Raw genomic sequence first — 49,377 nt, 5'->3', positions numbered from 1 at the left:
CGCCTGATCATCGACGCGCTGCGGACCCCCGTCGTCGTCACGCGCACCAACGCCAGACGATCTTCGGCACTCAACGCAACCGGATACTTCTTCTGCGAGGACACGGCACCCCTGCCCGGCCGAACGGAAACGACAAAGGGAGCTTGCCCGACCCCAACTCCACCAACCAGGACAACACTTAGCCGCGACAATCTACTAGTGCCGCAGCAGGCAACGTTCGCCCCGTCGCGACGCCCGGCCCTCAACGGGCGAACGTTGCCTGCCGCGGCACTAGTGATCCGGGCTCAGCCTGACGGAAGACGGCCGGACAGACTCCCGGCGCATGACCTCTCGCGGCAACTCGGCGAAGGTCGCGCCCCATCCCGTCCTGTGTGCGAGGCGGGGCGGGACCGTCCCTCCTGAGTGAGGTCGGCAACTCTCCTTGCCCCCAGGCGAGTTCGGCTCTGGCGCGTGGCTCACATCACAGGCGGCGGGAGCGGAATGTGGAGCCGGGCTCCACATCTTCATGGCAAGCTCACAGATTGTTACTCGTCGGTAGTGCACTGCGTGCCGACGGGTTCTTCCGCGACCCCCCACCACCTCAGGACAGGTCTTGCGCAACCGCAAGTGGCACCTGCGTGCCGCCGTGCCCGCTCTCACCGTCTCCGCCCTTCTGCTCGCCACCGGCTGCTCGTCCGCGCCCGGGGCCTCGAACGCCTCCGGTGCCGCGCCCGCCGGGACGCCCGGGGCCGCCGTCGAGGCGGCCGACAGCACCGGCGGCTCCCTCGCCGTCGCCCCCGCACCGGAGGGCACCGCGACCGCTCTCGCCCGGCCCGGCGAGAGCGGGGGCCGCGCCCATAGCAGCAACCTCAAAGTCAGCTCGTACGACCGTCACACCCGACGTGCCGTCATATCCGCTACGGCCGGCGGTGCGGGCAAGGCGACGCCCACGCCTTCGAGCGCCACGCCTTCCACCACCGCTCCCTCGAACACCCCGTCGTCCACGCCGCCCTCGGCAACTGCGTCGAGCGGCACGGGAAGACCCGACCCGCACCGCCCGGTCGCCGTCGGGGACGTCATCGCCAGTGCGCCCGCTCCCGGCGCCCCGCAGGGCCTCCTCGCCAAGGTCACCCAGGTGATCGGTGCCACCCGGAGCGGCACCGAGGTGCAGACGGCACCGACCACCCTCGATTCCCTCCTCGGCGCGGACAAGGCGAAGGGCACTGTGCCCGTGGACCCCGCGTCCTTCGACGTGCAGCGGCTGCTGCCCGATGTGAAGGTCTCCTGGGCCAGGACGGGCAACGTGCACTTCGGCCCCGAGGGCGCGAAGGTTCCGCTGGGCAGCCTGCGCGTCGACGTACGGGCCGCGGTGCCCACGCCCAAGGGCGCACCCGTCTCGGCGGACGCGACCGTCGACGGGTACGTCCAGGTCGCACCCGAGGTCGACTTCTCGTACGGAGGCGGCGGCTCGGGTGCCGCGGCTCGGCAGGCCGGACCTGCCTCCGCCTTCCTCGGGGTATCGGGCGACTGGACCTCCCGGTGGTCCCTGAAAGGCCGCGCCGCGGCCTCGAAAACGCCCGTGCGGCTGCCGTTCGCCAAACTGCACGCCGACCCCGTACTCCAGGTGGGCCCCATCCCCGTCGTGGTCAACCTCGATCTGACCTGTTACTTCGAGGTCAGCGGAGACGGCAAGGTGACCGTCTCGGCCGAGCAGGACCTCAAGGGAGACTTCAAGGCCGGCGGAACCTTCGGTCTCGCCAAGGGCTGGACCCCCGTGAACGAGTCCACGATGACGGGCACACCGGTGCGCGCCTCCGTCACGGCCGCGGGCCATGTGAAGGCGGCGCTCGGCGCCGAGGCGTCCGTCGGCTTGTACGGCGCGGTGGGGGTCACCGCCGATCTCGCGCCGTACCTGCGTGGCGAGGCGTCGGCCGCCGCCACCGCGACCGTGGGCGGGAACTCACGGCCCACGGCGACCGCGACCGGATCATGGGCCGTCTACGGCGGCGTCGATCTGAGCGGAGCACTCCAGGTGCAGCTGTCCGTCTTCGGAACGCCCGTCTTCCGTCACACCGTTCCGCTGGGCACGCTGCACCGCGAGTGGAAGCTCGCCGCGAGGGCCGCGTAACCGCGCACGAGTTCGCGCAAGTCAGCGCCGACCGTGCGTCCCATGGGGTGTCCTCCGCATCCCTGGGACGCTACGGCTTCGACGCCACCGTCCCACGACGGGGCAGCCGCTGAGGACGTCCCGGCCTCATTGGGTGAAGTACAGGGCCGGATGCCGCGGGTCGGCGGAGCAGACGTGGATTCCGGCGTCCGCGACGTCGTCCACGCGGAAGCCGGTTGCCTCCGCGGCGAGCGTGTACTCCTCCGTCCCGAACACCAGGTGCCGCCCCGTCACGGTGCACAGGTACGTATGCGGGTTCTCCGATATGAGCGGCAGGTGCTCGTAGGAGTCCACCTGGAGCAGGAGGACGAGAGGCGCACCGCACTCGGGGCAGTCCAGACTCCTGGGCATGTCCCCGGAGGCCCAGGACTTGCTGCCGCCGACCTTCCAGCCGCCCGTGAGGCTCTCCCCCCAGTAGAGGCTGTGAAGCTCCTCCGAGTCCTCCAGTCGCTTCCGGAGCCCGGCGGGCAGTTCTTCCCACCACGGGTACTCGACAACCCGCTCAGGATGCACGGTGCACGGACGAGGGACCTCGTCCCACTCCTCGTCCCAGTGCTCCCAGGGATCGGGCTGCGCCCCCGGCTCGTGCACGACCTCGCCGGAGCGCCGCCAGAAGACCCTGCAGCGCTTGCCCTGGAACTGTGGTTCCGGCATGCCGTGCACCTCAGGGCACCAGACGATCTGCACCAGGTCGGCACCCTCTGGGAAGGCGATCTCGGGGACGTCGGTGGCGTACAACTGGGCCACGGACACCATCGGCGCCGGTTCGCGACCGTGGTCCCCGTCCGCGCAGTGCGGCCAGGGCTCGTCCGCAGGCCAGAGCATCGGCCCACCGACATGGCTGTCCCGGATGCCGGGCTCGCCACGGCGCGGGCGGAGCCCGACGACCGTGCGGGCGAGCGAGGCCAGTCCAGGCAGGGCGGCCAGGAGACGGGCCAGGTCGTCCTCGCCCTCTTCGGGAATCTGCGCGGTACCGGTCACATGTGCACTCTTGCACGCACCTCTGACATCGATACGGACCCGCCCGCAGCATCAGGGCCCGGCCTGGCGCCTCACTCGCCCTCGTCCTCCTCTGCGCCTTCCTCTTCCTTCTCCCCTTCGTCTTCCTCGTCGTACCGGTCTTCATCTTCCGGATGCTCGTCCTCCTCTTCGTCTCCCTCCTCGGGCTCCTCCTCGGGCTCCTCCTCGTACTCCTCTTCCTCTTCCTCCATCGCCTCCTCGTGTGTACGGACCACCTCGCCGTCCCTGATCTCACCGCGCCAGCCGTCGGCAGTCTCGTCGGACAGCGAGACGTAGCGCTGGAAGTGCTTGGCGTCGAGCCTGAGCCTGCGTCCCTGGGCACGCCACAGGTTGCCGGTCTTCTCGAAGAAACCTGAGGGGTAGTACTCGACGACCAGCACGACGCGTGTGAGCGTCGGTGTCAGTTCATGGAAGCTGACACATCCCCGGGTAGTGGCCTTGGCGCCTTCCGAGGTCCACATGATGCGCTCGTCGGCGATCTGCTCCTGGATGGTGGCCTTCCAGGAGCGTGTGGAGGGCCCCACCTTCACCTTCCAGTCGGTGCTGGTCTCGTCTCCCTGGGACACGCTGCGCACGCCCTTGGTGAAGGAGCTGAACTTCTCGAAGCGGGTCCAGTGGTCGTAGGCGACGCGGACGGGAACACCGACATCGATGTGCTCGATGATGGTCGTGACCTTGGGCTGGCCGGACTTGCGTCCCTTGCCGCCGCCGAACAGGCTCGAAGCCTTCTCGGTCACGCTGTCCTTGATGCTCTTCGCCTTCTCGCCGAGCAGGGCCTTGATCGGTGAGTCCCCCTGGAGGACGCGGACCCCGACCTTGGGGAGGACTCCACCGTTCTCGACCACGTCCTGCAACTGGTCGGTGAGGCCTTCCATTTTGTCGCCTGCCACGTCCGCGAGATGCTCCGCCTGAGCACCGAGGTAGTCGACGAGTTCTTCGCGCAGCCGTTCCAGGCCGGAGAGTTGGTCCTGCTCAGACTTCTGTGCCGTGCTGGCCATGGCCTACCTCCGCCGTGTGGACGACTTCTTGGCCGTCGTCTTCTTCGAGGCGGTCTTCCTTGGGGCTGTCTTCTCCGCAGCGGGCTTTCTCGCCGTGGTCTTCTTCGCCGGAGTCGTCCTCTTCCCGGCCGTCCTCTTCGCCGGTTGTGCCTTCTTGGCCGGGGACTTGCGGGCAGACGCCCTGGACGCTTGCCGCTTGGCGGCCCGGCGACTCCTCGGAGACTCCTCTTCCTCCTCCTCTTCGCCCTCGGCCTCTTCTTCGGGTTCCTCTTCCTCCGGTTCGTACTCTTCCTCTTCCTCTTCGTCCTCTTCCTCGTCCTTCTCGCTCCCGATGCGAGCGGTCCGTTCATGCAAGGCATCCGCCAGGTCTCCGAACTTGCGGTCGGCGGCGGCAGCGAGCGCCTGGCGCCCGGCGTCCTTGAATTCGCCGCGCATCTGTTCGTTCAGGTCGGCGAACTGCGGCAGCTCCTGAAGCCTTTTCAGGCCTTCGGTGAGCAACTGCTGCGGTGCGAGGCCGAATCGACGGCCCGCCAGGTAGGAGCCCACCGCAAAGGCGAGGCGCCCCTTCTTCGCGCGGCCGAGGACGTAGCCACCGGCGACTGCGGCAGCGAGGGCGATCTTGGTCGAATCGTTCATGGGTGATTCCCTCCCGGTGAACCGCTCGCGCGCACTGGGGGCGGCGCGAAGGCAAGAGAGCCCCATCGCGGCTCACTTTTTAGGTGTATATGCTGAAATAGTACGTTCAAGTGACATGGGAGCGCCGCTCCAGCCACGGAGTCAGGAACATGACCGCGTCAGACAAAGACGGCACAGGGAGTGGCAGGCGACCTTCTCGCCGTGACAGTGCCCCCCGCCGTTCGACGAGCGGCGGCGCACACCGGTCCGGCAAACGGTCGGCTGCGTGGGCCATGCGGTCCGCAGCAGGCCAACTCGAGGAACTCCTCGGACGCGCTCCCGAATCGGTTTCCGCGATAAAGCCGACGGAAGACGGGTGGGAAGCGGAGGTCGAGGTACTCGAGCTGGAGCGAGTCCCCGAGACCACCAGCGTCATGGGCACGTACCACGTGACGCTGGACGAGGAGGGCGACTTGCTGGCGTACGAGCTGACCCGCCGCTATACCCGCGGTCAGACCGACCGGCGCCGCTGAACGCACAAGCCGCTGAACGCACAAGGAGGCGCGGAAGGGAGGCGCCATGACCGTGGTACCGCAGAGCGGAGGCAGCATGTCACGTGGGGGCACGAGCAGCCTCTACGACGTCCTGGACCTGATCCTCGATCGCGGCCTCGTCATCGATGTCTTCGTCCGCGTGTCCCTCGTCGGCATCGAGATCCTCAAGATCGATGCCCGCATCGTCGTGGCCAGCGTGGACACCTACCTGCGCTTCGCCGAGGCGTGCAACCGCCTCGACCTCGAAGCCGGCAGTCGACAGCCCGCGCAGCTCCCCGACCTCGTCGGCGAGATCACCGAAGGCGGTGCCGCCGGTAAGACCAAGGGGGCGCTCACGGGTGCCGTCGAGGCCGTCAGGGAATCCTTGACCGGTGGCGGCGACGAGGAGGAAGAGGAAGAGGCGGAGGAGGCCGAGATCGTCGAAGAGCCCAGGCAGCGCCGCCGACCGGCCCACAGGACGTCCCGACGGGCTCGGGACAGGGAGTGACCATGGCCGTCTACGTCTACTCCATCACCTCGAAGAGCCACCCGACGCGTCTGGACGAGCTCCATGGCGTCGGCGAACCCCCTGGTGCGCTGCGTACCGTCACCGCCGGAGTGCTGAGCGCGGTCGTCAGCGACGCACCCGACGACCTGCGCCCCAAGCGCCGCGATGTCATGGCGCACCAGGATGTCCAGCTGCGGCTCATGGCCGACGGGGCGGTGCTGCCGTTGCGGTTCGGGATGACGGCCGAGAGCGACGAGGCCGTGCGCGCGGTGCTGGAAGACCGTGCGAGCGAATACGAGGAACAGCTGCGGAGCCTCGAGGGCACGGTGGAGTACAACCTGAAGGCTTCCTGGGACGAGGAGGCACTGCTGCGCCGGATCCTCCTGGACTCGGAGGAGGCGCGCAGGCTCAACGACGTGGGCCGCGAAGGCACCGCGACCCCCGAGATGTCACTCGCACTCGGAGAGCTTGTCGCTCACCAGGCCGAGGCACGACAGGAGGCGCTCGCCGCGGGCATCATCGAGGCATTGCGCCTCCACGCGCGCGACGACAGTGTCTCCCCGCCCGGCGGCCAGGACTTCCTCAGCATCTCCTTCCTGGTGGACAAGGACAAGGAGGAGATGTTCCTGGCCACGGAGATGAGCCTGGCCGACCAGTTGGGTGAGGAATGCGGGCTCCGGCTGCGCGGACCGCTTCCTCCGTACAGTTTCGTCTGAGAGGCGCTGCTCATGGGCTTGATCACCGAGATCCTGGCCTTGCCGCTCGCGCCGGTGCGGGGCGTGGGCTGGGTCGTCGACCGAGTGGTCGAGGAGGCCGAGCGGGTGTACTACGACCCCGAGCCAGTGGAGCGTGAACTCGCCGCGCTCGAGAAGGCGCTGCTCGAGGGCCGCATCGATCAGCAGACCTTCGACGAGCAGGAGGACCGCCTCCTGGACCGCCTGGAGGAGATAACGGCCTTCTGGCGGGGCGACGCCGCTCTTTGAGCGGGAATCGAGGCAACCGCGTGACGGATTCCCCCGCAAGCCGATTCGGCTCGTCCCCATCCCGGGCAGCCGGCCCCTACGGCTACGGCCCGGGCTCCAGCGCGAACCTGGCCGACATCCTCGAACGCGTCCTGGACAAAGGGATCGTCATCGCCGGGGACATCCGGATCAATCTCCTCGACATCGAACTGCTCACCATCAAGCTGCGGCTCATCGTCGCCTCCGTCGACAAGGCCAAGGAAATGGGCATCGACTGGTGGGAGCACGATCCTTCGCTGTCCTCTCGTGCCGACGACAGAGCGCTGACCGAGGAGAACAAGCGTCTGCGCGCCGAGATCGACGCGCTGAGGCAGGAGCGGGAGCTGTCGCCCGGCGAGGAGCGGACGGCATCCGGCCGGGGCCGTGCCGCGCGGCACTCCCCCAGGCGCCGGAGCGGAGCGGACGATGAGTGAAGCGGTCACCTACGCCTACGCCGTGCTGCGTGACGAGGAGGGGCTCGCCACCATGGCGCTGCGGGGCGTGGAGGGTGTGACAGGGGCACCCGTCCACCTGGTGTCGACGAGTCCGGCGAGCGAACTCGCGGCAGCCGTCAGCGCGGTGCCCGCCGCCGACTTCCAGGAGAGTGCCCTGCGGCGCCATCTGGAAGATCTGGACTGGCTGGAGGACGTCGCCCGCGCGCACCACAGCGTGATCGAGGCCCTGGCCGCGCACACCACCGTGCTGCCGCTGCGGCTCGCCACGGTGTACCTCGACGACGAGCGGGTGCGAACGATGCTGCGCGAGGACGCGGAGGGCTTCGCGCACGCGCTGCGGCGGCTGGCGGGTCATCTCGAATGGGGCGTGAAGATCTACGTCGAGCCGCGGCCGGACGAAAGGCAGCCGGACGACACGCGGGTCACAGGCACCGCGGGCCCGGCGGGCGCCGCGGGGTCGCCCGACGCCCTTGGCCCGGGCCGGGCCTACCTGCGCGCGCGCCGGGTCCAGCGGCACTCACGCGACGAGTCCTACGAGGCCGCTCGGCAGGCCGCCGAGCGTGTCGAGGCGATCGGCCGCGCGATGGCGGCCGGCCACGCCACGCACCGGGTGCAGCAGGGCGCACTCGCCGGCGGCCCGGGCGAGAACGTGGTCAACGACGCCTACCTCCTGGCTCAGGAGACCGCCGAGGAATTCCGCACACGAGTCCTCGATGCCGCCCAGGGTCTGTCCGGCGTACGGATCGACGTCACCGGGCCCTGGGCCCCGTACTCCTTCGCCGCACCACCCGACACGGCGGACCCCGCGACGGCACCGGACCCGGCGCGATGAACGCCGTGGAGCGCCCGCCCGAGCCCGAGCCGCTGGCGCAACGCCAGGTGGCCCTCATCGACCTGCTGGACCGACTGCTGAGCGGCGGCGTCGTCCTCACCGGTGACGTGGTGCTGTCGATCGCCGACATCGACCTCGTACGCATCTCCCTGCGAGCCCTCATCGTCTCCGTGAGCGCCCAGAACCCGTCACCCTGGGAGACACGCGAGACCCCTCGGGGGACAACCGCCGCACGCTCCGAGAGCGCGACGTGACGGCCTCGCCCGGCCCGGCGGACCGCCTCGGCGAGGTCGCCGAAGCGGCGGCACGGGCTTTCCGGCTCCTGCCCGCCGTACCGGACGACATCACACCGGCGGGACGGCGCACACCACCGCGCCCGGCTCGCAGGATCAGCGCAGACCCCGACACGGTGGAGCGCGACCTGGTCAGGCTCGTCCTCACCCTGGTCGAACTCCTGCGCCAACTCATGGAACGGCAGGCGCTGCACCGCGTCGACCAGGGGGACCTCAGCGAGGAGCAGGAAGAGCGGCTCGGCGCCACCCTCATGATCCTCCACGAGCGCATGAGCGATCTGTGCGCCGAATACGGCCTGACCATGGAGGATCTCAATCTGGACCTCGGCCCGCTCGGCACGCTGCTGCCGCCGTCCGACCCTCCTGGCTGACCGTCAGGGCGCCTCACAGCTCGCGCAGAGCGGGCAGCAGCGCCTTTTCCGCCCAGTCCAGGAAGGAGAGTTGCGACGCGCCGCCGATCTGGATGAGCGCGATCTCGGTGAAGCCCGCCTCCACATACGGGCGCACGGCCTCCGCGAACACCTCCGGATCGTTCCCGCACGGGATCGCGTCCGCCATGTCCTCCTCGCGTACGAAGGCACCGGCGGCGGCGAAGGAAGCGGGACCCGGGAGTTCGGCGTTCACCTTCCAGCCGCCGCCGAACCAGCGGAACTGCTCGTGCGCCCTTCGCACGGCGGCAGCCCGGTCCGGGTCGTGGCACACGGGCAGCTGCCCCACGCGCGCTTTCCCCGTACCACCGTTGCGGTCGAAGGCAGCCACGAGGTCCGCGTCCGGCTCGACGGCGATCATCAGCTCGGCGAGCCGGCCGGCCAGTTCGCACGACTGACGGCCGGAGACCGCCACGCCGATGGGCGGCGGGTTCTCGGGGAGGTCCCAGAGTCTGGCGGACTCGACGTCGAAGTGCGTGCCGTGGTGGTTGACGTAGCCGCCGCCGAACAGCCCGCGGATGATCTCGATCGCCTCGGTGAGCATCGCCTGGCGCACATCGGCCGCGGGCCAACCACCGCCCACGACGTGCTCGTTGAGATTCTCGCCGGAGCCCAGTCCGAGCCGGAAGCGGCCGCCGGACAGCAGTTGCATCGTGGCCGCCTTCTGCGCGACGACCGCCGGGTGGTACCTCATCGTCGGACACGTCACATAGGTCATCAGGGGAATCCGCGAGGTGGCCTGCGCGGCCGCACCCAGCACGGACCACGCGTACGGGGCGTGCCCCTGTTCTTCCAGCCACGGAAAGTAGTGGTCGGACGTCACCGAGAAGTCGAAGCCGGCGTCTTCGGCCCGGACGACATGGCTCACCAGGTCTTGAGGGCCGGCCTGCTCGATCATCATCGTGTATCCGAATCGCACCATATGTCGGCGACTACCCGACCGGCCCCCGAAGAAACGGCGTCGGACACTCCCAGGACACGACGGACGTCAGCCAAGCGCGCCGACCGCCTCTTCCCGACGCACGGCCTCCACCGTGCTGATCTGCCGCCGGGCCCTGTCCTGCAGGTCCCGCAGGCGTGCCTGGTCGAGACCCTTTTCCGGCGTGAGCGAGAGCAGGGTCTGCCACAGCAGGCTCTTGCCCTCGATGCCCAGGCGCAGTGTCTCCAGCTCGAGGACGTCGCTCAGCCCTGAGCGCCGCGTCAGGCGCCCATTCAATTTGATCAGGCGCGCCTTCTCTCCGAGCCGCCCGGCGAGCACCTTGTAACGGCGCGCGGGTACGCCGAGGGCGCCCATCACTTCGAGGAGGGTCTGCCGGTCCTCCGCGATCTCGTCCGCCACTCTGCGCAGTTCACCGCTGTGCGTCGACGAGCCGTGGCGTTCGGCCAGGTGGCGTGACATGTGCTGCCCGGCCGTCGCACCGGCCAGATGGTCGTTGAGGTAGACCTTCAGGGCTTCCGGACGCATGGCATCTCCTCGTGGGTTCTCACGCCGACTCGGCTGCGTCGCGCACCTCGTCGGCCATGTGCTTGTCGAGGGCGGCATGGACGAGACCGTCCGCCAGCCTCGGCAGCTCGCGGCCGTCGACCAGGCCGCCCAGCTTTTCGGGCGCCGTGGGCAGTCCAAGGCGCCGGGCGCCGTCCTGGGCCTTGCCGTCGATGCGGGGCGCGAGTTCCGGCCAGACTCCCTGGATGTCGCGCAGGAAGATGTCGGCCCCCGTGGGTCCGATCCCGGGTATGTCCATCAGGGCGGCTCTCGGGTCGGGCTCCTCGCGCAGCCGTCGCAGATCACCACCGTAGCGCTCGAGCAGCAGTTCGGCTCCCTTGCCCAGCAGGGTCGAGGTGCGCTCGTCGTAGCGTCGGTAGCCGCCCTCGCCGAGTGCGTCGACGCGCTGCTGCCAGGTCGCGTCCGCCATCGACCGTGGATCGCGCAGTCCGGCGTCGAACAGCGCACGGGCCGCCGAAACCCCGGTGTCGGCCCGGATGCGGGCGCTGAGGAGTATCGCGAGAACAAGCGTCTGGTAGAGCGGCGCCGGGGTGTCGCGCAGCCGGATGCCGGCCTCGGCGGCGTAGGTGTGCCGCTGCCGGTCGAGCAGGGCACGCACCACCGCTTCGTTTGTCGCCCGGCCCTTCTTCGCCGTCTTCGTCGTATTCGTCGTCATGACCGGTCACCGACTCAACGTTTCATCGGTACAACCCTTCGCGAGTTCGCGGTGCGCCGACTCCGCGCGCCGTGAGCCCGTGCGCTCCGTGTACCCGCCCCGGTCGTACCGAAGCGGCGGTTTGCCCCTTGCGTCCCTGGAAACCCGGGCACCATGGCCGGCAGGAGCGAGAAGACCCGGAAGTCCACATCCGAGCACCGACTGGACCAGTACAGGGGCATGCGCCGGGCGGAACGGACGCCGGAGCCGATGAGCGGCGCGTCGCCGAGGGGCGGAAAGCGGCACTTCGTGATCCAGAAGCACTCCGCCACAGCGCTGCACTACGACTTCCGTCTGGAGGCGGGCGGCGTCCTGAAGTCGTGGGCCGTTCCGAAAGGCCCGTCCACCGATCCCAGGGACAAGCGCCTGGCGATTCGCACCGAGGATCACCCGGTGGACTACCTGGGCTTCGAGGGGGCCATCCCGTCCGGCGAGTACGGCGCGGGCAAGGTCATCGTCTGGGACACCGGAACCTATCTGAACCTCGCCGAGGAAGAGGGCAGGAGGGTGCCGGTCGCCAAGGGAGTGGGCCAGGGCCACGTCAAGGTGTGGCTGGAGGGCGAGAAGCTGCGCGGCGGATACGCCCTGACCCGGACCGGACGCGAGGGCGCGCGCGAACGCTGGATCCTGATCAAGCTGTCCGACGAGGGTGCGGATGCCCGCCGGAACCCCGTGAGTACCGAGCCCGCGTCCGTGCGCAGCGGTCGCACCCTGGACGACATTCCCGAGGACGGCTCGTGAACGCGAAGGCGAGGCCGGAGGGCGAGATCCGTGTCGGGGGCCGGAGCGTCCCGCTGTCCCGCCCCGACAAGGAAATGTTCCCCGAGGACGGAATCACCAAGGCCGAACTGGTCGACTACTACCGCGCCGTGGCACGTCCGATGCTCACCCATCTCAAGGGCCGCGCCCTGGTGATGGAGCGCTATCCCGACGGTTACGAGGGAAAGTCCTTCTTCCACAAGGACGTTCCCGACTACTTCCCCGACTGGATCCGTACGGTGCGGGTGCCGAAGAAGGACGGCCACCTCACCATGGCGGTCTCCGACGACACGGCCACCCTCGTGTACCTCGCCAACCAGGCCTGCATCACGCCCCATCCGTGGCTGAGCTCCGCCAACCGCCTGGACTGCCCCGACCGTTTGGTCTTCGACCTCGATCCGCCCGACGCCGAACCCGATGCCGACGCCTTCGGGGCCGTACGGTGGAGCGCCCGTGTCCTGGGCGACCTGCTCACCGAACTCGGCCTGCGACCGGCCCTGATGACGACAGGATCGCGCGGCCTGCATCTCCTGGTCCTGCTCGACCGCAGTACCGACTTCGACACCGCGCGCTCCTTCGCCCGCCGCGTCGCCGAGGTGCTCGCGGCACGGTACGACGACCGGCTGACCACCGAGTCCCGCAAGGAAAAGCGCCGGGGCCGTCTCTATCTCGACATCCAGCGCAACGCCTACGCACAGACCTCGGTCGCCCCCTACGCCGTACGCGACCGCCCGCACGCCCCCGTCGCGACCCCACTGGACCGGGACGAACTCGACGACCCGGATCTGGGGCCGCGGCGATGGACGCTGCGCACCCTGCCCGGACGTCTCGACGAGCACGGAGACGCCTGGAAGGGGCTGAGCCGCTGCCGGCGTTCCCTCGCCCGGGCGCGACACCGCCTCGACGACCTCGACGACCTCGGTGCCGACACATGAAACGACGGACCAGGAAGGCGGTTCCCCCGATGACTCCCGCACACCCCTTCGGCGTATCCGCCGTGGACGTGGCAGGGCTCGAGTCGGCGCTGTCCGAGTCGGTGGACGCCGAGGTGCGGTTCGACGCGGGAAGCCGGGGCGCCTACGCGACGGACGGATCCAACTACCGCCAGGTGCCGATCGGCGTGGTGGTACCGCGCAGTGTGGAGGCCGGGGCGCAGGCGGTCGGGGTGTGCGCCCGCTTCGGCGCGCCGGTCCTGTCGCGCGGCGGCGGCACGAGCCTGGCGGGGCAGTCGACGAACACCGCGGTGGTGATCGACTGGAGCAAGTACTGCCATGCGTTGATCTCCGTGGACCCGGACGCGCGGAGCTGTGTGGTCGAGCCGGGGATCGTTCTGGACGAGCTCAACCGGCGGCTGTCCGATCACGGACTGCAGTTCGGGCCGAAGCCCTCCACCCACAGCCACTGCGCCCTGGGAGGAATGATCGGCAACAACTCGTGCGGGGCGTCCGCGCAGGCGTACGGCAAGACCGTGGACAATGTGCGCCGGCTGGAGGTCCTCACCTATGACGGACTGCGCATGTGGGTGGGACCCACGTCGAAGGCCGAGCTCGCGCGGATCGCCGCGGAGGGCGGACGGCGGGCCGAGATCTACGACGGCCTCGACCGCATCGTCACCGCCCATCTGTCGGACATCCGGCGGGGCTTCCCGAGGATTCCGCGCCGGGTCTCCGGTTACAACCTGGACTCGCTGCTGCCGGAGAGCGGCTTCGACGTCGCCAAGGCCCTGGTGGGCAGCGAGGGCACCTTGGTGACGGTGCTGCGCGCCGAACTGGATCTCGTGCCCGTCCCGCCGTACCAGTCGCTGCTCGTGCTGGGTTACGAGGACATCTGCGCCGCCGGCGACGATGTGCCGCGGCTGCTGGAGCACTGCCGGCCCAGCCAGCTGGAGGCGCTGGACGGGCGGATGGCGCAGTTGATGCGCGAGGAGCACGCCTATCTGGAGTCGCTCAACTCCCTTCCCCAAGGGGACAGCTGGCTGCTGGTGCAGTTCGGCGGGGACAGTCAGGAAGACGTCGACCAGCAGGCGCACATGCTGCTGGGGGCCGTCGGACGCGACGAGAAGGACTCCACCGTGGTGTTGTCCGAGGACCCCGAGCGGGAGCAGAGGATGCTCAAGGCCCGCGAGGCCGGGCTCGGTGTGACGGCACGGCCGCCGGACGACCGGGAGACATGGGAGGGCTGGGAGGACTCGGCGGTCCCGCCTGAGCGGCTCGGCGACTATCTGCGCGAACTGAAGGAGCTGTTCGAGGAGTTCGGCTACGACCATCCCTCCCTGTACGGGCACTTCGGACAGGGCTGTGTGCACACCCGTATCCCCTTCGGGCTGAAGACCGCCGAGGGAGTAGCCGGATTCCGCCGGTTCCTGGAACGTGCCGCCGACCTCGTCGTCTCCTACGGCGGCTCCCTGTCCGGCGAGCACGGGGACGGCCAGGCCCGGGGCGAGCTGCTGACGCGGATGTTCGGGGAACGGCTCGTGGCGGCCTTCGGTGAGCTCAAGGCCCTGTTCGACCCGGACGGCCTGATGAATCCGGGCAAGGTGGTCGACCCGAATCCGGTCGACGGACAGCTCCGGCTCGGCCCCGCCTGGCGGCCCGCCACGCCCGACACGCACTTCGGCTACCCGGAGGACGAACACTCCTTCACCCGAGCCGTGATGCGCTGCGTCGGCATCGGCAACTGCCGGGGCGACGAAGGCGGGGTGATGTGTCCCTCCTACCGGGCCACGAGGGAGGAGGAGCACTCCACGCGGGGGCGTGCCCGGCTGCTCTTCGAGATGCTCGGCGGGCACGCCGACTCGGCGATCACCGACGGCTGGCGTTCCGAGGAGGTACGGGACGCGCTCGATCTGTGCCTGGCCTGCAAGGGCTGCAAGTCGGACTGCCCGGTGGGCGTCGACATGGCCACTTACAAGGCCGAGTTCCTTTCCCACCACTACGAGGGGCGGCTGCGCCCCGCCGCCCACTACTCCCTGGGCTGGCTGCCGTTGTGGGCCCGGCTCTCCCGGGTCGCCCCCGCCCTGGTCAACAGCGCGCTCCACGCCCCCGGCCTTGCCCGCGCCGGCAAACGGCTGGCCGGCGTGGCCGAAGACCGGCAGGCCCCCGTGTTCGCCCGGCAGTCCTTCGTGCAGTGGTGGCGGGCGCGGGGCGCCGAGGAGCCGGATCCGGCCGACCCACGGACCGTGGTGCTGTGGCCCGACACCTTCAGCACCTACTTCCACCCCTCGGTCGCGATCTCGGCCGTACGGGTCCTGGAGGACTCCGGATTCCGCGTCGCCGTGCCCACCGAGCCCGTGTGCTGCGGCCTGACCTGGATCTCCACCGGCCAGTTGGCGATCGCCGAGAAGGTGCTGCGCCGAACTCTCAAGGTGCTGCGGCCGTATCTGGAGGCGAGCACCCCGATCATCGGCCTCGAGCCGTCCTGTACCGCGGTGTTCCGTAGCGACGCACCGGAGTTGATGCACTCGGACAAGGATGTCGAACGGCTGGCCGGACAGGTACGCACCTTCGCCGAGCACCTGGTGCATCACGCTCCCGACGACTGGCGGCCTCCACGGTTCGGCCGCCGGGCGACGGTGCAGGTCCACTGCCACCAGCACGCGATCACGAAGTTCGACGCCGACCGCGAACTCATGCGCCGCGCACACCTGGACGCCGACATCCTGGACGAGGGCTGCTGCGGTCTGGCCGGAAACTTCGGCTTCGAACGCGGCCACCACGAGATCTCCCTGGCCGTCGCGGGGCAGGGCGTCCTGCCGGCCGTCCGCGGCGCGGCCCCCGACAGCCTGCTGCTCGCCGACGGCTTCAGCTGCCGGACGCAGATCGAACAGAGCGATACCGGCCGCACTCCCCTGCACCTGGCCGAAGTACTCGCGCTCGGTCTCGGCGGGAACCTGCCCGCTCAGCAGCCCGAGCGCCTTGCCGAACGGCCCTCCCGGCCCTGCCGCGGGGCACGGTGGGCGACCACCGCGGGCACGGCAGCCCTCACCGCCGCCGTCGCGACCGCGGCCGGCCGGGGAGCCGTCCGGTATCTGCGGCGTCCGTGAACACGACCCTCGAACTCACCTCCCGGAAAGGTCTTTCACCATGTCGATGAAGGTCTCCGACCACGTCCTCGAGCGCCTGCGCGACTGGGGGGTGGAGTACGTCTTCGCCTACCCCGGCGACGGCATCAACGGCCTGCTCGCGGCCTGGGGCCGTGCCGACGACAACCCCCGGTTCATCCAGGCCCGCCACGAGGAGATGGCCGCCTTCGAGGCCGTCGGCTACGCCAAGTTCTCCGGCAGGGTCGGCGTGTGCGCCGCCACCTCGGGGCCCGGCGCCATCCACCTCCTCAACGGTCTGTACGACGCCAAGCTCGACCATGTCCCGGTCGTCGCCGTCGTCGGGCAGACCAACCGAAGCGCCATGGGCGGCTCCTACCAGCAGGAGGTCGACCTGCTGACCCTCTACAAGGACGTCGCCTCCGACTTCTGCGAGATGGTCACCGTGCCCGAGCAGCTGCCCAACGTGCTGGACCGGGCGATGCGCACGGCCATGGCACGACGCACGGTGACGGCCGTCATCATCCCCGCCGATGTGCAGGAACTCGCTTACTCACCGCCCCAGCACGCCTTCAAGATGGTGCCCTCCAGCCTGGGCATGCCGCACTACGCACCGGTTCCGTCCGACGAGGACGTGGCACGCGCCGCCGACGTGCTCAACGCGGGCGAGAAGGTGGCGATCCTGGTCGGCCAGGGCGCCCGCGGGGCGCGGCAGGAGGTCATGGCGGTCGCCGAACGGCTCGGCGCGGGCGTCGCCAAGGCGCTGCTGGGCAAGGACGCCCTGGACGACGACCTGCCGTACGTCACCGGCTCCATCGGCCTGCTGGGTACCAGGCCGTCCTACGAGATGATGCGGGACTGCGACACGCTCCTGGTCGTCGGCTCTTCGTTCCCCTACACCCAGTTCATGCCGGAGTTCGGGCAGGCGCGGGCCGTGCAGATCGACATCGATCCGCACATGGTGGGCATGCGCTACCCGTTCGAGGTGAATCTGGTCGGCGACGCCCGCGAGACGCTGGCCCGGCTGCTCCCGCTCCTGGAGACCGCCAGGAGCCAGAACTGGCGCAAGCAGATCGAGAAGAACACGGCCCGCTGGTGGGAGGTCATGGAGCGGCGTGCCGTCGTCGACGCCGACCCGGTCAACCCGGAGTACGTCGCCCATGCCCTCAACGACCTGCTGCCCGAGAACGTCATCCTCGCCTCCGACTCGGGCTCCGCCGCCAACTGGTACGCCCGGCATCTGAAGCTGCGCGGTGCCATGCGCGGATCGCTCTCGGGCACCCTGGCCACCATGGGGCCCGGTGTGCCGTACGTGATCGGCGCCAAGTTCGCGCACGGCGACCGCCCGGCGATCGCGCTGGTGGGCGACGGGGCGATGCAGATGAACGGCATGGCCGAGCTGATCACCGTCGCCAAGTACTACCGCGAGTGGGAGGATCCGCGGCTGATCGTGGCCATCCTGAACAACAGGGACCTCAACCAGGTCACCTGGGAGATGCGCGCCATGGAGGGCGCCCCGCAGTTCCTGCCCTCCCAGTCGATCCCCGATGTCGCCTACGCGGAGTTCGCCCGGGTGATCGGCCTGGAGGGTCTGCGGATCGAGAAGCCGGTCGATGTACGCGGCGCCTGGGAGACGGCGCTCGCCACGGACCGGCCCTGTGTGCTCGACTTCGTCACCGACCCGGCCGTGCCGCCCATCCCGCCGCACGCCACCCTCGACCAGATCGAGGCCGCGGCGGCCTCCGTCCTCAAGGGCGACAGCGATCGCGCCGCCATGGTCCGGCAGGGTTTCAAGGCCAAGGTCCAGGATTTCCTGCCCGGACACCGCCACCGTGCGGAGCGGGCGGGCTCAGGGGCCGGTCGGTGAGCGACACCCCTGTCGTGGAGCGGCTGGAATGTGCCGTCTTCACCATTCCCACCGAGGCCCCCGAGGCGGACGGCACTCTCAGCTGGGACAGCACCACCCTGGTCCTGGCCACCGCGCGCAGCGGCGGTGTGAGCGGCCTCGGCTACACCTACGCGCCCGCCGCCACCGCGCGTGTCGTCGACGAGCTGCTGACCGGAATCGTCACGGGAACACCGGCACTCGACGTGCCGCGCAACAACGAGGCCATGCACCGGGCGGTGCGCAACGCCGGGCTTCCCGGCGTCGCCGCTCAGGCGATCGCCGCCGTGGACATCGCCCTGTGGGACCTCAAGGCCCGTCTGCTGGAACTGCCGCTGGTGCGGCTTCTGGGCGCTGCCGGCGACGACGCACCGGTCTACGGGAGCGGCGGATTCACCACGTACGACGACGAGCGGCAGGAGCGGCAACTGCGCGGCTGGGTCGAGGAGGAGGGCATCCCGCGCGTCAAGATCAAAATCGGGGAGTCCTGGGGGCGGTGCGAGGAACGCGACCGGCGTCGGGTGGCCCGGGCCCGTACCGCCATCGGCGAGTCGGCCGGACTGTACGTCGACGCCAACGGCGGCTACGGCGCCAAACAGGCCGTACGCGTGGGACGGGCACTCGCCCACGAGGGCGTGACCTGGTTCGAGGAACCGGTCTCCTCCGACCACCTCACGACCCTGTCCGCGATCCGCGATCAGGTCCCCCAGGACGTGACCGCGGGCGAATACGGCTACACCCTGCCGTACTTCGAGCACATGCTCGCCGCCGGCGCGGTGGACTGTCTCCAGGCCGACGTCACCCGCTGCGGCGGCATCACGGTGTGGCTGCGCGCCGCCGCCCTCGCCCAGGCGCGCGGTATCGAGATCTCCGGGCACTGCGCTCCGCACGCCCACGCGCATGCCGCAGCCGCCGTCCCCAACCTGCGGCACCTGGAGTGGTTCCACGACCATGTCCGCATCGAGCGCACCCTCTTCGACGGCGCCCTCGACCCCGCCGGCGGCGCCGTCACCCCAGGCGCGGACGGCGCGCCCGGACTGGGGCTGACCCTCGCCGCCGGGCGCGCCGAGGCCTACCGGGTGGGATGAGAGGAACCGAGTGACGTCTTCGCAGAGGAAGGAACCGACCCCCATGCCCCAGACCGTCGTCATTACCGGTGCCAGCGCCGGAATCGGCCGCGCCACCGCGCGGCTCTACGGAAGGCGCGGCGCCAACGTCATACTGATCGCCCGGGGCCGGGCCGGTCTGGACGCGGCCGCGAAGGAGGTCGAAGCGCTCGGCGGCCGACCGCTCGTGCAGGTCGCCGACACCGCCGACGCCCAGCGGCTGGAAGCCGCCGCAGACGCCGCCGAGGAGGTCTTCGGCCCGATCGACGTATGGATCAACTGCGCGTTCACCAGCGTCTTCGCGACGTTCGACGACATCACACCGAAGGAGTACGACCGGGTGACCCGGGTGACCTATCTCGGCTTCGTCAACGGCACCCGCACGGCACTGCGGCGGATGCTGCCGCGCGACCACGGCACCATCGTGCAGGTGGGCTCCGCGCTCGGCGAGCGGGCCATCCCGCTCCAGTCGGCGTATTGCGGGGCCAAGCACGCGATCAACGGGTTCACCTCCTCGCTGCGCACCGAACTCCTGCACCGCGGCAGCAAGGTGCGGGTGACGGTCGTCCAGATGCCCGCCGTCAACACCCCGCAGTTCTCGTGGGTGCGCTCTCGTCTGCCCCGGCACCCGCAACCGGTCCCGCCGATCTACCAGCCGGAGGTCGCGGCCCGGGGCGTCGTGCACGCGGCCGACCACCCGCGCCGCAAGCAGTACTACATCGGGGCCAGCACCCCCGCGACCCTCTGGGCCAACCGTCTGGCACCGGCCCTGCTCGACCGGTATCTGGCCCGCACCGGATTCGACTCGCAGCAGAACGAACTGCGGTCCCCGAGCGGCCGGAGCAACCTCTTCGAGCCCGTCGACGCGGCCACGGGAAACGACTACGGTGCCCACGGCGTCTTCGACGAGCAGGCGCACGCGCGGTCCGTCGAAGCGGCCCTGGCCCGCCACCCGGCCACTGCCGCCTGTGCCGCCTCCGCGCTGGCCTTCGGCATCGGCGCCGCGGCGAGGACCGTACTGCGCCGGCGCGCTGTTCACGCCTGACATTCCGGGCACCACACCGTGCGGCGTCCGGCGACTCGGCCCGACCTGAGGGACCGGCCGCAGCGCGGGCAGGACGGCTCGCCGTCGTCCCTGCGCCCCGTCAGCCAGGAGCGCCGCGGCGGTACGCGGCCGTCGCGTACGGCGGTCTTCAAGGCCCGCCCCATCGCGGCGTGGAGGTGCCGAAGTGCCGTCTCGCTCAGGTTCCGTGCAGGAGTCCGGGGGTCGATCCGAGCGCGCCAGAGGATCTCGTCGCACAGCAGGTTGCCGAGTCCGGCGATCACGGACTGGTTCATCAAGGTGCTCTTGACGGCTCCTCGCCGCCCCGCCAGCAGCTCCTGGAACTCCGCCCGGTCCACCGCCAGGGCGTCGGGGCCGAGAGCGCCCAGAATCCGGTCGAGAGCGGTCTCGTCCAGCAACTGTATGCCCTGGAGCTTGCGTTGATCGCGGTAGCGCAGCGTCCGGGAGCCGTCGAGCGTGAACATCACACGGTCGTGCGCTTCCACCGGCTCGTCCGGGCGGCAGCAGCGCAGCGACCCGGTCATGCCGAAATGAAGGACGAGTGTGGGGCCCGCGTCCGTCGTCGGCACGAACAGCCATTTCCCGTGACGCCACGCCTTCTTGAGGCGTTTCCCCGTCAGCTCTCCGCACAGCCGCTTCTCGGTCACGCCTCGCAGCACCCCGGCGTCCCGTACCTCGATGTCCGTCACACACCGGCGGCGCCCGCACGTCATCACCACCCGGCGGAACCCTTCGACATCCGGCAGTTCGGGCATGTGGATCATCCGTCAGGTGGAGCGAGTTTACGTCGGCCTGAGGGCGCTTTCGCCCTCACGCCACGCGGCGAGCAGTGTCGTCGCCAGACGGCTGTCCAGTTCCCCGGTGGCGTCGATGCCGAAGGCGACGTCCGGCTCCAGGTCCGGCTCGTCGGCCAGCAGTCCGCCGATGACTTCACGGCGTACGATCTGCTCGTGTACGGCGTCGGCCTCCACGTGTTCGGCGTAGAAGCGCTCGGCGGCGGGGCCCGCGCCGCACCGCCGCATCGCCTGGGCCAGGCGCCTCGAACTGGGCGACGAGGTGATCTCGACCGAAGCGAAGTGGCCGACCAGTGCGCCACGCCAGACCCGGTGCAGTCCGAACAGGGACATGAGGTTGACGGGGGCCAGTGCCTCGGCGGGGGCCGCGTCCAGATAGTGGCCGTAGGTGGTGTCGAGGCCGAGGTCGGCCATCAGATCCGCGAAGAGCGCCGCGTGGATGTCCTCGGCGCGGCCGGCCCCGAACTCGTCGTACTCCACGGCCGCCATCCCGGCCTTGGCCCTGCCGCGCAGCCTCGGGACGACCCACGCGTGCGGGTCCGCCTCCTTGAGATGGTAGAGGGAGCGCAGAGCCGCGTACTCCCGCAACTGCCACAGTTCCCCGTGGCGTTGGAGGTAGTGGCTGACGCTGTTTTCGTCGTCCCGTACCGGCTCCACCAGGATGTTCTCCAGCGCCTCGCTCACGGAGCACACGGATCCGCCGTCGCCGATGTCACGGCGCATCGCCTGTGTGAAACGGTCTTCGAGGGACCAGCGCAGATCGAGCAGGCAGGGGTCCCACTCCCGACGGGGGTCGACGCCCTCGAACCCGCGGTAGTGCAGCTCGTAGAGCATGTACAGGGAGAGCTGGACCTCGTCGCCGTACGGATCGGCCCGAGCGATGTCCCCGGACGCCGGCAGCCGTTCCGTGTCATCCGTCAGGGCCGCCACGACGGTCGACGACAGGGGCCCACGAGGGAGCGGCGGCGGCGGTTCCGCCGTCGTGTGCGAGGGAGCCGGAGCGGTCATGGGGATCCCCTGCCCTCCTCCTGGCGCTCCCCGCAGGTCCGGGCGGCGGTCCCGCAGCGGTGGCTGGTGTCGCACCACGGGGGGATGGCGCTGCGGCGGCAGGTGCAGAGCGCGACGACGAAGCGCCGGGACACGGCCTCGCTGCCGTCGGCGAGAGTGACCTCCACCGGGCCCGGGACGAGCAGCGGGCCGTCCTCCGTCAGCACGACACGGCAGGATCGAACATGTTCACAGGGCACGATGATCACCAGTTCCCCCGGCTTCTTCCCCGCTCCATGCCGGAGCGTGAGGTCAGCGCGCGCCGTTCGGGTGCAGCACGACCTTCGTCCAGCCGCTGTCCCGGGCGTCGAAGTGCTCGTAGGCGCTCGGCGCCTCGTCGAGGCGGAGTTCGTGCGAGACGACGAAGCCCGGCGTGGCCTTCCCGCCCGCGATCAGGTCACGGAGCGCACGGTTGTACCGCTTGACCGGCGCCTGTCCGGTGCCCATCGTCTGGCCCTTGAACCACATCAGGCCGTAGTCGATCGGCACCTTGCCCTGCGCCTCCATCTCGTTCTGGGCCTCGGCTCCGCCCGGGTCCTCGGGGAGGAACACCCCGACGACTCCGAGGGTGCCGGTGAACCGCACGGCGTCCATCAGCCCGTTGAGGGTGAGGGACGCGTCCTCCTGCCCCTGCTCGTCGTGCGCCTGGTAGCCGACGCACTCGCAGCCGTTGTCGGCGCCCAGGCCGAGCGTGGCCTCCTTGACGACCTCGGCCGGATCCTGCTCCGTGAAGTCGATCGGGATGGCCCCGATCGCCTCGGCCAGGCGCAGCCGGTCCGGCTGACGGTCGGTCACCCACACCCGGCCCGCGCCCTTGAGGATCGCGGAATACGCCGCCATCAGCCCTACCGGTCCGGCCCCGTAGACGATGGTCTGGTCCCCCGGCTTGACGTCGGCGAGTTCGGTGGCGTGGTAGCCGGTAGGGAAGATGTCCGCGAGCATCACGTAGTCCTTCTGGCGCTCGGCCGCGTCCTCGCCGAGACGCAGGGCGTTGAAGTCTCCGTAGGGCACGCGCAGAAGCTCCGCCTGACCGCCCTGGTAGGGGCCCATCTCCGCGAAACCGTACGCGGCTCCGGCCATGGAAGGGTCGGGCTGCATGGTCAGGCAGTAGTTCGTCAGTCCCCGTTCGCAGTTCTTGCAGAAGCCGCAGGCGATGTTGAACGGCAGTACCACGTATTCACCGACCTGGACCTTGCGGACCGCGGAGCCGACCTCCACCACCTGCCCGAGGTTCTCGTGACCGAAGGTCCGTCCCGTCTCGAAAGAGGTACGGCCCTCGTACATGTGCAGATCCGAACCGCAGATATTGGTAGTGGTGATCTTCACCAGAATGTCGCAAGGGTGCTCGATCTTCGCATCCGGAACATCCTTCACGGTGACATTCCGGGGTCCTTCGTAAACCGCTGCCTTCATGGCCTCTCCCGGGGTGTGAGGGGGACAGGCGCGGACTGCGGCCGTGATCGGCCGGTCGCTGTCAGCGGTGACACCGCTGTGACACAGACCGCGCCGGACGTCCGAGTACCCAGAGGGCCCCGGAGCCACACGCCGGGTCGCCGGGGGCTTGAAGGGGGGTCTCCAGGGTCACCGCAGCGGACTACGCGAAAGCGATGCCAGCAGATCGGCCGGATCGTCGAATACGGCCACGGCTCCGGCCTCCTCCAGGTCCCCGCGGGGGATGCCCCCGCAGAGCAGGGCCACGCACCGTACCCCGGCACGGCTGCCCGCCCGCATGTCCCACACGGTGTCCCCGACGAACACCGCCTGCTCGGCCGGTATGCCGACGAGTTCCAGCGCGTGCTCGACCGGTTCGGGGGCCGGTTTGCCCTCCTCGACATCGTCGGCGCTCGCGGTGGCCGCGATGGCGTCGTCCGCGTCCATCGCGCGCCGTAGCGCGGAGAGTTCCTGGCCGCCGGCCGAGGTGGCGAGGACCACCGCCCACCCGTCACCGGCCAGGCGCCGCAGCAGGCGCCCCGCGTCCGGCAATGCCGACAGACGGTCGAAGTACTCGGCGTAGAGCACCTTGTGCGCGGTCTCGAGGTCCTCCACCTCCTCCCGGGCGCGGTCGTCGCCGAGCAGGTGGGCGACGAGGTCGCCGGATCCGAGCCCGATCGCCCGGTGGATCGCGTGGGTCGGCACCCGGTGGCCGGCCTGACGGAACGCCTCCCACCAGGTCACCACGTGCAGATGGTTGGTGTCGACGAGCGTGCCGTCCACATCGAACACGGCCGCTCGTCCGCTGCCGGAACCCGTCCGGCCCTCAGTCGCGGACATGAGGAAGCACCTCGGCGCGACAGATGTCGAAGAAGCCCTGCTGGTCGTTCCGGCGACGGACATGGTCCGAGATCCGCAGAGCCGTGAACCCCGCCTGCCCGGCCGTCCATTCTTGTTCGCTCAGCGCATCCGGGCTGTGCTCCTCGCACGACAGAAAGTACCCGAATTCGTTCATCATGCCCTCCTTGTGGATCGTCCACAACCGTCCGACGGTCCCGCCGAGTACCCGGCCCGCCCACAGAAGGAACCTGGTCGTGTCGGGTGGGCAGCGCCGGGTACCCGGCTCGCACCGAGGCAGGCCGCGGCCGGTCCGCGGCGGTCGGTGCCCCGGCGCCGGCACCGCGAAGGGAGTGCCATGACGCACGACGACCCGGCGCGCGCCCTCCACACCTCGGGCGGTCCCGAGCTGCGTCTGGCCCTGGGGCAGCCCTCTGGAGCGCGGGAGCCGGACCTTCCGCTCGACCGCGGTCAGGCGATCCTGGAGGCGGCCAAGCAGGTGGGCTCCCTCCTGAAGCGCAAGGGACATAGGTTCGCGCCGGCGGGAAGCGTCGCGGTCTACGCCCATGGAGGCAGCGGGCGGCTGCAGCACGACGTCGACTTCTGCATCCTTCCGGCCCACCGTCCCGTCAGAGCCGGAGGTGGCGAGCCATGGGCGTGACGGACGCCGTGGACGAACGGGGGTACGACGCCACGCCGTACCTGCCGAGCCGCCGCGCCGGCCTTCCGGGCCTGAGGAGAGCGGCGGCCCACTGCCGTGGATGCCCGCTGTACGAGGAAGCGACGCAGACGGTGTTCGGGGACGGAGACACCTCCGCACGGGTCCTGCTCCTCGGGGAGCAGCCCGGAGACCAGGAGGACCGCCAGGGCAGACCGTTCGTCGGTCCCGCCGGCCGGGTCCTGACGCGTGCCCTGGAGGACGCCGGCATCCCGCCGGAGGACACGTATGTCACCAACGCGGTGAAGCACTTCAAGTTCACGGTCCAGGACCGGGGCAAGCGCCGTATCCACAAACCGCCGACCCTGCGCGAGATCTCCGCCTGCCGGCCGTGGCTCGCCGCCGAACTGCGCGTCGTGTCTCCGCAGGTGGTCATCGCTCTCGGCGGCAGCGCGGGCAAGGCGCTCCTCGGTTCGTCCTTCCGGGTCTCCGAGCAGCGCGGCGCTCTCCTGCCGTGGCCGGATCCGGACGGAAGCGGCGACCACGGCGACGCCGCGGCGACCGTGCGGGGGCTGGTGGCCACGATTCACCCCTCCGCGGTCCTGCGTGCCGACGACCGCGACGCCATGTACGCCGGTCTCGTCTCCGATCTGCGGGTCGCCGCGGACGTACTGTCGGACATGGAGCACGTGAGGCGCGCGCATCCGGACCACCGGTGAGCGGAGCGGAGGCGGTCACATGGACGAATTCGACGTGGACGCGGAGCTCCAGCGCGCGCTGGACCGCCTCGCGCTGCTGGCGGAGGTCACCAAGGCGCTGGGCAGCACTCTGGACGCGGACGAGGGCTTGCGCCGGCTGTGCAGGATCGTGGTGCCGCAGCTCGCCGACTGGTGCGCCGTGGATCTGCTGGAGGGCGGCGACGGCGACGGCGAACAGCTGCGGCGCGTGTGTGTGACCCACCGCGACCCCGCCCTGTTGCCGTCCGGGTTGCTGGAAGGCTGCCTGCCCGTGGTCCCTGACGAGGCCACCGGCCCCTGGCCCGCGTGCTCCGAGGGGCTGGACCGCTGCTTCTGCGTCGGCCCGGGTCGCCGCGGAAGCACCCGGAACCCCTGTGGGAGTGGAACCTCCTGGAGCAGCTGGACGCGACCTCCGCGGTCCTCGCGCCCCTGCGGGCCCGCCGTCGCGTGATGGGAGCCATCACGCTCGCGCGGACCACGCACGAGCGGCCCTTCGGCAAGGAAGACCTCGGGCTGGCCGAGGAGCTCTCCCACCGAGTCGCCCTCCACGCGGACAACGCCCGTCTGCATCAGGCGGTGCAGGCCACATCCGAACACCTTCAGCGCGCCCTGCTTCCCCAACTGCCACGCGTCGACGGCCTGGAGCTGGCGGCCCGCTACAGTCCCGCTCGCGCGGAGGCGGCCGAGGTCGGCGGGGACTGGTACGACAGCTTCGTCCTGCCGGGCGGCGACACGACGCTGATCATCGGAGACGTCACCGGTCACGACGTCCGTGCCGCGGTCGCCATGGGACAGTTGCGCAACATGCTCCGGGGCATCGCCTGCGACCGCCAGGAGCCGCCCGACGCCATCCTGCGCCGCCTGGACATCGCCCAGCAGACGGTCGGCCGGACCACCGCAACCTGTGTGTACAGCATCGTCCACGGCACCGGCGGCGGTCCGTGGGAGCTGGCCTACTCCAGCGCCGGTCACCTGCCTCCCCTTCTGGTGACCCACGAGGGGGACACGGGCTATCTCGAGGGCGGCACCGGTCTGATGATCGGTGTCGACCCCGATGAGACCCGGAACATGGCCACCGAGCCCCTGCCGGCCCGCTCCACGCTCCTGCTCTACACGGACGGCTTGATCGAACGCCGGGACGAGAGCCTCCAGTGCGGTCTGACCCGGCTGCGCCAGCACGCGGCATCGCTGGCCCGCGAGTCGCTGCCCGTCATGTGCGACGAGCTTCTCGCCGGCCTGTTGGCCGATCCGTACCCGGACGATGTCGCTCTTCTGGCCCTGCGCCTGCCTCCCGCCGATTCCCACGGATCCGGCGGCGCCGCAAGGCCGTCTCAGGAGCCCACCGGGTCCGAGGCGGTCCCGCTGCCAAGGGATTAGTGCCCCGGCAGCGGGGCCAGGGCCGGGCCGTGTCCGCCCCGGCGCGTGTCCCCTCTCCCGGCCGGGGTACCCAAGGCCCATGATGACGATCGCTCTTGAAATGGCCTTCCCGGACGCCGCGTGGGCCCTGACCGGTGCCTTCGTCTCCGGCCTGGTCGTCGTCGCGGCGCTGGTCTGGTCCGTCCGGTTCGGCATCCGCGTACGAAGCCGGGAGCAGAGCCTGTCACCCGCATCCCCTCGGTCCCCGAGGCCGTCTTCCGGGCCCGTCATGGACTCCCGGGAGAGGAGGGAGCCCGACGAGGTGCCGCGCGCGGAGCATGAGGGCGAGCGCCTTACGCCGCACGAGCTTCACGCCGCCGGGAGCAAACGCGGTGCCGACCAGAGGCGCCCGCGCTGGAACTCCGGATCCGGCGTATCCGGCGCGAGTTGACCGCACCCCGCGCGGTCAGTCGAGACCGCCTTCGTCGCAGACCCGCCGTGCGACCTCGCGGAGTTTGACGTTGTTCTCCTGTGAGTAGCGACGCAGCACGGCGAAGGCCTGTTCCTCCGTGAGGTGGTGACTGCCCATGAGGATGCCCATGGCTTCTCCGATGGCGTGGCGGGTGGCGACCGCCTGCTGCATCTGCGCATCGGTGCGGGCGCTGGAAAAGGCGACCGCGGCGTGCGACGCCAGCAGCCAACCGGCCATCTCGCTGGCCTCGGTGAACGCGCCGGGACGGTGGGAGTAGAGGTTGAGCGCGCCGAGGTCCTCGTCCTCGGTGAACAGCAGGAAACCCATCATGCTCCCCACGCCCAGATCACGGGCCTGGGGAGCGAACGCTGGCCACCTCGGCTGGGATCGGGTGAGGTCGGCGATGCGGAAGACCCGTTCGCCCTCGCGTCTGAGAGCGGCGTCGAAGCAGGGGCCTTCGCCCAGACGCTCCTGGAGCCGGTCGCTGCCGACGACGAGTTCGTGCGTGGGGGCCAGGGACTTCACCTGCCTGCCGCGCAGGACGAGGATGCCGGACGCGTCACAGCCCTCCACCAGCTCGGTGGCCGAGTGGGTGACCCCCTCCAGGGTGTCGTCGACCGTCTCCTGGGCGAGCAGGTCCCTCGCCATGGAGGCCATCTGCTGCGCGAATGTCCGCCAGTCCATGCGCGTCCTCCCTCTCACCTGGCCTGGCAGGTCTTCTGCTCGCCCACGCCGAGTCCACGCGGTCATTATCTGCCTGTTTCCGGGCACTCGGGGTCATGCCTGCGTGCCGCCGCGTCTCGTGGTGGCGGCGGTGCTTGGATGCCGGTGACCGAGGCGAGGAGGCGGGAATGACAGGGCGTGCGGCGTTCACCGCCACTGTCGAACTGGTGGGCTGGTGGGCCGGACTCGCTCTGCTGTGGCTGGTGCTCATCAGCCCGGTCTATCCCCTGGAAGTGGTCGTCGGCCTGAGCGCCGCGGCGGTCGGAGCCGTCGCGGCCGCGGCGGCGCGCCGGGCGGTGAGGTGGCGTTGAACGGCTGGATGCCGGCGGCGACGGCGCTGCTGGCCCTGGGAGGGGCGGCGGTCGTCCTGGCTGTGGCGACCGGGCCGCTCCCCCGCAGAGTCGCGGCGCAGAACCTCGCCACCTCCGTCGTCAGCCCGAGTCTGCTTCTGCTCGCCCAGGGCTACGGCCGCTCCTCCTATGTGGATCTCGCGCTGCTCCTGGCCCTGCTGGGGCCGGTCGGAACCCTGGTTTTCGCACGGCTGCTCGCGGACGACCTCGCGGATGCCCGGCCCGTTTCCCAGGTTCCGACCTGGGCGGCGGCGGGCGTGGGCGCGGTCGTCGTGGCCGTGGTCTGCACGGCCGGGGGACCCGGCCGTGCCATGGCGAAGCTGCTGGTGACGGGCGTCCTGCTGATCGGCGGCAACCTCGTCGCGTCCCGCTCGCTCGCCGGTGGATTCCGGCAGGTGCGCGGTGGCTGACGCCCTGATCGCCGTTGTCCTGCTGCTGGTGGCAGCGACCGCCACCGCCGCGGTCGCCACCCGCGACCCGGCTCGCCAGGCCCTGGTGCTGTCCGTGCTGGGCGTGGTCCTGACCGTACTGTTCACCGTGCTCCAGGCGCCCGATGTCGGTCTGTCGCAGCTGGCGGTCGGCTCGGCCCTCACCCCGCTGCTGATCATGCTCTCCGTGCGCAAGGTGAAGCGGCGCGCCCGGACGAAGGACGAGGGGCGCGGGGGGTGAGCCGCCGTCAGCGTCTCGCCGTACTGGCCGTCGGCGGCGCCGGTCTGGCCGTGCTGCTGGTCCTCGCCTGTCTGGACCTTCCGTCGTTCGGCGGGCGTTGGCATCCCTATGGCGAGCGGGCCGTCCGCGCCGCTCTCGCCCGGCACACCGCCAACACCATCGCCTCCGTCAACTTCGACCTGCGCGCCTACGACACGCTCGGCGAGATGAGCATCCTCTTCGCCGCCGTCCTGGGCTGCGTGGTGCTCCTGCGGCAGACCCGCGACGAGCACCGGGATCCGCCCGAACCGGCCGAGGTGGCTGCACCCGTGCGCCGCTACGCCCTGCTCGTGCTGCCCGTCGCCCTGGTCGTGGGCATCTACGTCATCGCCCACGGACAGCTCAGCCCCGGCGGGGGGTTCCAGGGCGGGGTGGTCGCCGCCACCGCGCTGCACCTGCTCTACCTGGGCGCCGACTACCGCGCCCTGGAACGCGTGCGTCCGATCGGGGTGTTCGAGGTCATGGACGCGGCCGCCGCCTGCGCGTACGTGGTGGTGGGCCTCGCGAGCCTCCTGGCCGGAAGCGCGTTCCTGGCGAACACGCTGCTGCCCTACGGCACTTTCAACACGCTGTCGTCCGGAGGCACCGTGCCCGTGCTGAACGCGGCCATCGGCATGGAGGTGGCCAGCGCCGTCGTGGTGCTGCTCGCCCGGTTTCTGGAGCAGGCCGTCGAGATCGAGGAGGAGCAGGGGAGTTGAGCGCCCGGTGATGCACGTCTTCCCGTACCTGGTCGCCGTGTGGATCTTCCTGGCGGGCTGTTACGGCCTCGCGACCAGCCGGAACCTGATCCACGCCGTCGGCTGTCTGTCCGTGTGCCAGTCGGCGACGTACGTCCTGCTGCTCGCCGTCGGCTACCGCGACGGCGGCACCGCTCCGGTCTTCTCCGACCTGAAGCCCGGCACCCGGCCACTGGTGGATCCGGTCGTCCAGGCACTCACCCTCACCGACATCGTCGTCGGCGCCACCGTCACGGCGCTGCTGCTCGCGCTGGTCCTCCAGGCCGCCAAGCGCCATGGGACGGTCGACCCCGACGAGCTGATGGAGCTGCGCGGCTGATGCGTCATCTGCTCCCGCTCCTCGCTGCGGTGCCTCTGCTGGGCGCCGCGGTGCTCGTGGCCGCGGGGCGCGGACTGCCACGACGCGCTGCCGAGACCATCGCGTGCGCCGTCTCCGCAGGCGGGACCGCCCTGGCGCTGGTGCTGCTGCTCCACTCCTCGCCACCCCTGGTCGAGGTGGCGGGAGGGTGGCGGCCCGATATCGGCATCGTCCTCGTGGGAGACGGCCCGGCCCTCGGCATGGCAGCCCTCGCCTCTTCGCTGACGCTCGCGGCACTCGCCTACTCGTGGCGGTACTTCGATGAGCCGCCGCGCCGCCACGCCGGCTCCTTCCCGGCCCTGATGCTGGTGTTCCAGGCGGGCATGTGCGGCTTCGCGCTCGCCGGTGACCTGTTCAACGCCTTCGTGTTCTTCGAGCTGATGGGCGTCGTCGCCTACGCGCTGACCGGCTACCGGATCGACGAGGCGAAGGCCGTACAGGGCGCCCTGACCTTCGGCGTCATCAACTCCCTCGGCGGATACTCCTTGTTGATGGGGATCGGCCTGCTGTACGCGCGTACGGGTGAGCTGGGGATGGCGCGGATCGGGCGCGGTCTCGACGCTCATGGCGGGCCGGACGCCCTGGTACTCGCGGCGTTCGTGCTGGTGATGACAGGTCTGCTGGTGAAGGCCGCCGCCGTGCCGTTCCAGTTCTGGCTGCCGGACGCGCACGCGGTCGCCCCCACCCCGGTGTGCATGCTGCTGTCGGGCGTCATGGTGGAGCTGGGCGCCTACGGCGTGTGGCGGGTGTACACGACCGTCTTCGCGGGGCCGGGCGGAATCCCGGCTTCCGACCTGGAGCGCGCCCTGGTGGTGCTGGGTGCCGTGACGGCGGCGACAGGTGCGGTGCTGTGCTGGTACCAGCGGCACATCAAGCGGCTGCTGGCCTACTCCACCGTCGCCCACATGGGACTGTTCGTCATCGGTATCGGCGTGCTCAAGCCTGAGGCCGACGCCGGGGTGGCGCTGTACATTCTCGGGCACGCCGGGGTGAAGGCCGCCCTGTTCGCGTGTGCCGGTGTGCTCCTCGACCGGTACGGGAGCGTGGACGAACTGGCCCTGTACGGCAGGGCCGTGGGCCGGTTGCGCGGAGTGGGCGTGATGTTCGCGGTGGGCGCGCTCGGCCTCGCGGGCCTACCGCCGTTCGGCACGGCCCTCGGAAAGTCGCTCGTCGAGGAGGCCGTCGGCGGACCGCTCACCGCGCTGTACGTCCTCGCCTCGGCGGTCACCGCCGCCGCGGTACTGCGGATGACCGCGCGGGTGTTCTGGGGGCTCGGCCCACGCCCCTCCGACGCCGACGGCTACGAGACGAGCGGCTCGGACGAGGAGCCCGAGACCGAGGGCGTGCTCCGCCGGATCCCGGACACCATGACGGCCGTACCCGCCGTGCTGCTCGCCGCCGCGCTCGCCGTCGGTCTGGTCCCCGGGCTCGGTGAGGCGGTGGCCCGCGGTGTGGACGAGGCGCGGCCGGGCACCGCCGTGGTCCCGGTGCACTGGACGCTGCCCGGGATCCTGCTCGGCCTGCTGTCGACGCTGCTCGCACTGAGCCTGGCCGCCCTCGCGGTGGCCCGCCCGCACTGGGTGGCAGTCCCGGGCCGGGCGGGGCTTCTGCGCCGCCTGCAGTCAGGGCACCTCGGGGACTACGTGGCGTGGGTGCTGCTCGGCGCCACCGCGCTCGGGGTGCTCGCCCTGCCGGGCATCCTGGGCGGCTGAACCCGTGGAGCGACCGCGACTCAGTAGCCGCCCAGGAGGGCCCGCACCCTGCGCAGGGTCTCCGGTCCGACGCCGCTGTGCCAGCGGGAGGGGTCCGCGGGGCGCCGTCCCCACAACAGCAGGACTCGTACGGCCGCATCGCTCTCGATCGTGGCCGGACCCTCGGGCGCGGCGAACCGCACAGCGGTGCCGTCGGCGGCGGCTGTCACGACGATGTCGTCCGTTCCCGGCGTACGCAGCCGGCCCTCGACCCGTTCGCCCGGTCCCAGATCCAGGCCGGTATGTCCCCGGGCCAGCAACGGCCTGCCGACCGACACCACGCTGTGTTCCGTCATCCACGGCTCGTTCAGCGCCTGCACGGCCGTCCGGTCGTCGCCGGTCAGGTCCCAGCGGTGCAGGATCAGTTCTTCACGCATGTGCTCAGCGAAGAACGGAGCCTTCACAGTCCGTCCGGTCCACGTCACCTCCGTGTCCGGCGCCAGGTCCTGTGCGGCGGCCGACGCGGTCTCGGCGAGCTGCTCGCAGCGGTTCATGAACGCCGCCCAGAGCTCGGAGTCGGACATCCGCCGGTACGGGGCCTCTCTGTCGAAGCCTCTGGTCCGAACCGGTGTTCCGTCGAGGAACGCCTGGAGCACCCGGGCCAGCTCCTCGGCGTTGCCCGCCTGATGGACAAGGACGTCCCGCACCGTCCACGCCTCGCACCACGTGCCGTCGTCGGGCCGCCGCGCCTGCACGGCGTGAACGAAGGGCGCAAGCTCGGGGAGCGCTTCGTCGACGTGAGAGGGAATCACGTGCGGATGGGTTCCTCGGCTGAACGCCGGTCAAACCAGCAAGCGCCCGGCCCGGCTTCGGTGACGACCTCTACGACCCGCTGAAGGGATTTCCGGCCGCCCACAGTTCCTGATGACTGACAAACCGGCATTCCCCTGTCAGACGGTGTACCGAGACACAGGGAGGCCCGTAGACGAGATACTTTTCCTCTCTGGTGGTCTGGTATTTGACGGACTGATAGGTGAAATAGAAGAACTCTCCCTTCGCCGCCTTGTGGCTGTCCTCTTCGAAGAGAGCGACTTCATGGTCCCAGTCCGCGCTCGCCAGCCGAAGAAAATCCGCCGCCGGCCGTTCCGCCTGCTCCATCGTGTACACCACAGTTCACAGTCACTTGCCGGGCAGCGTGCCCGTGTCTTCCAGGTCTTCCGGAGTCGGCACCGGACCGCCTCCATTGGGCATCCAGCGGCCCGAATCGCGCCAGGCGACGGCCTGGTGGAAGCCGTGGGTGGCGGCGAACTCCTGGAACCAGCGTCCCTCGGGCGAGTGACGGGTGATGCCGTCGAACAGTGTCGCCAGGATCTGGGTACCGTGCAGACCCATGTTGTCGTACGCCTGGTTGATCATGAGCTTCTGCATGGCGAGCTGGTTGACCGGCACCCCGGCGATACGGTCCGCGAGCTTCTCGACCTCCGCGTCCAGCTCCTGCGCCTGCACGGACTGAAGGACCAGGCCCCACTCCGCGGCCGTACGGCCGTCGATGGTGTCGCCGGTCAGCAGCATGCGCTTGGCGCGTTCGGCGCCCAGCCGGTACACCCACATGGCGGTCGTGGGGCAACCCCAGACACGGGCCGGCATGTATCCGATCCGGGCGTCCTCCGCCATGATCACAAGGTCGCAGGACAGGGCGATGTCACTGCCGCCCGCGACGGCATGGCCATGGACCTTGGCGATGGTGGGCTTCAGCGAACGCCACAGCGAGAAGTAGTCGTCGGTGAACCCCTTCATCGCGGTGAAGTCCTTGATGGGATCCCACACCCCGTCACCATCCGCCGAGCCCTGGGCGCCCTGCCCGTTCTCGGCGAAGATCTTGAGGTCGTACCCGGTGCAGAAGGCACGTCCGGCGCCCTGCAGCACGATCACATGCACGTCGGAGTCCTCATTGGCCCGCTTGACGGCCGCCGCCAGCTCTCCGGGCATCCGGGAGTCGATGGCGTTCAGCCGGTCCGGCCGGTTCAGGGTGAGGTACGCCTTGCGGTCCTTGGTCTCGTACAGGACCGTCGGTTCGACGTCGTTCATGGTTTCTCCCAGGTAGGGCGGGACAGGCCTTGGTGACGCGAGAACGGCGTGCACATTACACATAGTTCAGTGTGGGTGCACTGACTTCACGTATTCCGTGCACGTCGGAGACTTGCCGCACCTGCCGGGGTGCCGAACGGGTCCCGTCGGTGTCCTGTCGGCGACTTGTCGGCTCCCCGTCCGGGCCTGTCGGTGCGTCGTCGGCGGCGTCGGCCAGTCTGGGATCCACGCAAGACCTGACGACCGATGAGGAGTCCACCATGACCGCCCATTTGGAACCGACGAGCCCCAAGGCCACGAGCGTCCTGATCTCCGGCGCCAGCATCGCCGGCCCCACCCTTGCCTATTGGCTGAGCCGGTACGGGTTCGACGTCACCGTGGTGGAGCGGGCCGACGGTCTGAGGCCCGGAGGGCAGGCGATCGACGTGCGGGGCCCGGCGCTGGAGGTGGCCGAGCGCATGGGCGTGCTGGATGCCGTACGCGCGCGGTGCACCGGCCTGCGCGGCATGTCGACCGTCGGCCATGACGGCAACGAACTGTCCAGGACCACCGAGTTCACCGCCAGCGGCGGACAGATCGACAGTCCCGACATCGAGATCCTGCGCGACGACCTCGCCCGGATCCTGTTCGACGCGGGCGGCAGCGACATCGAGTACCTCTTCGACGACTCCATCGCCGCCCTCGAGCAGGACGACAAGGAGGTGCGGGTCGTGTTCCGCAGCGGAACGACACGCGCCTTCGACCTGGTCATCGGCGCCGACGGGGTGCACTCGACCACGCGGCGGCTCGTGTTCGGGCCGGAGGAGGACCACCTCCACCACCTGGGTGGCTATATCGGCGTGTGGTCGGCGTCCAACCATCTCGGCCTGGACCGCTGGGAAGTGGCGTACCCGATGCCGGGCAGCGGCCTGCTGGGCGCGTTGGTGATGACCGCCCGGGACAACGCGGAGACGCGCGTCTTCATCGGTATCGAGTCGGCCGAGCCGCCGTCGCGCTTCCTTCCGCGCGATGTCACGGAGCAGAAGCGCCTGGTGGCCGACGCCTACGCGAACGCGGAGTGGGAGATGCCGAGGCTGCTCAAGGAGATGTGGGACGCCCCCGACTTCCATCTCGACTCCGTGGCGCACATCCGTATGGAGTCCTGGTCCCACGGCCGGGTCGCGCTCCTCGGCGACGCGGGTTACTGCGCCTCCCCCGCCTCCGGCATGGGCACCACCATGGCCATGGCCGCCGCGTATGTCCTGGCGGGCGAACTCCGGGCCGCCGCGGGAGACCACCGCGCCGCCTTCACGGCGTACGAGAGCGAGCTGCGCGAGTTCGTGGCCACATGCCAGCAGATCGCCCTGGTCGGCATTGCCCAGCGGCTGCAGGCGGAGGGGGCGGACGCGGACCTGGACGAGGAGTTCGCCAGGCACAAGAACGCGGACTACGCCGGGCTCCTCGAGAAGCTCTGCGCCTTCCGGCTCAAGGACTACTGATCCCGCGCCCCGGCCAGGGACCGGTCAGCGGGAGGTGTCCTGGTCCCAGACATGGGCGCAGTTCGGGCACTGCAGATGGACCACATGGCCCTTGCTGGACAGCAGATACCGCCAGTGCACATGGCAGGTGCGGCCCGCGGTGCAGGCCTCGCAGCCGTCCTGGTCGCGGCAGTGCGGACAGGGCAGCCAGGCGCGGCGAGCCCTGTCGGCGTGGGGATCAATCGGAAGCATGACCGCCTCCGAGATCGGGAGGCAGCACTCCGGCCGCCACAAGGCGGTCGTAGATCTCCTGCTGCTGGGCGTCGAGACCGGAGTAGAGCATCCGGTACGCCTCGTTCTCGTCCTTCAGCCGCGCCACCGGGTCCCAGTCGGGTCCCATCGCCGCGAAGAACTCCGCCCGCCGACGTGCTTCGTCGACGGAGAGGTCCATCTCGAATATGTGGTGGTCGGTGGTGCTCTCGTGGGCCATGAGCGGACTTTCCTGCATGAAATCGGGCAGATATTCGACCTTTCTATCAAGGAAAGGGGGATTTCAGGACAGGCTGCCCGGGAGATCCTGGTCACGTGACACCGGCCCGCGCCGTCACAGACGGACGACGACCAGGGCGATGTCGTCCCGTGCGCCACCGGCCACGCCGAGCTGCGCCAGCAGGGCGTCCGACAGACGCTCCGGATCGAGGCCGCGGTAGTGGGAGAGGGCGTCGGTCAGCCGGCTCAGGCCCGTCTCCAGATGCTCGCCACGGCGTTCGATCAGCCCGTCGGTGTAGAGGACAAGGGTGTCGCCGGGAGTGTAGGTCTGGCCGGCCTGGGGCCGGGGCACATGCTGGGGCCGGGCGCCGAGCGGCGGATCCGTCGCCTGGTCCAGCAGATCGTAGGTGCCGTCCGGGTGGACGAGGACGGGGGGCGGGTGGCCCGCGCTGCTGTAGATGATCAGTTCGCTGCGCGTGTCCACCATGGCCTTGACCGCGGTGGTGTTCAGCGCGCCCTCGACCGAGCGGGCGTACAGGCCGAGAACCTCCAGCGCCTGGGCGGGCCGCTCCAGCGCGCGGGTGGCCGCGCTCAGCGCGCTGCGGAGCATCCCCATCACTGCGGCTGCCTCCAGGCCGTGGCCGACGACGTCACCGACCGCCACCGCGAACCGTGTCTCGGACAGATCGATCACGTCGTACCAGTCGCCGCAAACGTTCAGGGAGCCGGTCGCCGGCAGATAGCGCACCGCCACGTTCTCGTGGTGGGCCAGATCGGGTGCCTGGAGCATGGCCTCCTGGAGCGCGACGGCCACCGTGCGCTCGCGGGTGTGTGCGAGCCGCAGCTCCTCGTTCAGCCGCTGGAGCTCGCGGGCGCGTGCGTACAGTTCCGCCTCCAGGGCCTCGCGCTCGGTGAGCTGCTTGGACGGACTCCAGCCGTCCCTGGCGTGGGTCTGCATATAGGCGGTGACATCCTCCGCGCGGTGGATGATCCACGCCACGCTCCCGTCCGGAGCGAGGATCGGCGTGTTGACGGGAGACCACCAGCGTTCCTCGAACGCGCCAGGCCGGCCGATGACCGGGATGTCGTACTTCTGCAGCGCCATCGTGTCCGGCTGCCGGGAGATCAGTACACGGTGCAGTGAGGCGTTCAGGTTCCGCACACCGTCCGCTTCCGGGTCGTCCGGGTTGTCGGGGAAGGCCACGAAGATGTTCTGGCCGATCAGGTCGTCCCGGGTCCGGTTGGTCGCGTCCAGGTATGCCTGGTTGACCTCCGCGATCACCAGGTCGGGGGCCAGTACGAGGTAGGGGCTCGGGGTGGCGGCGAACAGCGCCGCGTAGTCCATCTCCGCCATCGCCGCCTCTCCCTCCGCCGCCCCCCTTCACGCTACGAGCCGCCCAGCTCGGGCGCCCACCGGGAACACGACGACGTCCCGCCGGGGTCTACGCCACGGCCTCCGCGTCGTCCGCCCCGTCCTCACCCGCCACCTGCGCGAACTGCGTCCGGTACAGCTGTGCGTACCGCCCGCCCGCAACCAGCAGCTCCTCGTGCGTGCCCCGCTCCACGATCCGCCCCTCCTCCACGACGAGGATCGCGTCGGCGGCTCGTACGGTGGACAGCCGGTGGGCGATGACGACGGCGGTACGGCCCGCCAGCGCCTCCGCGAGGGCCTCCTGGACGGCGGCTTCGGAGGTGTTGTCGAGGTGGGCGGTGGCCTCGTCGAGGATCACGACGCGCTGCCGGGCCAGCAGCAGCCGGGCGATGGTCAGACGCTGGCGTTCGCCGCCCGACAGACGGTAGCCCCGCTCGCCCACCACCGTGTCGAGTCCGTCGGGCAGGGCGCGGACGACGTCGTCGAGACGTGCCCGCAGCACCGCGTCCCACAGCTCGTCGTCGGTCGCCTCCGGGCGGGCGAGAAGCAGGTTGGCCCGCACCGTGTCGTGGAAGAGATGGCCGTCCTGGGTGACCATGCCGAGGGTCGCGCGCAGCGAGACGGCACTCAGCTCGCGCACATCGACGCCGCCGACGCGGACCACGCCCCCCTCGACGTCGTAGAGCCGTGGGAGCAGGGCCGCGATGGTGGACTTGCCGGCGCCGGAGGAGCCCACGAGCGCGACCGTCTGCCCCGGTTCGGCGCGGAAGGAGATGCCGTGGAGGATCTCGGCCCCGCCGCGTGTGTCGAGCGAGGCGACCTCCTCCAGCGAGGCGAGGGAGACCTTGTCGGCGGCCGGGTAGCCGAAGCGGACGTCCTGGAACTCCACCGCCACCGGTCCGTCCGGGACCTGCCGCGCATCCGGCGCCTCCTCGATCAGCGGCTCGAGGTCGAGCACCTCGAAGACGCGCTCGAAGCTGACGAGTGCGCTCATGACCTCGACGCGCGCGCCCGCGAGCGATGTGAGCGGGGCATAGAGCCGGGTGAGCAGCAGGGCGAGCGAGACGACGGCACCCGCCTGAAGGCTGCCGCGGAGCGCGAACCAGCCGCCGAGTCCGTAGACCAGGGCGAGCGCCAGGGCCGAGACCAGCGTGAGCGCGGTGATGAACGCCGACTGCGCCATCGCCGTACGCACCCCGATGTCACGCACCCGCCGCGCCCGCGCCGCGAACTCGGCGGACTCCTCGTCCGGGCGCCCGAAGAGCTTGACCAGCGTGGCGCCGGGCGCGGAGAAGCGCTCGGTCATCCGGGTGCCCATCGCGGCGTTGAGGTCGGCCGCCTCCCGCTGCAGGCGCGCCATGCGGCTGCCCATGCGTCGCGCCGGGATGACGAAGACCGGCAGCAGTACGAGGGCGAGCAGGGTGATCTGCCAGGACAGGGTCAGCATCACCGCGAGCGTGAGCAGCAGGGTGACCACGTTGCCGACGACTCCCGACAGGGTGTTGCTGAAGGCGCGCTGGGCGCCGATGACGTCGTTGTTGAGACGGGAGACGAGCGCTCCCGTACGAGTGCGTGTGAAGAACGCGACCGGCATGCGCTGCACATGATCGAACACAGCCGTCCGAAGATCGAGGATGAGGCTCTCCCCCAGGGTGGCCGAAAGCCGGCGCCCGAGCAGTCCGAGTGCCGCCTCGGCGAGCGCGATGAGGGCGATGAACAACGACAGCCGTACGACGGTGCCGCGGTCGCCGTGCGACACGATCGCGTCGACGACGTGGCCGGCCAGCACCGGGGTGGCGACGGCCAGCAGCGCGGTCACCACGCTCACCACCACGAACTGCGCGATACGGGGGCGGTGCGGGCGGGCGAACGCCCCGATGCGGCTCAGCGTGGCGCGGGCGAAGGGGCGGCGCTCCTGCTGCGCGGTCATGACGCTGTGCAGCTGCTGCCATGCGGTGGTCTCCATGCTCATGGGAGAGACGTTAGAACCTCAAGCAACCTTGAGGTCAACCTTCGGCGCATCCGGCGCCCGTCGGATGCCGAGGCCCGCACCCGGGTCGCCCCCGCAGCCCCCGCAGCCCCTGCAGTCCCAGCCGCCACGGCCGTCCCGGCAGGTCCGTACCCCGGCGCTCCGGGTGCTCCCGGCTCTCCCGTGCCTTGCCCGGCACGTCAGGCGGTGTCCGCACACACGCAACCTCACGTTGGTGCGGCGCGGAAAACCTCTGCCGATGTGACTGCCGTACGTCTCCCTCAGGGACTCCCCAGACGTCTCCCGGTCCGCCAGGTCCTGTGCCTCGTCCCGCTCGCGCTGGTGCTCGTGGTCGCGGTGCAGCACCGGTCGGTGCTCGCGGAGGGTTTCGGCCATCTCCGGTCGGCGGAGTGGCCCTGGCTGGTGGTGGCCGCCGCCGCGACCTGTCTGACCTGGGTCGCCGCGGCGTTCACCCGGCAGGGCGCGGTGGTGCAGCGCCTGCCCGCACGCCGTCTGCTCGCCACGCAGTTCGCGGCGGGCGCGGCGAACCATCTGCTGCCGACCGGCCTGGGCGCCAGTGCGGTCAATCTGCGCTTCATGACGGTGTGCGGGGTGCCGCTGGCCCGCTCATCGGCTGCGCTCGCGCTGTACATGCTCGCCGAGGCGATCACCCGGACCGGTCTGCTGCTGGTCCTGCTCGTCGCCTTCCCGGACGCGCTGCGTCTGGGCGGTGTCGTCCCCTCCTCGGCGGCCGGACCGCTGCTGTTCGCCGCCGCCGGTGCGGTGTGCGTCGCGGTGGCGGTGCTCCTGTCGGTACGGCGGCTGCGTACGGCGGTGCTCTCCTTCCTGCGTACGGCGCTGTACGAGGCCCGCACGGTGCACTCCCGGCCCGCCCGGGCGCTGGCCCTGTGGGGCGGATCGCTGGCCTTTCCCGTACTGCAGGCGGCCGGGCTGACCGCGGTGGGCCGGGCGATGGAGCTTCCGGTCCCGCCCGCGCACATGGCCATCGCCTACCTCGCGGCGACGCTCGCGGTCGCCGCCGTGCCCACGCCGGGCGGCATCGGCTCGGTGGAGGCGGCCCTGGTGGTGGCCCTCGTCGCGGCGGGCGGCCCGGTGGCCGTGGCGACGGCGGTGGTCCTGGCCTTCCGGATCATCACGGTGTGGCTGCCGCTGCTGCCCGGGGCGCTCACGCTGGGGGCACTGATGCGGCTGAAGGTGATCTGACGCCGACGGTACGGATGGACACCGGACACCGGACCGACCGTTCGATCGCCGGACACCTGCTCGACCGGCCGAGCATCGGGCGCCGGCCCGATCAGCCGGCGGCCGGACATCGCATCGGCCGGACAGCGCATCTACTCGCGAGTAACCTCATTCGGGCCAGCCTTCCAGTCCTCCCGCCCAGTCCTCCCGCCCAGTCCTCCCGCCCAGTCCTCCCGCCCTCCGAAGGGACAGCCCGATGCCGGTCCGGATCGAACGCCAGGGGTACGTCACCACAGTCGTCCTCTCCCGCCCCGAGGCCCGTAACGCGGTGGACGGGCCCACCGCCGCCGCGCTGGCCGACGCCTTCCGCGAGTTCGAGGCCGACGACTCGGCCCGGGTGGCGGTTCTCTGGGGCGAGGGCGGGACGTTCTGCGCGGGCGCGGACCTCAAGGCGATCGGCACCGAGCGCGGCAACCGCGTGGCGGAGGACGGCGACGGTCCGATGGGACCGACCCGGATGCGGCTGTCGAAGCCGGTGATCGCGGCGGTCGCCGGGCACGCGGTGGCCGGCGGGCTCGAACTGGCGCTGTGGTGCGATCTGCGGGTGGCCGAGGAGGACGCCGTGTTCGGTGTCTTCTGCCGCCGCTGGGGCGTTCCGCTCATCGACGGCGGAACGGTGCGGCTGCCGCGGCTGATCGGGACCAGCAGGGCGATGGACATGATCCTCACCGGGCGCCCCGTCACGGCACAGGAGGCACGGGAGATGGGCCTCGCCAACCGTGTCGTGCCGACGGGCCGCGCCCGGACCGAGGCCGAGGAACTGGCCACGCTCATCGGCCGCTTCCCGCAGCCGTGCCTGCGCGGCGACCGCGCCTCCGTACTCGACCAGGAGGGCCTGGACGAGGCGGCGGCGATGCGGGGCGAACTGCGGTACGGCATGGACGTACTGGCCGGGAGCCAGGAGGGTGCCGCCCGTTTCGCGTCGGGGGCCGGACGGCACGGGTCGTTCACGGACCTGTGACGCCCGCGCACGGATCGGCTCGTCCCGGACCTCGCGGTCTTCCCGGATCCCGCGGCCCTGCCGGACCTCAAGGGCTGCTGGTGACCGGCCCGGTGACGGACCGGCAGCGGCGTACGGCAGGATGAGTGCCCGCTCCGGCGGCGCACGCACGCCGGAGGTGATCGTGCAGTCCGTGATTCGAGCAGGTGGCAAGGTGACATACCCTCACATCCGGTTTTGGGGCCCTCTCTCCGGCGCGGGAGGTGACCGATGAACCGTGCCGTCACCCTCGACGACCTGATGCTCGCCGGAACAGCCCTGGCCGCGGGACTCGTGGGAGCGTTCCTGCTGAGGATGCTGCTGCGCTGGCTGGGCACACACGCGAGCCGCACCAAGTGGAGCGGTGACGATGTGATCGTGGACGCCCTGCGGACCGTGGTTCCGTGGGCCGCGATCGCCGGCGGCGCGGCCTCCGCGGCGGCGCTGCTGCCTCTCACCCGGACGGTGCAGCACCACGTCGACCAGATCCTGAGCGTGCTGCTGATCTTCGTCGCGACGCTGAGCGCCGCCCGAGTGATCGCCGGCCTGGTGCGGTCGGTCACCCAGTCACGGTCCGGGGTCGCCGGTTCGGCCACGATCTTCGTGAACATCACCCGTGTCGTGGTGCTGGCCATGGGCTTCCTGGTGATGCTGCAGACACTGGGCATCTCCATCGCGCCGCTGCTCACCGCGCTGGGCGTGGGCGGTCTGGCCGTCGCGCTCGCGCTCCAGGACACCCTCGCCAACCTCTTCGCGGGCATCCACATCCTGGCCTCGAAGACCGTCCAGCCCGGCGACTACATCCGGCTGAGCAGCGGCGAGGAGGGCTATGTCATGGACATCAACTGGCGGCAGACGACCGTCCGCCAGCTCTCCAACAACCTCGTCGTCATCCCCAACGGGCAGCTCGCCCGGACGAACATGATCAACTACACCCGTCCCGAGCAGCAGCTGACGGTCCTGGTACAGGTCGGGGTCGGTTACGACAGCGATCTGGAGCATGTCGAGAAGGTCACCACCGAGGTCGTCGCCGAGGTGATGACGGAGATCACCGGTGCGGTCCCGGACCATGAGCCGGCCATCCGCTTCCACACGTTCGGCGACTCCCGGATCGGCTTCACGGTGATCCTCGGCGTCGGCGAGTTCAGTGACCAGTACCGCATCAAGCACGAGTTCATCAAGCGGCTGCACAAGCGCTACCGGGCCGAGGGAATCCGGATCCCGGCGCCGGCCCGGACGGTCGCGCTCCAGCAGGCCTCGGCCGTGATACCGCAGCAGCGCGCCGGCGACGGGACGGTGGTCGTCGAGCAGGACGGCACGCACACCGCCGCTCTGCTGGACATGTGAAGCGCGACGGCACCGGCGCGCACGGACGCCCGGCCCAGGACGTGTGCGAAATCCCGGCCGCCCCGCGCGGACACGGCACGTCCCGGGTCGGTGCGGACCCCTGTCGAGCCAGGGTCGATCACGAGATATCTTGATGTCGAGCAATGTTGCAGACGTGGAGCGGAGCACCCGGTGACTGACTCGACCATCATTTACACACACACTGACGAGGCCCCGGCCCTGGCGACGTATTCCTTCCTGCCGGTGGTCCAGGCCTACGCCTCGCAGGCGGGTGTCGCCGTGGAGACCCGGGACATCTCGCTGGCCGGGCGCATCCTCGCGGTCTTCCCCGAGTACCTGACCGAGGACCAGCGGATCGGCGACCACCTCGCCGAGCTGGGTGAGCTGGCGAAGACCCCCGCCGCGAACATCATCAAGCTGCCGAACATCTCGGCGTCCGTCCCGCAGCTCAAGGCCGCCGTCGCCGAGCTCAAGGGCCAGGGCTACGCGCTGCCGGACTACCCGGACGAGCCGAAGACCGACGAGGAGCGGGAGATCCGCGCCCGTTACGACAAGATCAAGGGCTCGGCCGTGAACCCGGTCCTGCGCGAGGGCAACAGCGACCGCCGCGCTCCCGCGTCGGTCAAGAACTACGCCAAGACCCACCCGCACCGCATGGGCGCATGGACCGCCGAGTCCAAGACGAATGTGGCGACCATGGGCGTGGACGACTTCCGCTCCACCGAGAAGTCCGTGGTGATCTCCGAGGCCGGTGCGCTGCGCATCGAGCTGAAGGGCGACGACGGCTCCACCACCGTGCTGCGCGAGTCGGTACCGGTGCTCGCGGACGAGGTCGTGGACGCCTCCGTGATGCGTGTAGGCGCGCTGCGCGAGTTCCTGACCGCGCAGGTCGCCCGCGCCAAGGAGGAGGGCGTTCTCTTCTCCGTGCACCTGAAGGCCACGATGATGAAGGTCTCCGACCCGATCGTCTTCGGCCACGTGGTGCGCGCCTTCTTCCCGAAGACCTTCGCGCAGTACGGCGAGACGTTCGCCACCGCCGGCCTGACCCCGAACGACGGCCTGGGCGGCATCCTCAAGGGCCTGGAGGGCCTGCCGGAGGGCGCCGCGATCAAGGCGTCCTTCGAGGCCGAGCTGGCCGACGGCCCGGCTCTGGCCATGGTCGACTCCGACAAGGGCATCACCAACCTGCATGTCCCCTCCGACGTCATCGTGGACGCCTCCATGCCGGCCATGATCCGCACCTCCGGCCACATGTGGGGCCCGGACGGCCAAGAGGCCGACACCCTCGCGGTCCTGCCGGACTCCTCCTACGCGGGCGTCTACCAGGCCGTGCTCGACGACTGCCGTGCCCACGGCGCCTACAACCCGGCCACCATGGGCTCGGTCCCGAACGTCGGCCTCATGGCGCAGAAGGCCGAGGAGTACGGCAGCCACGACAAGACCTTCGAGATCCCGGTCACCGGCACGGTCCGCCTGGTCGACCAGGCCGGCAACGTCGTCCTGGAGCAGACGGTCTCCGCGGGCGACATCTTCCGCGCCTGCCAGACCAAGGACGCACCGATCAAGGACTGGGTGAAGCTCGCCGTCACGCGCGCCCGCGCCACCGGCGACCCGGCGGTGTTCTGGCTGGACGAGACCCGCGCCCACGACGCCAACCTGATCGCCAAGGTCAAGCAGTACCTGACGGAGCACGACACCGAGGGCCTGGACATCCGCGTCCTGTCCCCCGTCGAGGCCACCAAGCTGTCGGTGGAGCGCATCCGCCGAGGCGAGAACACCATCTCCGTCACCGGCAACGTGCTGCGCGACTACCTGACGGACCTGTTCCCGATCCTGGAGCTGGGCACCAGCGCCAAGATGCTGTCGGTGGTCCCGCTGATGGCGGGCGGCGGCCTCTTCGAGACGGGCGCGGGCGGCTCCGCCCCCAAGCACGTCCAGCAGCTGGTCAAGGAGGACTACCTGCGCTGGGACTCCCTCGGTGAGTTCTTCGCCCTGGTGCCGTCCTTGGAGCAGTACGCGAAGACCACCGGCAACCAGCGTGCCCAGGTGCTCGCGGACACCCTCGACCGCGCCACGGCGACCTTCCTCAACGAGGACAAGTCGCCGACGCGTCGCCTCGGCGGCATCGACAACCGCGGCAGCCACTTCTACCTGTCCCTCTACTGGGCACAGGAGCTGGCGCGGCAGACCGACGACGCCGAGCTGGCCAAGGCGTTCGCCCCGCTGGCCGAGACGCTCTCCGCGAACGAGCAGAAGATCGTCGACGAGCTGAACGCAGTCCAGGGCAAGTCGGCCGACATCGGCGGCTACTACCAGCCCGACCCCGCCAAGGCCGCCGCGGTCATGCGCCCGTCGGCCACCTGGAACCAGGCGCTGGCGTCCCTCGCGTAAGCGACACCCCCGCGGCACGCCCGTACGACAGCCGCCCCGGCCGGATCGGTTCCGGCCGGGGCGGTCTGCGTGTCCGCCCACGTGGGCGGGCGGCGGGGTGTCAGCCCAGTTCCGACTCCAGCCACTCCAGGACCTCGGGGGTGACGGGGTCGGTGATGTCGGTGTACTCCTCGTGCTTCGTAAGGAACTTGGCCACATAGGGGCAGACCGGCACGATACGCATCCCGGCCTTGCGGACGTCGTCCAGTGCCCGCTGGACCAGCTGCCCCGCGAGGCCGCGCCCGGCGAAGGCGTCGAAGACGACCGTGTGATGGAAGACGCGCTGCGCACCGCGGTCGCGGTAGGCGGCCAGACCGGCGCGCTCGCCGTCGACCCGGATCTCGTAGCGGTGCTTGGCGTCGACGCGTTCGACGGTCACGGCGGCGGACGGCTCGGGGCTCGGCTCGTTCATGGGAAGCCTTTCAACTGGAGGTCGGTGCCGCGGCGGGTCCGCGCGCGGCACGATCACGGCGTTCGGCGGGAAAGAGGCGGGCAGGCGGTCCCCCTGGGTATCCCTCGACCGTGCCGAAGCGGTCGGAGGCGTTCTGCCACTCCTCGCGGGCCCAGACGATGTCCTCGTGGCCCCGGCCGATGAAATTCCACCACATCCGGTGATCCGTGCGCCTCGGGGGCTGTTCGGGTCGAGTGCTGCACTCCGGCGGGGTGGCAGGGACGGCGGCTTTCGGCATGTCGGGCTCGTGGAGGACGACCAGCCGTTACGTATGGTGCGTCGCCCGGTCGGGGCGGCAGGTGTGGGCTCGGACCTGTGGAGGAGAACGCGATGGGTCGGCGAAGAGCGCACTCCCCCGGCCTCAGGGGGCTGAGAGGTGCCCCCGGGGCGGTCGTGGCGGCGGTGACGTTGCTGGCGGGGGCGGCGACGGCGGCCCCGGCGTATGCGGACACGGACGTGGACTGTTCGACGACGGACCTGATCGCGGCGATCACCGCCGCCAACGCGGGCTCGGGCGACACCCTGAACCTGGCGTCGTACTGCGTCTACACGCTCACGGATGCCGACGGCCAGCTCCCGACGATCACGCAGCCTCTGGTGATCCACGGCAACCACGCCACCATCCGCCGCGACCCGAACGCCACCACCAACTTCCGGATCCTGAATGTCGGCAACACATCGCTGACCATGGACACCCTGACCGTCATGAACGGCAACGGCGGCACCAGCGGTGGCGGGGTGAACCTCAACACCGGTGCGGGGTCCCTGACCACCACGGACGTGAACTTCCAGGGCAGCTCGGCCCTCTTCGGCGGTGCGATCTTCGCCGGCTCCGGTACGACGCTCTCCCTCACCCGTGGCACCGTCAACGACAACCGCTCCACGAGTACTGGTGGCGGCATCATGGCCGTGGGCTCGAACAACGCGGTCATGCTGAACTCCGTGACAGTCTCCGGCAACCGCACCAGCGACGCCGGCGGCGGGGTGTTCCTCAACACCGGCCTGACGTCGACCATCACGAACAGCGTCATCAGCGACAACACCGCACGGGGATCCGGTGGGGGGCTCAGCTTCGTGGGCGACGGCCCGCTGACCGTCACCGGTACCACGATCGCGGACAACCGGGTCACGAACAGCTTCAGTGGCGGGGGCGGAGTCGACATCGAGCAGAACCTGTCCGGATCCATCACGTTCGTGGACTCCACGATCAGCGGAAACGTCGTCAAGGGCTTCACCGGCACCGACGGTTCCGCCAACGGGGGCGGCGGCATCCACCTGGAGTTCGGCCCGCTCACCCTGGACAAGACCACGGTCTCCGACAATCAGGTCATCGGCGCGGGCGGTATCGGCGGGGGCATCGCGGTACGCGCGACCGGCAATGCGGCGCCGACCACGCTGACGTTGCAGAACGGCACCACATTGACCCGCAACCTGGCCTCCGGCCGCTATTCCCAGGGCGGCGGCCTCCACGCCGCGAACGGGGACGGCGATGTGTCGGTGTCGCTGACGGACTCCCACATCGACGCCAACAAGGTGACCGGCACCGGCTCCGCCGCCGGGGGCATCTTCAACGTGGACGGAACGTTCTCGTTCGCCACGTCGAGCGTGAACGACAACATCGCCCCGAGCGCCCCCGCTCCCGGCGGCGTCTCGACCGGAGTGGCCATCACCACCGTCGACGGCTCGACCACATTCACCGGCAACACGCCCACCAACTGCCTCCTCAGCCCCCAGCCCGTGACCAACTGCAGCAACTAGCCACAGGGAGGGGGAGGGGGCTGAGCGCCCCGCCGGGTCGGATGCGTGCGGGGCCTGTTCGGCGCGTCCGCTCGCGAACCGTCCGTTCGGACCAGGTCGGCGGAGATCCGGCTCGGCTCCCTTCGGCCGGGCACTGACGCCACGTGACCTCTTCCACGAATCGGGCAACCGGGGGCCAAAACTTTTCTTCCGCGCCCATGGATGAGCAAAGAACTCCTGCGGGGCACTGCCGGTCCCATCGGAACGGAGCTACGTTTCCCGTCGCGCGTTGTCATGTACGTCGTACATGACATGCCCATGACCGCGTTTGCTGCCGCTGTGCGCGTCACGGGCCTGCCCGACCAGTGCGAGAAACCCCACTTTTCGATGGAGGCAGCACCTCATGCGCGAATCACACCCGAGCGGCCGCAGACGGAGCCTGCGAAGACTCCTGTTCACCGCCTTCCCCGCCTTCGCCCTGACGTTCGCGGGATTCGTCGCCGCGCCGACGGCCGGAGCCCAGGCCACGGCAGCAAGCCCGCACACGTCCACGATCACGCAGAACAGCAAGGCGCTGACCGCTCCCGAGCGGCAGGCCTACCACTCCACCGGCGCAGCTGGAGAGAAGGTCCCCACCACTCACCTGTGCGCCACCGCGAAGCCCGGCCAGGCGTCCTGCTTCGCCGAGCGTCGCACCGACATCAAGCAGCGGCTCGCCTCGGCGCTCGCCGCCGCAGCGCCGTCCGGCCTCTCCCCGGCGAACCTGCACAGTGCCTACAACCTGCCCACCGCGGCCGGTTCGGGCATGACGGTCGGCATCGTCGACGCGTACAACGACCCGAACGCGGAGTCGGACCTGGCCACTTACCGTTCCACCTTCGGCCTGTCCGCCTGCAGCAAGGCCAACGGCTGCTTCAAGCAGGTCAGCCAGACCGGTTCGACCACCTCGCTGCCCACGAACGACAGCGGCTGGGCCGGTGAGGAAATGCTCGACATCGACATGGTCAGCGCGGTCTGCCCGAACTGCAGCATCGTCCTGGTCGAGGCCAACTCCGCGAACGACAGCGACCTCGGCACCGCCGAGAACGAGGCGGTCTCGCTGGGCGCCAAGTTCGTCTCCAACAGTTGGGGCGGCTCCGAGTCCTCCTCCCAGACCAGCGAGGACACCCAGTACTTCAAGCACCCGGGCGTCGCGATCACCGTCTCCGCGGGCGACTCCGGCTACGGTGCCGAGTACCCGGCCACGTCCCAGTACGTGACCGCCGTCGGCGGCACCGCGCTGAACACCTCCTCCAACTCCCGCGGCTGGAGCGAGTCGGTGTGGAACACCAGCTCCACCGAGGGCACCGGCTCCGGCTGCTCCGCCTACGACGCCAAGCCGAGCTGGCAGACCGACACCGGCTGCTCCAAGCGCGTGGAGGCCGACGTCTCCGCGGTCGCCGACCCGGCCACCGGCGTGGCCGTCTACGACACCTACGGCGGCTCCGGCTGGGCGGTCTACGGCGGCACCAGCGCCAGCTCGCCGATCATCGCCTCCGTCTACGCCCTCGCGGGCACCCCGGGCGCGAGTGACTACCCGGCCAAGTACCCCTACCAGCACACCAGCAACCTGTACGACGTGACCAGCGGCAACAACGGCAGCTGCTCCCCGTCGTACCTCTGCACCGCGGGCACCGGCTACGACGGCCCGACCGGCTGGGGCACCCCCAACGGCACGACCGCCTTCTCGTCCGGCGGCGGTGGCGGTGGCGGCAACACCGTGTCCGTCACCAACCCCGGCAGCCAGTCCACCACGACCGGCGGCTCGGTCAGCCTCCAGATCCAGGCCACCGACAGCGGCGGCGCCTCGCTCACGTACAGCGCCTCCGGCCTGCCGACCGGCCTGTCCATCAACAGCTCGACCGGCCTGATCTCCGGCACGGCCTCCACCGCGGGCACCTACCAGGTCACCGTCACCGCGACCGACTCCACCGGCGCCTCCGGCTCCACCTCCTTCACCTGGACCGTCGGCTCCGGC

At 70.3% G+C, this 49,377-nt stretch carries 53 protein-coding genes and 2 pseudogenes (1 of these 55 cut by a window edge); 33 read left to right on the top strand and 22 right to left on the bottom strand.

All coding sequences use genetic code 11. The features are described 5' to 3' along the window. The first annotated feature begins 592 nt into the window (after positions 1-592). Complete coding sequence (locus ABZ845_RS14465; protein ID WP_360978149.1) at positions 593-2,107, top strand: hypothetical protein; 1,515 nt, start codon at positions 593-595, stop codon at positions 2,105-2,107. A 126-nt stretch (positions 2,108-2,233) separates the two neighbouring features. Here ABZ845_RS14465 and ABZ845_RS14460 read toward each other — a convergent pair whose 3' ends face one another. The 3 genes from ABZ845_RS14460 to ABZ845_RS14450 all read right to left on the bottom strand — a co-directional run bounded on the left by ABZ845_RS14460 (position 2,234) and on the right by ABZ845_RS14450 (position 4,800). Further along, positions 2,234-3,127, bottom strand: coding sequence for a hypothetical protein (locus ABZ845_RS14460; protein WP_360978146.1), 894 nt, complete (start codon positions 3,125-3,127; stop codon positions 2,234-2,236). A 71-nt stretch (positions 3,128-3,198) separates the two neighbouring features. After that, positions 3,199-4,164: an SRPBCC family protein gene (locus ABZ845_RS14455; RefSeq protein WP_360978143.1), complete on the bottom strand. Its 966-nt coding sequence runs from the start codon at positions 4,162-4,164 to the stop codon at positions 3,199-3,201. Positions 4,165-4,167: 3 nt separating this feature from the next. Beyond that, entirely contained in the window at positions 4,168-4,800 is a 633-nt protein-coding gene (locus ABZ845_RS14450; RefSeq protein ID WP_360978140.1) for a histone protein, read from the bottom strand. A 149-nt stretch (positions 4,801-4,949) separates the two neighbouring features. Here ABZ845_RS14450 and ABZ845_RS14445 point away from each other — a divergent pair, with 149 nt between their 5' ends. Genes ABZ845_RS14445 through ABZ845_RS14410 form a run of 8 tightly spaced genes read left to right on the top strand, consistent with a single transcriptional unit; the run spans position 4,950 to position 8,772 of the window. Next, the gene (locus tag ABZ845_RS14445; protein WP_360978137.1) at positions 4,950-5,312 is read left to right on the top strand and encodes a gas vesicle protein; all 363 of its coding nucleotides are present in this window, start codon (positions 4,950-4,952) and stop codon (positions 5,310-5,312) included. A gap of 46 nt (positions 5,313-5,358) precedes the next feature. After that, positions 5,359-5,820, top strand: a complete 462-nt coding sequence (locus tag ABZ845_RS14440) for a gas vesicle structural protein GvpA (RefSeq protein ID WP_360978134.1) — start codon at positions 5,359-5,361, stop codon at positions 5,818-5,820. A gap of 2 nt (positions 5,821-5,822) precedes the next feature. Continuing rightward, the gene (locus ABZ845_RS14435) at positions 5,823-6,536 is read left to right on the top strand and encodes a GvpL/GvpF family gas vesicle protein (RefSeq protein WP_360978132.1); all 714 of its coding nucleotides are present in this window, start codon (positions 5,823-5,825) and stop codon (positions 6,534-6,536) included. A 12-nt stretch (positions 6,537-6,548) separates the two neighbouring features. Beyond that, on the top strand, positions 6,549-6,803 hold the full coding sequence (locus ABZ845_RS14430) for a gas vesicle protein GvpG (protein ID WP_360978129.1): 255 nt from the start codon (positions 6,549-6,551) through the stop codon (positions 6,801-6,803). A 20-nt stretch (positions 6,804-6,823) separates the two neighbouring features. After that, the gene (gene gvpJ, locus ABZ845_RS14425) at positions 6,824-7,255 is read left to right on the top strand and encodes a gas vesicle protein GvpJ (RefSeq protein WP_360978126.1); all 432 of its coding nucleotides are present in this window, start codon (positions 6,824-6,826) and stop codon (positions 7,253-7,255) included. After that, a complete protein-coding gene (locus ABZ845_RS14420; RefSeq protein ID WP_360978124.1) occupies positions 7,248-8,108 on the top strand; it encodes a GvpL/GvpF family gas vesicle protein in 861 nt (286 codons plus the stop codon). Before gvpJ ends, ABZ845_RS14420 begins: the two co-directional genes overlap by 8 nt. Next, the gene (locus tag ABZ845_RS14415; protein ID WP_360978121.1) at positions 8,105-8,362 is read left to right on the top strand and encodes a gas vesicle protein; all 258 of its coding nucleotides are present in this window, start codon (positions 8,105-8,107) and stop codon (positions 8,360-8,362) included. The genes ABZ845_RS14420 and ABZ845_RS14415 overlap by 4 nt, the downstream gene beginning before the upstream one ends. Then, positions 8,359-8,772 (top strand): gas vesicle protein K, encoded by a 414-nt coding sequence (locus ABZ845_RS14410; protein WP_360978118.1) that lies wholly within the window; start codon positions 8,359-8,361, stop codon positions 8,770-8,772. The genes ABZ845_RS14415 and ABZ845_RS14410 overlap by 4 nt, the downstream gene beginning before the upstream one ends. 13 nt (positions 8,773-8,785) lie before the next feature. Here the strand turns inward: ABZ845_RS14410 and ABZ845_RS14405 are convergent, their stop codons facing one another. The 3 genes from ABZ845_RS14405 to ABZ845_RS14395 form a co-directional block, all read right to left on the bottom strand. Further along, positions 8,786-9,751: an LLM class F420-dependent oxidoreductase gene (locus ABZ845_RS14405; protein WP_360978115.1), complete on the bottom strand. Its 966-nt coding sequence runs from the start codon at positions 9,749-9,751 to the stop codon at positions 8,786-8,788. 66 nt (positions 9,752-9,817) lie between these two features. Next, a complete protein-coding gene (locus ABZ845_RS14400; RefSeq protein WP_360978112.1) occupies positions 9,818-10,294 on the bottom strand; it encodes a hypothetical protein in 477 nt (158 codons plus the stop codon). A 19-nt stretch (positions 10,295-10,313) separates the two neighbouring features. After that, entirely contained in the window at positions 10,314-10,988 is a 675-nt protein-coding gene (locus tag ABZ845_RS14395; RefSeq protein WP_360978109.1) for an endonuclease, read from the bottom strand. Positions 10,989-11,141: 153 nt separating this feature from the next. Between ABZ845_RS14395 and ABZ845_RS14390 the strand changes: the two genes are divergently transcribed. The 6 genes from ABZ845_RS14390 to ABZ845_RS14365 are packed head-to-tail and all read left to right on the top strand — an operon-like array spanning position 11,142 to position 19,861. Further along, on the top strand, positions 11,142-11,768 hold the full coding sequence (locus tag ABZ845_RS14390; RefSeq protein WP_360978106.1) for a DNA polymerase ligase N-terminal domain-containing protein: 627 nt from the start codon (positions 11,142-11,144) through the stop codon (positions 11,766-11,768). Beyond that, the gene (ligD, locus tag ABZ845_RS14385) at positions 11,765-12,721 is read left to right on the top strand and encodes a non-homologous end-joining DNA ligase (RefSeq protein WP_360978103.1); all 957 of its coding nucleotides are present in this window, start codon (positions 11,765-11,767) and stop codon (positions 12,719-12,721) included. Before ABZ845_RS14390 ends, ligD begins: the two co-directional genes overlap by 4 nt. A gap of 29 nt (positions 12,722-12,750) precedes the next feature. Continuing rightward, entirely contained in the window at positions 12,751-15,828 is a 3,078-nt protein-coding gene (locus ABZ845_RS14380; protein WP_360978100.1) for an FAD-binding and (Fe-S)-binding domain-containing protein, read from the top strand. 40 nt (positions 15,829-15,868) lie between these two features. Beyond that, a complete protein-coding gene (locus ABZ845_RS14375; protein WP_360978097.1) occupies positions 15,869-17,692 on the top strand; it encodes a thiamine pyrophosphate-requiring protein in 1,824 nt (607 codons plus the stop codon). After that, a complete protein-coding gene (locus ABZ845_RS14370; protein ID WP_360978094.1) occupies positions 17,689-18,798 on the top strand; it encodes an enolase C-terminal domain-like protein in 1,110 nt (369 codons plus the stop codon). Before ABZ845_RS14375 ends, ABZ845_RS14370 begins: the two co-directional genes overlap by 4 nt. Before the next feature lie 43 nt (positions 18,799-18,841). After that, the gene (locus ABZ845_RS14365; RefSeq protein ID WP_360978091.1) at positions 18,842-19,861 is read left to right on the top strand and encodes an SDR family oxidoreductase; all 1,020 of its coding nucleotides are present in this window, start codon (positions 18,842-18,844) and stop codon (positions 19,859-19,861) included. Here the strand turns inward: ABZ845_RS14365 and ABZ845_RS14360 are convergent. The 6 genes and pseudogenes from ABZ845_RS14360 to ABZ845_RS14335 all read right to left on the bottom strand — a co-directional run. After that, positions 19,852-20,634 carry a DNA-formamidopyrimidine glycosylase family protein gene (locus ABZ845_RS14360; RefSeq protein ID WP_360978088.1) on the bottom strand — a complete coding sequence of 261 codons (783 nt, stop codon included), beginning with the start codon at positions 20,632-20,634 and terminating at the stop codon, positions 19,852-19,854. The genes ABZ845_RS14365 and ABZ845_RS14360 overlap by 10 nt on opposite strands. A gap of 27 nt (positions 20,635-20,661) precedes the next feature. After that, the gene (locus ABZ845_RS14355) at positions 20,662-21,681 is read right to left on the bottom strand and encodes an iron-containing redox enzyme family protein (RefSeq protein WP_360978085.1); all 1,020 of its coding nucleotides are present in this window, start codon (positions 21,679-21,681) and stop codon (positions 20,662-20,664) included. Further along, on the bottom strand, positions 21,678-21,920 hold the full coding sequence (locus ABZ845_RS14350; protein ID WP_360978082.1) for a CDGSH iron-sulfur domain-containing protein: 243 nt from the start codon (positions 21,918-21,920) through the stop codon (positions 21,678-21,680). Before ABZ845_RS14350 ends, ABZ845_RS14355 begins: the two co-directional genes overlap by 4 nt. A gap of 52 nt (positions 21,921-21,972) precedes the next feature. Continuing rightward, positions 21,973-23,133 (bottom strand): glutathione-independent formaldehyde dehydrogenase, encoded by a 1,161-nt coding sequence (locus ABZ845_RS14345; RefSeq protein WP_360978079.1) that lies wholly within the window; start codon positions 23,131-23,133, stop codon positions 21,973-21,975. 168 nt (positions 23,134-23,301) lie between these two features. Further along, complete coding sequence (locus ABZ845_RS14340) at positions 23,302-23,991, bottom strand: HAD family hydrolase (RefSeq protein WP_360978076.1); 690 nt, start codon at positions 23,989-23,991, stop codon at positions 23,302-23,304. A 61-nt stretch (positions 23,992-24,052) separates the two neighbouring features. After that, a pseudogene (locus ABZ845_RS14335) lies at positions 24,053-24,166 on the bottom strand (LLM class F420-dependent oxidoreductase); the annotation flags it as partial. Between the two features lie 180 nt (positions 24,167-24,346). On the opposite strand from ABZ845_RS14335, the pseudogene ABZ845_RS14330 reads away from it, so the two are divergent. The 5 genes and pseudogenes from ABZ845_RS14330 to ABZ845_RS14310 form a co-directional block, all read left to right on the top strand. Then, positions 24,347-24,604: pseudogene (locus tag ABZ845_RS14330) on the top strand (hypothetical protein); the annotation flags it as partial. A gap of 35 nt (positions 24,605-24,639) precedes the next feature. After that, positions 24,640-25,365, top strand: coding sequence for a UdgX family uracil-DNA binding protein (locus ABZ845_RS14325; RefSeq protein ID WP_360978073.1), 726 nt, complete (start codon positions 24,640-24,642; stop codon positions 25,363-25,365). 19 nt (positions 25,366-25,384) lie between these two features. Next, entirely contained in the window at positions 25,385-25,834 is a 450-nt protein-coding gene (locus tag ABZ845_RS14320) for a hypothetical protein (RefSeq protein ID WP_360978071.1), read from the top strand. After that, the gene (locus ABZ845_RS14315; RefSeq protein WP_360978173.1) at positions 25,717-26,760 is read left to right on the top strand and encodes a SpoIIE family protein phosphatase; all 1,044 of its coding nucleotides are present in this window, start codon (positions 25,717-25,719) and stop codon (positions 26,758-26,760) included. Before ABZ845_RS14320 ends, ABZ845_RS14315 begins: the two co-directional genes overlap by 118 nt. A 79-nt stretch (positions 26,761-26,839) precedes the next feature. Further along, positions 26,840-27,190 carry a DUF6479 family protein gene (locus ABZ845_RS14310; protein ID WP_360978068.1) on the top strand — a complete coding sequence of 117 codons (351 nt, stop codon included), beginning with the start codon at positions 26,840-26,842 and terminating at the stop codon, positions 27,188-27,190. Between the two features lie 15 nt (positions 27,191-27,205). Here ABZ845_RS14310 and ABZ845_RS14305 read toward each other — a convergent pair whose 3' ends face one another. After that, positions 27,206-27,895, bottom strand: a complete 690-nt coding sequence (locus tag ABZ845_RS14305; protein ID WP_360978066.1) for a GAF and ANTAR domain-containing protein — start codon at positions 27,893-27,895, stop codon at positions 27,206-27,208. Between the two features lie 167 nt (positions 27,896-28,062). On the opposite strand from ABZ845_RS14305, the gene ABZ845_RS14300 reads away from it, so the two are divergent. From ABZ845_RS14300 to ABZ845_RS14275, 6 genes are read left to right on the top strand one after another with little or no spacing between them, the layout of a single operon-like run. Beyond that, on the top strand, positions 28,063-28,245 hold the full coding sequence (locus ABZ845_RS14300; RefSeq protein ID WP_360978063.1) for a hypothetical protein: 183 nt from the start codon (positions 28,063-28,065) through the stop codon (positions 28,243-28,245). After that, the gene (locus tag ABZ845_RS14295) at positions 28,242-28,694 is read left to right on the top strand and encodes a monovalent cation/H+ antiporter complex subunit F (protein WP_360978061.1); all 453 of its coding nucleotides are present in this window, start codon (positions 28,242-28,244) and stop codon (positions 28,692-28,694) included. Before ABZ845_RS14300 ends, ABZ845_RS14295 begins: the two co-directional genes overlap by 4 nt. Next, positions 28,687-28,953, top strand: coding sequence for a hydrogenase subunit MbhD domain-containing protein (locus ABZ845_RS14290; RefSeq protein ID WP_360978058.1), 267 nt, complete (start codon positions 28,687-28,689; stop codon positions 28,951-28,953). Before ABZ845_RS14295 ends, ABZ845_RS14290 begins: the two co-directional genes overlap by 8 nt. Continuing rightward, positions 28,950-29,690: an MnhB domain-containing protein gene (locus tag ABZ845_RS14285; RefSeq protein WP_360978055.1), complete on the top strand. Its 741-nt coding sequence runs from the start codon at positions 28,950-28,952 to the stop codon at positions 29,688-29,690. The genes ABZ845_RS14290 and ABZ845_RS14285 overlap by 4 nt, the downstream gene beginning before the upstream one ends. Positions 29,691-29,700: 10 nt before the next feature. Continuing rightward, entirely contained in the window at positions 29,701-30,048 is a 348-nt protein-coding gene (locus ABZ845_RS14280; RefSeq protein ID WP_360978170.1) for a sodium:proton antiporter, read from the top strand. Then, positions 30,048-31,799, top strand: a complete 1,752-nt coding sequence (locus tag ABZ845_RS14275) for a proton-conducting transporter membrane subunit (protein WP_360978052.1) — start codon at positions 30,048-30,050, stop codon at positions 31,797-31,799. The genes ABZ845_RS14280 and ABZ845_RS14275 overlap by 1 nt, the downstream gene beginning before the upstream one ends. A 20-nt stretch (positions 31,800-31,819) precedes the next feature. On the opposite strand, the gene ABZ845_RS14270 is transcribed toward ABZ845_RS14275, so the two are convergent. From ABZ845_RS14270 to ABZ845_RS14260, 3 genes are all read right to left on the bottom strand, one after another. Continuing rightward, entirely contained in the window at positions 31,820-32,590 is a 771-nt protein-coding gene (locus tag ABZ845_RS14270; protein WP_360978049.1) for a maleylpyruvate isomerase N-terminal domain-containing protein, read from the bottom strand. Positions 32,591-32,660: 70 nt separating this feature from the next. Beyond that, positions 32,661-32,936 carry a hypothetical protein gene (locus ABZ845_RS14265; RefSeq protein ID WP_360978046.1) on the bottom strand — a complete coding sequence of 92 codons (276 nt, stop codon included), beginning with the start codon at positions 32,934-32,936 and terminating at the stop codon, positions 32,661-32,663. 21 nt (positions 32,937-32,957) lie between these two features. Beyond that, positions 32,958-33,866 (bottom strand): crotonase/enoyl-CoA hydratase family protein, encoded by a 909-nt coding sequence (locus tag ABZ845_RS14260; protein WP_360978043.1) that lies wholly within the window; start codon positions 33,864-33,866, stop codon positions 32,958-32,960. Positions 33,867-34,126: 260 nt separating this feature from the next. Between ABZ845_RS14260 and ABZ845_RS14255 the strand changes: the two genes are divergently transcribed. After that, entirely contained in the window at positions 34,127-35,344 is a 1,218-nt protein-coding gene (locus ABZ845_RS14255; RefSeq protein ID WP_360978041.1) for an FAD-dependent monooxygenase, read from the top strand. Between the two features lie 24 nt (positions 35,345-35,368). Here the strand turns inward: ABZ845_RS14255 and ABZ845_RS14250 are convergent, their stop codons facing one another. From ABZ845_RS14250 to ABZ845_RS14235, 4 genes are all read right to left on the bottom strand, one after another. Continuing rightward, positions 35,369-35,575, bottom strand: coding sequence for a hypothetical protein (locus ABZ845_RS14250; protein ID WP_360978038.1), 207 nt, complete (start codon positions 35,573-35,575; stop codon positions 35,369-35,371). Then, positions 35,562-35,813, bottom strand: coding sequence for a DUF6400 family protein (locus ABZ845_RS14245; RefSeq protein WP_360978035.1), 252 nt, complete (start codon positions 35,811-35,813; stop codon positions 35,562-35,564). The genes ABZ845_RS14250 and ABZ845_RS14245 overlap by 14 nt, the downstream gene beginning before the upstream one ends. A gap of 114 nt (positions 35,814-35,927) precedes the next feature. Continuing rightward, positions 35,928-37,166: a SpoIIE family protein phosphatase gene (locus ABZ845_RS14240; protein ID WP_360978032.1), complete on the bottom strand. Its 1,239-nt coding sequence runs from the start codon at positions 37,164-37,166 to the stop codon at positions 35,928-35,930. Positions 37,167-37,254: 88 nt separating this feature from the next. Then, entirely contained in the window at positions 37,255-39,150 is a 1,896-nt protein-coding gene (locus tag ABZ845_RS14235) for an ABC transporter ATP-binding protein (RefSeq protein ID WP_360978167.1), read from the bottom strand. Positions 39,151-39,414: 264 nt separating this feature from the next. On the opposite strand from ABZ845_RS14235, the gene ABZ845_RS14230 reads away from it, so the two are divergent. The 4 genes from ABZ845_RS14230 (at position 39,415) to ABZ845_RS14215 (ending at position 45,133) form a co-directional block, all read left to right on the top strand. Further along, on the top strand, positions 39,415-40,377 hold the full coding sequence (locus ABZ845_RS14230) for a lysylphosphatidylglycerol synthase transmembrane domain-containing protein (protein WP_360978029.1): 963 nt from the start codon (positions 39,415-39,417) through the stop codon (positions 40,375-40,377). A 235-nt stretch (positions 40,378-40,612) separates the two neighbouring features. Next, positions 40,613-41,377, top strand: a complete 765-nt coding sequence (locus ABZ845_RS14225) for a crotonase/enoyl-CoA hydratase family protein (RefSeq protein ID WP_360978026.1) — start codon at positions 40,613-40,615, stop codon at positions 41,375-41,377. Between the two features lie 249 nt (positions 41,378-41,626). After that, positions 41,627-42,742 (top strand): mechanosensitive ion channel family protein, encoded by a 1,116-nt coding sequence (locus ABZ845_RS14220; RefSeq protein ID WP_360978023.1) that lies wholly within the window; start codon positions 41,627-41,629, stop codon positions 42,740-42,742. A 171-nt stretch (positions 42,743-42,913) separates the two neighbouring features. Next, a complete protein-coding gene (locus tag ABZ845_RS14215) occupies positions 42,914-45,133 on the top strand; it encodes an NADP-dependent isocitrate dehydrogenase (protein ID WP_360978020.1) in 2,220 nt (739 codons plus the stop codon). Between the two features lie 100 nt (positions 45,134-45,233). Here ABZ845_RS14215 and ABZ845_RS14210 read toward each other — a convergent pair whose 3' ends face one another. Both ABZ845_RS14210 and ABZ845_RS14205 read right to left on the bottom strand, forming a co-directional pair. Continuing rightward, positions 45,234-45,584, bottom strand: coding sequence for a GNAT family N-acetyltransferase (locus ABZ845_RS14210; RefSeq protein ID WP_360978017.1), 351 nt, complete (start codon positions 45,582-45,584; stop codon positions 45,234-45,236). Positions 45,585-45,594: 10 nt separating this feature from the next. Then, a complete protein-coding gene (locus tag ABZ845_RS14205; RefSeq protein ID WP_360978014.1) occupies positions 45,595-45,780 on the bottom strand; it encodes a hypothetical protein in 186 nt (61 codons plus the stop codon). A 173-nt stretch (positions 45,781-45,953) separates the two neighbouring features. Between ABZ845_RS14205 and ABZ845_RS14200 the strand changes: the two genes are divergently transcribed. Together ABZ845_RS14200 and ABZ845_RS14195 are read left to right on the top strand one after the other, a co-directional pair. Then, a complete protein-coding gene (locus tag ABZ845_RS14200; protein WP_360978011.1) occupies positions 45,954-47,381 on the top strand; it encodes a hypothetical protein in 1,428 nt (475 codons plus the stop codon). A 382-nt stretch (positions 47,382-47,763) separates the two neighbouring features. Beyond that, positions 47,764-49,377: the 5' portion of a putative Ig domain-containing protein gene (locus tag ABZ845_RS14195; protein WP_360978008.1), read on the top strand. The gene runs 465 nt beyond the window's last position; the window shows 1,614 of its 2,079 coding nt (coding positions 1-1,614); the start codon lies at positions 47,764-47,766; its stop codon lies off the right edge, out of view.

This window comes from Streptomyces sp. NPDC047022, from assembly GCF_040644155.1.
Classification (GTDB): Bacteria; Actinomycetota; Actinomycetes; order Streptomycetales; family Streptomycetaceae; genus Streptomyces.
Note: the sequence above shows the minus strand (reverse complement) of the source record. Positions and strands in the feature narration are given on the sequence as shown.

Excerpts from the sequence above, each read along its gene's own strand:
- ABZ845_RS14455 (WP_360978143.1), bottom strand. The coding sequence starts at position 4,164 with ATGGCCAGCACGGCACAGAAGTCTGAGCAGGACCAACTCTCCGGCCTG.
- ABZ845_RS14450 (WP_360978140.1), bottom strand. The coding sequence starts at position 4,800 with ATGAACGATTCGACCAAGATCGCCCTCGCTGCCGCAGTCGCCGGTGGC.
- ABZ845_RS14445 (WP_360978137.1), top strand. The coding sequence starts at position 4,950 with ATGACCGCGTCAGACAAAGACGGCACAGGGAGTGGCAGGCGACCTTCT.
- ABZ845_RS14440 (WP_360978134.1), top strand. The coding sequence starts at position 5,359 with ATGACCGTGGTACCGCAGAGCGGAGGCAGCATGTCACGTGGGGGCACG.
- ABZ845_RS14435 (WP_360978132.1), top strand. The coding sequence starts at position 5,823 with ATGGCCGTCTACGTCTACTCCATCACCTCGAAGAGCCACCCGACGCGT.
- ABZ845_RS14430 (WP_360978129.1), top strand. The coding sequence starts at position 6,549 with ATGGGCTTGATCACCGAGATCCTGGCCTTGCCGCTCGCGCCGGTGCGG.
- ABZ845_RS14420 (WP_360978124.1), top strand. The coding sequence starts at position 7,248 with ATGAGTGAAGCGGTCACCTACGCCTACGCCGTGCTGCGTGACGAGGAG.
- ABZ845_RS14415 (WP_360978121.1), top strand. The coding sequence starts at position 8,105 with ATGAACGCCGTGGAGCGCCCGCCCGAGCCCGAGCCGCTGGCGCAACGC.
- ABZ845_RS14405 (WP_360978115.1), bottom strand. The coding sequence starts at position 9,751 with ATGGTGCGATTCGGATACACGATGATGATCGAGCAGGCCGGCCCTCAA.
- ABZ845_RS14400 (WP_360978112.1), bottom strand. The coding sequence starts at position 10,294 with ATGCGTCCGGAAGCCCTGAAGGTCTACCTCAACGACCATCTGGCCGGT.
- ABZ845_RS14395 (WP_360978109.1), bottom strand. The coding sequence starts at position 10,988 with ATGACGACGAATACGACGAAGACGGCGAAGAAGGGCCGGGCGACAAAC.
- ABZ845_RS14390 (WP_360978106.1), top strand. The coding sequence starts at position 11,142 with ATGGCCGGCAGGAGCGAGAAGACCCGGAAGTCCACATCCGAGCACCGA.
- ABZ845_RS14380 (WP_360978100.1), top strand. The coding sequence starts at position 12,751 with ATGACTCCCGCACACCCCTTCGGCGTATCCGCCGTGGACGTGGCAGGG.
- ABZ845_RS14375 (WP_360978097.1), top strand. The coding sequence starts at position 15,869 with ATGTCGATGAAGGTCTCCGACCACGTCCTCGAGCGCCTGCGCGACTGG.
- ABZ845_RS14365 (WP_360978091.1), top strand. The coding sequence starts at position 18,842 with ATGCCCCAGACCGTCGTCATTACCGGTGCCAGCGCCGGAATCGGCCGC.
- ABZ845_RS14360 (WP_360978088.1), bottom strand. The coding sequence starts at position 20,634 with ATGCCCGAACTGCCGGATGTCGAAGGGTTCCGCCGGGTGGTGATGACG.
- ABZ845_RS14355 (WP_360978085.1), bottom strand. The coding sequence starts at position 21,681 with ATGACCGCTCCGGCTCCCTCGCACACGACGGCGGAACCGCCGCCGCCG.
- ABZ845_RS14345 (WP_360978079.1), bottom strand. The coding sequence starts at position 23,133 with ATGAAGGCAGCGGTTTACGAAGGACCCCGGAATGTCACCGTGAAGGAT.
- ABZ845_RS14340 (WP_360978076.1), bottom strand. The coding sequence starts at position 23,991 with ATGTCCGCGACTGAGGGCCGGACGGGTTCCGGCAGCGGACGAGCGGCC.
- ABZ845_RS14325 (WP_360978073.1), top strand. The coding sequence starts at position 24,640 with ATGGGCGTGACGGACGCCGTGGACGAACGGGGGTACGACGCCACGCCG.
- ABZ845_RS14320 (WP_360978071.1), top strand. The coding sequence starts at position 25,385 with ATGGACGAATTCGACGTGGACGCGGAGCTCCAGCGCGCGCTGGACCGC.
- ABZ845_RS14310 (WP_360978068.1), top strand. The coding sequence starts at position 26,840 with ATGATGACGATCGCTCTTGAAATGGCCTTCCCGGACGCCGCGTGGGCC.
- ABZ845_RS14305 (WP_360978066.1), bottom strand. The coding sequence starts at position 27,895 with ATGGACTGGCGGACATTCGCGCAGCAGATGGCCTCCATGGCGAGGGAC.
- ABZ845_RS14300 (WP_360978063.1), top strand. The coding sequence starts at position 28,063 with ATGACAGGGCGTGCGGCGTTCACCGCCACTGTCGAACTGGTGGGCTGG.
- ABZ845_RS14280 (WP_360978170.1), top strand. The coding sequence starts at position 29,701 with ATGCACGTCTTCCCGTACCTGGTCGCCGTGTGGATCTTCCTGGCGGGC.
- ABZ845_RS14275 (WP_360978052.1), top strand. The coding sequence starts at position 30,048 with ATGCGTCATCTGCTCCCGCTCCTCGCTGCGGTGCCTCTGCTGGGCGCC.
- ABZ845_RS14265 (WP_360978046.1), bottom strand. The coding sequence starts at position 32,936 with ATGGAGCAGGCGGAACGGCCGGCGGCGGATTTTCTTCGGCTGGCGAGC.
- ABZ845_RS14260 (WP_360978043.1), bottom strand. The coding sequence starts at position 33,866 with ATGAACGACGTCGAACCGACGGTCCTGTACGAGACCAAGGACCGCAAG.
- ABZ845_RS14255 (WP_360978041.1), top strand. The coding sequence starts at position 34,127 with ATGACCGCCCATTTGGAACCGACGAGCCCCAAGGCCACGAGCGTCCTG.
- ABZ845_RS14250 (WP_360978038.1), bottom strand. The coding sequence starts at position 35,575 with ATGCTTCCGATTGATCCCCACGCCGACAGGGCTCGCCGCGCCTGGCTG.
- ABZ845_RS14245 (WP_360978035.1), bottom strand. The coding sequence starts at position 35,813 with ATGGCCCACGAGAGCACCACCGACCACCACATATTCGAGATGGACCTC.
- ABZ845_RS14240 (WP_360978032.1), bottom strand. The coding sequence starts at position 37,166 with ATGGCGGAGATGGACTACGCGGCGCTGTTCGCCGCCACCCCGAGCCCC.
- ABZ845_RS14235 (WP_360978167.1), bottom strand. The coding sequence starts at position 39,150 with ATGGAGACCACCGCATGGCAGCAGCTGCACAGCGTCATGACCGCGCAG.
- ABZ845_RS14225 (WP_360978026.1), top strand. The coding sequence starts at position 40,613 with ATGCCGGTCCGGATCGAACGCCAGGGGTACGTCACCACAGTCGTCCTC.
- ABZ845_RS14220 (WP_360978023.1), top strand. The coding sequence starts at position 41,627 with ATGAACCGTGCCGTCACCCTCGACGACCTGATGCTCGCCGGAACAGCC.
- ABZ845_RS14210 (WP_360978017.1), bottom strand. The coding sequence starts at position 45,584 with ATGAACGAGCCGAGCCCCGAGCCGTCCGCCGCCGTGACCGTCGAACGC.
- ABZ845_RS14205 (WP_360978014.1), bottom strand. The coding sequence starts at position 45,780 with ATGTGGTGGAATTTCATCGGCCGGGGCCACGAGGACATCGTCTGGGCC.
- ABZ845_RS14200 (WP_360978011.1), top strand. The coding sequence starts at position 45,954 with ATGGGTCGGCGAAGAGCGCACTCCCCCGGCCTCAGGGGGCTGAGAGGT.